The 57,671-nt window shown below is 59.0% G+C and carries 51 protein-coding genes (1 of these 51 only partly in view); 25 read left to right on the top strand and 26 right to left on the bottom strand.

Annotated features, from left to right (window positions below):
* From GOW60_RS11310 to GOW60_RS11405, 20 genes are all read right to left on the bottom strand, one after another.
* A protein-coding gene (locus GOW60_RS11310) for a malonyl-CoA synthase (RefSeq protein WP_171229343.1) crosses the window boundary here: on the bottom strand, nucleotides 1-287 show its start. It extends 1,228 nt beyond the left edge of the window; the window shows 287 of its 1,515 coding nt (coding positions 1-287); the start codon lies at nucleotides 285-287; the stop codon falls past the left edge of the window.
* A 75-nt stretch (nucleotides 288-362) separates the two neighbouring features.
* Complete coding sequence (locus GOW60_RS21430; RefSeq protein ID WP_171229344.1) at nucleotides 363-536, bottom strand: malonyl-CoA decarboxylase domain-containing protein; 174 nt, start codon at nucleotides 534-536, stop codon at nucleotides 363-365.
* Nucleotides 537-620: 84 nt separating this feature from the next.
* Nucleotides 621-2,135: an aldehyde dehydrogenase (NADP(+)) gene (locus tag GOW60_RS11320; RefSeq protein WP_171229345.1), complete on the bottom strand. Its 1,515-nt coding sequence runs from the start codon at nucleotides 2,133-2,135 to the stop codon at nucleotides 621-623.
* A gap of 72 nt (nucleotides 2,136-2,207) precedes the next feature.
* The gene (locus GOW60_RS11325; RefSeq protein ID WP_152460603.1) at nucleotides 2,208-2,888 is read right to left on the bottom strand and encodes a GntR family transcriptional regulator; all 681 of its coding nucleotides are present in this window, start codon (nucleotides 2,886-2,888) and stop codon (nucleotides 2,208-2,210) included.
* Nucleotides 2,889-3,078: 190 nt separating this feature from the next.
* Nucleotides 3,079-4,104 carry a proline racemase family protein gene (locus GOW60_RS11330; protein ID WP_171229346.1) on the bottom strand — a complete coding sequence of 342 codons (1,026 nt, stop codon included), beginning with the start codon at nucleotides 4,102-4,104 and terminating at the stop codon, nucleotides 3,079-3,081.
* Nucleotides 4,105-4,111: 7 nt separating this feature from the next.
* On the bottom strand, nucleotides 4,112-5,215 hold the full coding sequence (locus tag GOW60_RS11335) for a cis-3-hydroxy-L-proline dehydratase (RefSeq protein ID WP_171229347.1): 1,104 nt from the start codon (nucleotides 5,213-5,215) through the stop codon (nucleotides 4,112-4,114).
* 15 nt (nucleotides 5,216-5,230) lie between these two features.
* Nucleotides 5,231-6,481, bottom strand: a complete 1,251-nt coding sequence (locus GOW60_RS11340) for an FAD-binding oxidoreductase (RefSeq protein ID WP_171229348.1) — start codon at nucleotides 6,479-6,481, stop codon at nucleotides 5,231-5,233.
* A gap of 66 nt (nucleotides 6,482-6,547) precedes the next feature.
* Nucleotides 6,548-7,480: a proline racemase family protein gene (locus GOW60_RS11345; protein WP_171229349.1), complete on the bottom strand. Its 933-nt coding sequence runs from the start codon at nucleotides 7,478-7,480 to the stop codon at nucleotides 6,548-6,550.
* Nucleotides 7,471-8,430: a dihydrodipicolinate synthase family protein gene (locus GOW60_RS11350; protein WP_171229350.1), complete on the bottom strand. Its 960-nt coding sequence runs from the start codon at nucleotides 8,428-8,430 to the stop codon at nucleotides 7,471-7,473. Before GOW60_RS11350 ends, GOW60_RS11345 begins: the two co-directional genes overlap by 10 nt.
* 39 nt (nucleotides 8,431-8,469) lie before the next feature.
* Nucleotides 8,470-9,192, bottom strand: coding sequence for an amino acid ABC transporter ATP-binding protein (locus GOW60_RS11355; RefSeq protein ID WP_171229351.1), 723 nt, complete (start codon nucleotides 9,190-9,192; stop codon nucleotides 8,470-8,472).
* Nucleotides 9,189-9,851, bottom strand: a complete 663-nt coding sequence (locus GOW60_RS11360; RefSeq protein ID WP_152460596.1) for an amino acid ABC transporter permease — start codon at nucleotides 9,849-9,851, stop codon at nucleotides 9,189-9,191. The genes GOW60_RS11355 and GOW60_RS11360 overlap by 4 nt, the downstream gene beginning before the upstream one ends.
* An 11-nt stretch (nucleotides 9,852-9,862) precedes the next feature.
* A complete protein-coding gene (locus GOW60_RS11365) occupies nucleotides 9,863-10,525 on the bottom strand; it encodes an amino acid ABC transporter permease (protein ID WP_171229352.1) in 663 nt (220 codons plus the stop codon).
* Nucleotides 10,526-10,595: 70 nt separating this feature from the next.
* Nucleotides 10,596-11,396 (bottom strand): transporter substrate-binding domain-containing protein, encoded by an 801-nt coding sequence (locus tag GOW60_RS11370; RefSeq protein WP_171229353.1) that lies wholly within the window; start codon nucleotides 11,394-11,396, stop codon nucleotides 10,596-10,598.
* Between the two features lie 436 nt (nucleotides 11,397-11,832).
* Nucleotides 11,833-13,068, bottom strand: a complete 1,236-nt coding sequence (locus GOW60_RS11375; protein ID WP_171229354.1) for a Tm-1-like ATP-binding domain-containing protein — start codon at nucleotides 13,066-13,068, stop codon at nucleotides 11,833-11,835.
* Between the two features lie 13 nt (nucleotides 13,069-13,081).
* Complete coding sequence (locus GOW60_RS11380) at nucleotides 13,082-14,023, bottom strand: homoserine kinase (RefSeq protein ID WP_171229355.1); 942 nt, start codon at nucleotides 14,021-14,023, stop codon at nucleotides 13,082-13,084.
* The gene (locus tag GOW60_RS11385; protein WP_171229356.1) at nucleotides 14,020-15,315 is read right to left on the bottom strand and encodes an aspartate aminotransferase family protein; all 1,296 of its coding nucleotides are present in this window, start codon (nucleotides 15,313-15,315) and stop codon (nucleotides 14,020-14,022) included. Before GOW60_RS11385 ends, GOW60_RS11380 begins: the two co-directional genes overlap by 4 nt.
* A gap of 15 nt (nucleotides 15,316-15,330) precedes the next feature.
* On the bottom strand, nucleotides 15,331-16,815 hold the full coding sequence (locus tag GOW60_RS11390; RefSeq protein ID WP_171229357.1) for an aldehyde dehydrogenase: 1,485 nt from the start codon (nucleotides 16,813-16,815) through the stop codon (nucleotides 15,331-15,333).
* A 5-nt stretch (nucleotides 16,816-16,820) separates the two neighbouring features.
* Nucleotides 16,821-18,341, bottom strand: coding sequence for a tripartite tricarboxylate transporter permease (locus GOW60_RS11395; protein WP_171229358.1), 1,521 nt, complete (start codon nucleotides 18,339-18,341; stop codon nucleotides 16,821-16,823).
* Nucleotides 18,342-18,348: 7 nt separating this feature from the next.
* Nucleotides 18,349-18,885, bottom strand: coding sequence for a tripartite tricarboxylate transporter TctB family protein (locus tag GOW60_RS11400; RefSeq protein WP_171229359.1), 537 nt, complete (start codon nucleotides 18,883-18,885; stop codon nucleotides 18,349-18,351).
* Nucleotides 18,886-18,948: 63 nt separating this feature from the next.
* Nucleotides 18,949-19,878 carry a tripartite tricarboxylate transporter substrate binding protein gene (locus tag GOW60_RS11405; protein WP_171229360.1) on the bottom strand — a complete coding sequence of 310 codons (930 nt, stop codon included), beginning with the start codon at nucleotides 19,876-19,878 and terminating at the stop codon, nucleotides 18,949-18,951.
* Between the two features lie 108 nt (nucleotides 19,879-19,986).
* Between GOW60_RS11405 and GOW60_RS11410 the strand changes: the two genes are divergently transcribed.
* Both GOW60_RS11410 and GOW60_RS11415 read left to right on the top strand, forming a co-directional pair.
* On the top strand, nucleotides 19,987-20,766 hold the full coding sequence (locus GOW60_RS11410; protein WP_171229361.1) for an IclR family transcriptional regulator: 780 nt from the start codon (nucleotides 19,987-19,989) through the stop codon (nucleotides 20,764-20,766).
* A gap of 34 nt (nucleotides 20,767-20,800) precedes the next feature.
* The gene (locus tag GOW60_RS11415; protein ID WP_152460585.1) at nucleotides 20,801-22,153 is read left to right on the top strand and encodes an aminotransferase class III-fold pyridoxal phosphate-dependent enzyme; all 1,353 of its coding nucleotides are present in this window, start codon (nucleotides 20,801-20,803) and stop codon (nucleotides 22,151-22,153) included.
* A gap of 44 nt (nucleotides 22,154-22,197) precedes the next feature.
* Here GOW60_RS11415 and hpaR read toward each other — a convergent pair whose 3' ends face one another.
* A complete protein-coding gene (hpaR, locus tag GOW60_RS11420) occupies nucleotides 22,198-22,638 on the bottom strand; it encodes a homoprotocatechuate degradation operon regulator HpaR (RefSeq protein WP_171229362.1) in 441 nt (146 codons plus the stop codon).
* Between the two features lie 105 nt (nucleotides 22,639-22,743).
* Between hpaR and GOW60_RS11425 the strand changes: the two genes are divergently transcribed.
* The 7 genes from GOW60_RS11425 to GOW60_RS11455 are packed head-to-tail and all read left to right on the top strand — an operon-like array spanning nucleotide 22,744 to nucleotide 29,722.
* Complete coding sequence (locus GOW60_RS11425; RefSeq protein WP_171229363.1) at nucleotides 22,744-23,142, top strand: 5-carboxymethyl-2-hydroxymuconate Delta-isomerase; 399 nt, start codon at nucleotides 22,744-22,746, stop codon at nucleotides 23,140-23,142.
* 3 nt (nucleotides 23,143-23,145) lie between these two features.
* Nucleotides 23,146-24,654 (top strand): 5-carboxymethyl-2-hydroxymuconate semialdehyde dehydrogenase, encoded by a 1,509-nt coding sequence (gene hpaE, locus GOW60_RS11430; protein ID WP_171229364.1) that lies wholly within the window; start codon nucleotides 23,146-23,148, stop codon nucleotides 24,652-24,654.
* 54 nt (nucleotides 24,655-24,708) lie between these two features.
* Complete coding sequence (gene hpaD, locus GOW60_RS11435; protein WP_171118157.1) at nucleotides 24,709-25,551, top strand: 3,4-dihydroxyphenylacetate 2,3-dioxygenase; 843 nt, start codon at nucleotides 24,709-24,711, stop codon at nucleotides 25,549-25,551.
* A gap of 58 nt (nucleotides 25,552-25,609) precedes the next feature.
* Nucleotides 25,610-27,007, top strand: coding sequence for a pyridoxal-dependent decarboxylase (locus GOW60_RS11440; protein WP_171229365.1), 1,398 nt, complete (start codon nucleotides 25,610-25,612; stop codon nucleotides 27,005-27,007).
* Nucleotides 27,004-27,858, top strand: coding sequence for a fumarylacetoacetate hydrolase family protein (locus tag GOW60_RS11445; protein ID WP_171229366.1), 855 nt, complete (start codon nucleotides 27,004-27,006; stop codon nucleotides 27,856-27,858). Before GOW60_RS11440 ends, GOW60_RS11445 begins: the two co-directional genes overlap by 4 nt.
* Nucleotides 27,855-28,655 (top strand): 2-oxo-hept-4-ene-1,7-dioate hydratase, encoded by an 801-nt coding sequence (gene hpaH / locus GOW60_RS11450; RefSeq protein WP_171229367.1) that lies wholly within the window; start codon nucleotides 27,855-27,857, stop codon nucleotides 28,653-28,655. The genes GOW60_RS11445 and hpaH overlap by 4 nt, the downstream gene beginning before the upstream one ends.
* 11 nt (nucleotides 28,656-28,666) lie before the next feature.
* Nucleotides 28,667-29,722, top strand: coding sequence for an aldolase/citrate lyase family protein (locus GOW60_RS11455; RefSeq protein ID WP_171229368.1), 1,056 nt, complete (start codon nucleotides 28,667-28,669; stop codon nucleotides 29,720-29,722).
* A 99-nt stretch (nucleotides 29,723-29,821) separates the two neighbouring features.
* Here the strand turns inward: GOW60_RS11455 and GOW60_RS11460 are convergent, their stop codons facing one another.
* The 4 genes from GOW60_RS11460 to paaG are packed head-to-tail and all read right to left on the bottom strand — an operon-like array spanning nucleotide 29,822 to nucleotide 32,970.
* Nucleotides 29,822-30,418 carry a TetR/AcrR family transcriptional regulator gene (locus GOW60_RS11460; RefSeq protein ID WP_171229369.1) on the bottom strand — a complete coding sequence of 199 codons (597 nt, stop codon included), beginning with the start codon at nucleotides 30,416-30,418 and terminating at the stop codon, nucleotides 29,822-29,824.
* Nucleotides 30,419-30,421: 3 nt separating this feature from the next.
* Complete coding sequence (gene paaK / locus GOW60_RS11465; protein ID WP_171229370.1) at nucleotides 30,422-31,732, bottom strand: phenylacetate--CoA ligase PaaK; 1,311 nt, start codon at nucleotides 31,730-31,732, stop codon at nucleotides 30,422-30,424.
* A 24-nt stretch (nucleotides 31,733-31,756) separates the two neighbouring features.
* Entirely contained in the window at nucleotides 31,757-32,182 is a 426-nt protein-coding gene (paaI, locus tag GOW60_RS11470; protein ID WP_171229484.1) for a hydroxyphenylacetyl-CoA thioesterase PaaI, read from the bottom strand.
* Nucleotides 32,183-32,184: 2 nt separating this feature from the next.
* Nucleotides 32,185-32,970: a 2-(1,2-epoxy-1,2-dihydrophenyl)acetyl-CoA isomerase PaaG gene (paaG, locus tag GOW60_RS11475; protein ID WP_171229371.1), complete on the bottom strand. Its 786-nt coding sequence runs from the start codon at nucleotides 32,968-32,970 to the stop codon at nucleotides 32,185-32,187.
* 103 nt (nucleotides 32,971-33,073) lie between these two features.
* On the opposite strand from paaG, the gene GOW60_RS11480 reads away from it, so the two are divergent.
* The 6 genes from GOW60_RS11480 (at nucleotide 33,074) to paaZ (ending at nucleotide 41,447) form a co-directional block, all read left to right on the top strand.
* Nucleotides 33,074-35,107: an FAD-dependent oxidoreductase gene (locus GOW60_RS11480; RefSeq protein ID WP_171229372.1), complete on the top strand. Its 2,034-nt coding sequence runs from the start codon at nucleotides 33,074-33,076 to the stop codon at nucleotides 35,105-35,107.
* Between the two features lie 70 nt (nucleotides 35,108-35,177).
* Complete coding sequence (locus tag GOW60_RS11485) at nucleotides 35,178-36,197, top strand: TRAP transporter substrate-binding protein (RefSeq protein ID WP_171229373.1); 1,020 nt, start codon at nucleotides 35,178-35,180, stop codon at nucleotides 36,195-36,197.
* A gap of 57 nt (nucleotides 36,198-36,254) precedes the next feature.
* Nucleotides 36,255-36,758: a TRAP transporter small permease gene (locus GOW60_RS11490; protein WP_152460571.1), complete on the top strand. Its 504-nt coding sequence runs from the start codon at nucleotides 36,255-36,257 to the stop codon at nucleotides 36,756-36,758.
* Entirely contained in the window at nucleotides 36,758-38,110 is a 1,353-nt protein-coding gene (locus tag GOW60_RS11495; protein WP_171118134.1) for a TRAP transporter large permease, read from the top strand. Before GOW60_RS11490 ends, GOW60_RS11495 begins: the two co-directional genes overlap by 1 nt.
* Nucleotides 38,110-39,297 (top strand): cytochrome P450, encoded by a 1,188-nt coding sequence (locus tag GOW60_RS11500; RefSeq protein WP_171229374.1) that lies wholly within the window; start codon nucleotides 38,110-38,112, stop codon nucleotides 39,295-39,297. The genes GOW60_RS11495 and GOW60_RS11500 overlap by 1 nt, the downstream gene beginning before the upstream one ends.
* A gap of 119 nt (nucleotides 39,298-39,416) precedes the next feature.
* Complete coding sequence (gene paaZ / locus GOW60_RS11505; protein ID WP_171229375.1) at nucleotides 39,417-41,447, top strand: phenylacetic acid degradation bifunctional protein PaaZ; 2,031 nt, start codon at nucleotides 39,417-39,419, stop codon at nucleotides 41,445-41,447.
* 325 nt (nucleotides 41,448-41,772) lie between these two features.
* Here paaZ and GOW60_RS11510 read toward each other — a convergent pair whose 3' ends face one another.
* Nucleotides 41,773-42,225, bottom strand: a complete 453-nt coding sequence (locus GOW60_RS11510) for an Lrp/AsnC family transcriptional regulator (RefSeq protein ID WP_171229376.1) — start codon at nucleotides 42,223-42,225, stop codon at nucleotides 41,773-41,775.
* 115 nt (nucleotides 42,226-42,340) lie between these two features.
* On the opposite strand from GOW60_RS11510, the gene GOW60_RS11515 reads away from it, so the two are divergent.
* The 10 genes from GOW60_RS11515 (at nucleotide 42,341) to GOW60_RS11560 (ending at nucleotide 57,429) form a co-directional block, all read left to right on the top strand.
* Entirely contained in the window at nucleotides 42,341-43,540 is a 1,200-nt protein-coding gene (locus GOW60_RS11515; protein ID WP_171229377.1) for a methionine gamma-lyase, read from the top strand.
* 14 nt (nucleotides 43,541-43,554) lie between these two features.
* Nucleotides 43,555-45,936, top strand: a complete 2,382-nt coding sequence (locus GOW60_RS11520) for a 1-deoxy-D-xylulose-5-phosphate synthase N-terminal domain-containing protein (RefSeq protein ID WP_171229378.1) — start codon at nucleotides 43,555-43,557, stop codon at nucleotides 45,934-45,936.
* Between the two features lie 387 nt (nucleotides 45,937-46,323).
* Entirely contained in the window at nucleotides 46,324-48,300 is a 1,977-nt protein-coding gene (locus GOW60_RS11525; protein WP_171229379.1) for a DEAD/DEAH box helicase, read from the top strand.
* A gap of 185 nt (nucleotides 48,301-48,485) precedes the next feature.
* On the top strand, nucleotides 48,486-50,543 hold the full coding sequence (locus GOW60_RS11530) for an adenylate/guanylate cyclase domain-containing protein (RefSeq protein WP_254443915.1): 2,058 nt from the start codon (nucleotides 48,486-48,488) through the stop codon (nucleotides 50,541-50,543).
* 298 nt (nucleotides 50,544-50,841) lie between these two features.
* Entirely contained in the window at nucleotides 50,842-52,425 is a 1,584-nt protein-coding gene (locus GOW60_RS11535) for an ABC transporter substrate-binding protein (RefSeq protein ID WP_305848962.1), read from the top strand.
* Between the two features lie 68 nt (nucleotides 52,426-52,493).
* Complete coding sequence (locus GOW60_RS11540) at nucleotides 52,494-53,588, top strand: Xaa-Pro peptidase family protein (RefSeq protein ID WP_171229381.1); 1,095 nt, start codon at nucleotides 52,494-52,496, stop codon at nucleotides 53,586-53,588.
* Entirely contained in the window at nucleotides 53,588-54,595 is a 1,008-nt protein-coding gene (locus GOW60_RS11545) for an ABC transporter permease subunit (RefSeq protein ID WP_152460561.1), read from the top strand. The genes GOW60_RS11540 and GOW60_RS11545 overlap by 1 nt, the downstream gene beginning before the upstream one ends.
* Entirely contained in the window at nucleotides 54,595-55,497 is a 903-nt protein-coding gene (locus GOW60_RS11550) for an ABC transporter permease subunit (RefSeq protein WP_152460560.1), read from the top strand. Before GOW60_RS11545 ends, GOW60_RS11550 begins: the two co-directional genes overlap by 1 nt.
* A 4-nt stretch (nucleotides 55,498-55,501) precedes the next feature.
* Nucleotides 55,502-56,479, top strand: a complete 978-nt coding sequence (locus GOW60_RS11555; protein ID WP_171229382.1) for an ABC transporter ATP-binding protein — start codon at nucleotides 55,502-55,504, stop codon at nucleotides 56,477-56,479.
* Nucleotides 56,476-57,429: an ABC transporter ATP-binding protein gene (locus tag GOW60_RS11560; RefSeq protein ID WP_171229383.1), complete on the top strand. Its 954-nt coding sequence runs from the start codon at nucleotides 56,476-56,478 to the stop codon at nucleotides 57,427-57,429. Before GOW60_RS11555 ends, GOW60_RS11560 begins: the two co-directional genes overlap by 4 nt.
* Nucleotides 57,430-57,671: the final 242 nt, after the last annotated feature.

The following is a 57,671-nucleotide window of genomic DNA, read 5'->3' on the forward strand; positions in this document are numbered from 1 at the left end:
ATGAAATAGGTCAATTCATCGACCGTGTAGGCGGTATTCAGCGGCAGGAACACCAGACCGGCCTGGGCGCAGGCAGCATAAAGCGCCAGCGCCTCGGGGGTTTTTTCAACCTGCGCCGCAACGCGGTCACCTGGGTTCAGGCCCAGATGCGTCGCCACATGCGCAATCTGCGCCGCTTTGCCCAGGAAATCCTGGTGAGAGATCGTTGTCCCGTCCAGCAGCTGCAAAAAAGGTGTGCCTTTGCCGGCGTGGATGCCGAACAGGCCGTCATACAGAGGGTTAGCCATCAGGTTTACCTTTCTTGAGATATGAAAAGAGAGGTGGATGCAGCGAGGAAATTGATCTCGAATGAGGCGATCATCTCATGGGTCGTGGCGAATTGGTTTTTGGTACTGGGCAACACGGGTCATTTCATACAGGTAGTTCACCAAAGTGCCAACGGATCGGGCCGGGATTGCGTTGGCCTGAACCGAATGAACAAAAGCACTGTTACCCAAATGAAACTGTGCAATTGGATCCAGGGGCGTGTGCCTCATTCCCCTGACATTGCGCAGTTGCAGCCGCCGACACCCTGCTGCGCGTCGTGCTTTCAGAGTATCGGCGGGTGTCGACTGATTTCCCTATGAGAAGTGTTCCGGCAGCAATGCATCCGGCAGATTCTGATAGCAGACAGGACGCAAGAAACGTCGGATCGACAATGTACCCACGGATGTGGCACCGAAATTGGTCGAAGCCGGGTAGGGGCCGCCATGGACCATGCTGTCACATACCTCGACCCCCGTAGGGAAGCCATTGGCCAACACGCGCCCGGCTTTGCGTTCAAGGATCGGCAGCAGGGACCGCGCCATGCCCATGTCGGCCTCGTCCATATGCAGGGTGCAGGTCAGCTGCCCGTGCAATCCGCGTGCGACGTCGTGCATTTCGTCGGGTGTCTCGGCAGTCACGATGATGCCCAGCGGGCCGAATACCTCTTCCGCGAGGGATGTGTTGGCCAGCCAGGTTGCGGCGCTTGTTCGGTAAAGGAAAGGGGTCGCATTGCGCTGATCGCATGTCGAAGCCAGAACCTCGTGAACGCCAGCGGTTTCAGCAACACGGGCCTGACCGTTGCGATAGGCTTTGGCGATGCCGTCGGTCAGCATGGTCTGCACCGGAACTTCGGTCAATGCGGCCTGCGCGATCTCGGCGAAACGGTCCGTTGCTTCACCTGCTGGCATCACGACGACGCCCGGGTTGGTGCAGAACTGACCAGCGCCCATCGTCAGCGAGCCGGCCCAGCCTTTGGCGATATCTTCACCCCGGTTTGCCAGTGCCGCATCCAAAATGAACATGGGATTGACCGATCCAAGCTCACCAAAAAACGGAATCGGTTCGGGGCGCGCGGCGCACAGGTCGAACAGGGCGCGACCGCCCGCAAGCGATCCGGTGAATCCGACCGCCTTGATCAGAGGGTGCTGCACCAAGGCTGAACCCACAGCCGGTCCGCCGTCCTGGATCAGGCTGAAAACGCCGGGATGAATGTTGCAACGGCGGATGGCCGCAAGGATGGCTTCGGCGATGATCTCGCCGGTGCCCGGATGGGCGTCGTGACCTTTGACGACAACCGGGCAGCCGGCGGCCAGTGCGGCGGCGGTGTCCCCCCCGGCGGTGGAAAATGCCAGCGGGAAATTTGATGCGCCGAACACCGCGACCGGGCCGATCGGGCGCTGGATCATTTTCAGATCGGGCCGGGGCAGGGGGGAACGGTCCGGCAGCGCGCTGTCGTGGCGCCGGTCCAGATAATCGCCGCTGAGGATATGCGTTGCGAACAGCCTCAGCTGCCCCGACGTGCGGCCCCGCTCACCTTGCAGCCGAACCTCGGGCAGGCCGGTTTCCTGAGTGCCAATCTCGGTGATTGCATCGGCGCGCGCTTCGATCTCGTCGGCAATGGCGTTCAGAAAGGCGGCGCGTTCTTCCCGAGTGGAATAGCCATAACTCCAAAACGCCTCTTCCGCGGCCTGCGCAGCGGCGTCGACGTCTGAAATGCGACCTTTCGAAAAGTCATGCGATGGCCCATGTGCGGGTTGTGATGCAAAGAAATCGTCACCAGCAAGCCAGTTGCCGGCGATCAGATGCTTGCCGTGCGGGGTAAAGGTCATTTGGGCCTCGTATTTCGGGATATCCAGATTAATGGATAATGTATCCAAAATGGCAGGACATGCAAGACCGCCCTAGGGTTCGTCTGTCCCGCGCTTCGAGGCGATCATTTCCAGAAGCTGTTCCTTGGTCCGGCGAATATGCTGGGCCAAGACCTCGCAGGCTTTGTCCACATTGCCTTCCCGGGCCAGCCGCAACAAATCACGATGCTCCTTTTTTGCGGGTTCGCGCTGTTTCATCACGCTCAGATGCATCCTGACATAGCGATCCGATTGCAGGTTGACGCGGTCCAGCAATTCGTTGGTCAGCTTCCGCTGTGACGCCGCATAAAGCGCCGAGTGATACTGATAGTTCAATATCCCCCACTTGCCGACGTCATTTTCATCATACGACGCTTCCATCTGCTTGAGGATTTCGTCGCAACGCGCAAATTCCCCTGGGCCCATATTCGGGATGGCCCGGCGGAACAGATCGACTTCGATCAGGATGCGAAGATCGAAAATTTCACCGATTTCGTCGAGGGAATGCTTGGTCACCGAGCCGCCGCGATTGTTGGCCCATTGCACCAGACCTTCGGCATTCAGGCGCTTCAGCGCCTCGCGGATCGGCATGCGAGAGACATCATATTCCTCGGCCAGTGCTTCCTGCCGGATCGTCTCACCCTCGGCGAGTTCGCCGCTGAGGATACGTTCACGCAGATCATTTGCGATGACGTCCGGTAGGCTTTGTTTCGTGATCGCGCGTTTTCCTGCCATTTCCAATATCCTGCCACGGTTTTTGGATACAATTACCTGCAATCACGGACTTTTCCAAGCCGAACTTGGATTTCGACCCATGTTCAACCCCTGCCCGAGATTTGAAAAAAGACCTGAATCTGATGATGAAACCGCAACGAGGCCGCGTATCTTCAGACTTTTCCGTTTTCGAAAACCGTGCCTGCTGACGTCAAACGCCCCAGGTGTCAGACAGGCGATATCCACCGGGCCATGGATCGTCAGGGTCCAACATGTGCTGATGAATTCCGGTGATCCAACCGCGACCGCTGATTTCAGGAACGATCGCCGCGCGGCCACCGACCTGCGCAGTGTCAATGATCCGCCCGGTGAATCGCGATCCGATGATCGAGACAGCCTCGAAGGTCTGGCCGGGTTTCATCACCCCCTTGGCCGCCATCAGCGCCATGCGCGCGGATACAGCGGTGCCCGTCGGCGAACGGTCGACCTTACCCGGCTGGATCGCCACGGCGGACTTGCCGCTCAGGCCGGTTTCCGTTTCATTCAACGGGCCGCAAAAGGCGCAGAACGATATATGATCCCAGTCCGGGTTCTCGGGATGCGAGAATCCAAGCTGCTCATTGGCGGCGTTTGTGATCTTAACCCCCAGCCGGGCAATGTCGCGGGCCTCGTGGTCGACGATTGCGAACCCAAGCGCCTGCGCATCGACGACCACGAAACTGTCGCCGCCATAAGCGGTGTCTACCGTGATCGTGCCCAGTCCGGATACCTCAAGCGGGACGGACAGCTTGTCGGCGAAACTGGGCAGGTTCTGGACAAAGATGCGTTGTGCCTTGCCATCGCGGCATTCCGCACGTACCCGGACCAGCCCGCCCGGTGCCTCGAGCACCATATGGGTTTCCGGCTCGAGCATTGGAATGATCCCGCCATCCAGCAACACGGTTGAGACACAGATCGAGTTGGACCCCGACATGGGCGGCGTGTCTTCGGGTTCCATGATGATCCAGGCGGCGTCCGCCTCGGGGTGTTTTGGCGGAACCAGAAGGTTGACATGCCGGAACACACCGCCGCGTGGTTCGTTCAGAACAAAGTTGCGCAGGGTCTGGTCGCGCGCAATGAAGCTTCGCTGATCCCACAGAGTGTCGCCCGGCGGTGGGGCGACACCCCCGACGATGACATCCCCAACCTCACCTTCGGCATGGGCCGAGATCACATGTACGGTTTTGCTGCTGCGCATGTTTACCTCAGCTATATTGCGCGAAGGGGGCACCCAGCGCGTCGAAGATCGGAGTCACGCCCAGACCGGGACGATCTGCTGCGGTCATCCGGCCATTGACACGCTTTGGCGCACCTTCGGCGATGTCCACGGTACCATAGGAATTGAAGTCGGTGGCCGAGAACGTGAACTCGGACGGTGTCGACCGCGCCAGATGAGCGATGGCGGCGGTGGTGATATCGCCCCCCCAGGTGTCTTCGATGGTCATCGGGATACCATGTGCGACGCACAGATCGCGCATCAACCTTGCTTTGCTCAAACCTCCTACCTTTGAGATTTTCAGGTTGATCACGTCCATGGCGTCGTCGGCAATGCCGCGGACCAATGTGTTGGGCGTGTCGATGACCTCATCCATAACGAAGGGCAGCGCGGTGCGCCGGCGGATCGACACGCATTCCTCATAGGTCAAACAGGGTTGTTCCACATAGACATCCATACCCGCGATGGCGCCTAAGACACGCGCGGCCTCGTGCCGGGTCCAGCCCGTGTTGGCATCCGCCACCAGCAGGTCGGTTTTTTTCAGAACCGCGCGGGTGGCGTGAATGCGGTCGATGTCGTCATTGGCGTCGCCGCCCACTTTCAGTTGAAACTTCGTATAGCCTTCGGCCGCATAACCTTGGATCTTTTGCGCCATGATATCCGGTGCTTCCTGGCTGATCGCGCGATACAGCACCACGTCCTGTTGCGCGGCACCGCCCAACAGGGTGTAGAGGGGTTGCCCGGTCGCCTTGCCCAGTAGATCCCAGCAGGCGATATCAACGGGCGCCTTGGCATAGGGGTGGCCACGCAGGGCTGCATCCATGGTGCGATTGATCTGGCCGATATTCAGCGGATCCTGCCCGATCAGATGTGGCGACAATTCCGCCAGCCCGGCCCTGACGCCCAGTGCAAAGGACGGAAGATAAGCCGATCCCAGCGGGCAGCATTCGGCATACCCCTTGAGACCTTCATCCGTGATGATCTCGAGAACGGTGCTGTCGAAGACTTCGACATAGTTGCCATTGGACCAGTTGTAGCGGCCTTCCTTCAGCGGCAGATCCACCTGATATACGTTCAGTGCAGTGATTTTCATGAGGTGTTCTCCTGATCAGAAGCGTGTGGATGCGTAAGGCTTCATGTCGAGCGCGGGCTTGGTGTCCGTGACCAGATCCGCGACCAGTTCCGCCGTGCCTGCGGATTGCGTCAAACCCAGATGGCCATGTCCGAAGGCGTAAAACACCTGTGGTGCACGGGCCGAGCGGTCGATCACCGGCAAACTGTCGGGAAGCGACGGCCGTAAGCCCATCCATTGCGTGCCGCCTTCCAAATTCAGGCCAGGCATGAAGCGCCCGGCCTTTGCCAGCAACGTGTCGGCGCGTTTGTAATTGGGTGGCAGTTCCAGCCCGCCCAACTCGACCGCGCCACCGATGCGCACACCGCCGTTGATCCGAGTCACCACGAACCCATGTCCCCCGAATGTCAGATGGGTGCGCAGGTCAAAGGCCCCTTCGGGCAGGGTCGTGTTGTACCCGCGCTCGGTTTCCAGAGGGATGCGATCGCCCAGAGTTTTCGCCAGGTGATGAGACCACGCCCCGGCAGCCAGGATCACCTGTCTTGCATCAATTTCACCGATCGAAGTCGTCAGGCGAACGCCCGCATCCATGGGTGTGAGCGCGCTGATTGTCGCGATTTCGACCTGACCGCCACGGGCGGTGAACCGGGTGGCCAAATGTCTTGTCCAGCTGGCCGGATCGACCGTGTTCATCCAGGTGGGTGTAAAACCCGCATGGGTAAATCGTCGGTCAAGCCCGGGCTGGATTTCCGCAATCGCGTCGGGGCTGTCCAGCAGATCAAAGGGGATGCCGTGATCCTTGCGCCTGTCCCATGTGGGCAGACTGGCGCGGAATTCTGCTTCACCCTCGAACACCTGCAACTGGCCGTCGCGTTGCATCAGCGCTTCGCCGTCGACATCCGCGATCTGGCGTTCCAGCGCCGCGCGGCTGTGATCCATCAAAGCAGCCTGTGCAGACAAGGCCGCAGCATAGCGATCCTGCCAACTGGCCCGCCAGAACCGCAGCATCCACGGCGCGATGTTCAAAGCGTAAGAAGGAGGAATTGAAAGTGGACCCAGCGGGTCAAACAGCCATTTCGGAGCCTTGCGCATTATCCCGGGGGTGGCCAATGGCACGATGTCGGTAAAGGCAAAGGCTCCGGCGTTGCCCTTCGAGGCACCGGCTCCTACGCCTTCGCGATCCAGCACCAGCACGCGCCGGCCGCGTTTTTGCAATTCAAGTGCGGTGCTGATGCCGATGATACCGGCACCGATCACAACGATATCCGTCGGGTTGTCTTGCAGCATGGCCAGATTTTCTCAAACTGTGGCTCGGTTCCGGGGGCCGGATTGCGCCAGTCCCCGATAATTTTGTCAAAGAAGGATCCCACCGCGGAACGGATCGTTTTGCGCGAAAATCAATCTGCCTTCGGCCATGATATGCGCCTGCCCGGTCAGGGTTGGAATGACGCCGCCATTGGGACCAGGCTGAAAGCTCAGCCGGTAAGAGCTGCCGATCACGCTTTCCTGCAGGATCTCTTGCCCCGGATCCAGAACCCCATCCGCGGCCAGACAGGCCAGACGCGCCGAACTGCCGGTCCCGCACGGGGATCGGTCATATTGATCGTCCGGGCACAGGACGAAATTCCTGCTGTGAACGTCTTTGTCCGGGGATTTGTCCTGCAAGATCACGTGGTCCACCGGTTCCCCGTTTTCGCCACGCACGTTCTGGTCGATGCAGGCTTTGCGAATTGCAATGGTCAGATCGGTGAGGGCACGGATGTTGCCGGGCGTCACGTCCATCGGGCTGGGATCGACAATGAAGAACCAGTTGCCACCATAGGCCAGATCGCCGGTCACTTTTCCATGGCCTTCGACGTCAACCGACACCGAAGCCTTGACCCGGCGGCTTTCGATATTGGTGACGCGCACCGTATTGGCGTCCAACAGGTCAACCGAGATGACGCCGGCCGGCGTTTCGACCCTGTGCGTCCCCGGACCGATCTGGCCCAGATGGGCCAGGGTAACCCCAAGGCCGATGGTGCCATGACCGCACATGCCCAGAACGGCGTCGGCATCGAAATAGATCACGCCGGTTTCGCAGCCAGACGTTTCCGGGGCCACCAGAAGCGCCCCGACCATGCCGGGTTGACCGCGTGGTTCCAGAAGGACCGATTTGTAGAATTCCTTGTGCTCGGTGGCCAGGCGTTGCGCGCGCTCGACCAGCGGGCCCGACCCCAGATCGGGGCCGCCGTTCAGGATGACCCGCGTGGGCATGCCTCCGGTGTGGCTGTCGATCACATGCATTCAGCGATGACCCCGCCCTGGCTGGACCAGTCGGCAAACCAGGTGCGGAACAGTTTGTATTGCTGTTCGCAATAATTGCGCTGGGCATCCGTCAGCTCGTCGGTTTCGTTGAAGTGCAAGCGGTATTCCTCTTCACCGTTCAGGACCAGCAGGTGCTTGTAGTACAGCACCAGATCGGTGCCTTCGTCAAAGCTGGCCAGCACGCCAAAGGCTTCTTCAAGCTCGCGCGCGCGCAGGCGCGCTTCGGCATGGCCCGCCGCCGCCTTCTGGCACAGGGCGGCCAGCAGCAGTGCCTCTTTGGGCAGGGCAGTGCCGATACCGGTAATCGAACCCGTGGCGCCGCAGTTGACGAAGCCATGATAAACCTCGGTGTCCACGCCCACCATCAGCGTGACCTGATCATCCTTCGAGGTGATGTGTTCCGCGGCGTAGCGCAGGTCGCCTTTGCCTCCGAATTCCTTGAACCCGACAAGGTTCGGATGATCTGCACGCAATTCCAGGAACAAATCGGCGCGGGTGGCGAAGCCGTAAACGGGGCTGTTGTAAATGATGGCCGGGATATCCGGCGCGGCTGACAGTATTGCCTTGAAGTGGTTGCGCTGTGCCGGGATGGACGATCCGCGCGACAGCACACGTGGGATGACCATAAGCCCTGCCGCGCCGACCTTTTGCGCATGTGCAGCTAGCGCCACGGCAGATTTCGAGTTTATCGCACCGGTGCCGACGACGACAGGAAGGCCGGCGTCGATCAGGCGTTCGACACCTTGCATGCGTTCGGCATCCGACAGCAACGGCCAGTCGCCCATCGAGCCGCAATACACCACGGCCGACATGCCGGCCTCGATCATTTCCTTGCCCTTTTTCACCAGGGCATCGAAATCCGGGATCCGGTCGGCTTTGCACGGGGTCATCAGGGCTGGCATGGTGCCGGTAAAGATATTCTTGGACATGAAGGTGATCTTCCTCGTTGTTTCAGGGGGCCAGTGCACTCAGCGCACGTTGGCCAGGAATTTACGGGTGTGTTCGGATTGCGCATCACCGAATATCTGCCCGGGCGGACCGATCTCTTCCATCACGCCCTGATGGAAGAAAGCAACCCGGTCCGACACATCGCGTGCGAAACCCATCTCGTGCGTGACACAGATCATGGTCATCCCTTCTTCGGCCAAAAGGCGCATCGTGTCGAGAACCTCGCCCACCAGTTCAGGATCCAACGCTGACGTCGCCTCATCAAACAGCATGTATTCCGGCTCCATCGCCAGCGCGCGGGCGATGGCCAGACGCTGTTGCTGGCCACCCGAAAGGGCGGATGGGTAGACGCCCAGCTTTTCGCCCAGGCCAACATGGGTCAGTTGGCGGGCGGCGATATCGCGGGCTTCTGATTTTGACAGTCCCTTGACGATCTTGGGGGCCAGCGCGACGTTTTCCAATGCCGTCAGGTGGGGAAAGCTGTTCCATTGCTGAAACACCATTCCCAGCTTTGTGCGCAGCTTGTTGATGTCGGTGCCTTTGGCATGAACATCCGTGCCATCCACTATGACCGAGCCTTGCTGGATCGGTTCCAGCCCGTTGATGCAATACAGCAGGGTCGATTTGCCGGAGCCCGATGCGCCGATCACCGACAGGACCTCTCCTTTCTGCACATTCAGATCGATGCCTTTCAGCACATGCAGCGCGCCGAAATACTTGTGCAGGTCGCGAATTTCGATCATTGGGCCCACCTTTTTTCAAGAGACGCGGAATAGCGCGAAATCGGATAGCTGAGCGCGAAATAGAACGCGCCCGCGATTGTCAGGATCAGGAAAGGTTCCTGCGTCCGGGTGATCAGGATCTGACTGGCCTTGAGCAGTTCGACATAGCCCAGCACCGAAACCAACGCGCTGTCCTTCATCACTCCCAATGCGACACCGACCCAGGCCGGGAACACCGCGCGCCCGCCAATCGGGAAGACGACATAGCGCAGATCCTGCCAATAGGTCATGCCCAGACTGCGCGCGGCACGGCGCATCGGCGCACCGACGGCCTCGATCCCGCCGCGTGCGACATTCGCAACCAAGGCGGCCGTGTAGATCGACAGGATCACCACGCCCGAGGCGAACGGGTCCAGATTGAGCCCGACAATGGGCGCAAAGTTGTAGAACAGCACCAGTTGGATGATCAGCGGAACGGAACGGAAAACATCCAGAAACGGGGCCACTGTAAGGGCTGCGGCCAGCTTGCCCTCGTACAGGATCCACCCGCATACCACGCCAAGAAGCGTTCCGATGGATATCGACAGAACCGAAATCCAGAGTGTCCGCAGGGCCGCTTCGCCCAGAAACCACAGATCATTGATGGTGAAGCCGCTGAAAAAGCTGACAGTGGGTTCCATCCGAGCGTCCTTCAGTAGCGAAAGAGCCGGGTCGCCAGCAGGCGTGAGGCTCCGAGAATGATTTTGACGATCACGTAGTAGATGACCGCAGTGACGGCGAAATATTCAAAGATGCGGAAGGTGCGCGAGGCAAAGAACTGCGTCTCGCCTGACAGCTCGCGGAAACCGACCAGCATGCCCAGCGAGGACATGAGCACGGCCCAGACCATCTGATTGGTGATCGGGTGATAGACGATGCGAAACACCTGCGGGATCACCACGCGTGTGTAAGCCTGCCACGCGGTCATGCCCAGGGAACGAGAGGCCCGCAACTGCGTCTCGGGGACGGCCTGGAAACCGCCGCGAAAGTTTTCGGCCAGATAGCCGGCGCAATTGAAGGTCAAACCCGCCAGCACGATGAAGTATGGCGACAGGTGCAGGCCGAATGCGCCAAGCCCGAAGCCGAAAAAGAACAGCTGAAACAGGGCGGGTGTGTTTCGGGCCAGTTCAACCCAGGCCGAGGCGAACCAGTACAGCGGCCCCTTCAGGTGCAGCCGCGTCAGCGCAAGACACAGGCCGATGAGGATGCCCAGGATCATCGCCAGAACCGCGACTTGCAAGGTCAGCAGCGATGCCTCAAGCAAGTCCGGCAGGTTTTTCATGACCGGCCGCCAGTGGAAGTTGTAATCGAACACAGGTTTTTTCCGAATTGACCGGCTCTTTCGCCGGGCCGAAACCCGACGAAAGAGCATTTGGGGGGTGAAATCAGTACATCACGCCGGGGATGCGCAGCTCGGGTGCTTCGCCTCCGACATATTTGCCCCACAGGTCCTGGTACCGGCCCGAGCGCACCTGATGCGTGACAAACAGGTTCAGGAAATTCAGCCAGGTGACGTCCTGTCGTTTGCCCACCACCGAAGTGTAGTCGGTTGTCCAGGGCATACGGGGGCCGGCCAGCACCGTTTCATACTGCTGGGTGATCGGCAGAACGGCGGTGTTGGTGGTGATGCCGATATCGGCTTTGCCCTGCGCGACCGCCAGAAACACCTCGTTTTCCGACTGATAGCCCTGATAATTGCCTTCCTCACCCCATTCGGCGGCAATCTTCAGCCATTCCTGTTCTGGCACGGTGCCAATCGCGGCGGCGACGCGTTTGCCACGGATGTCTTCGAAGGTTTCGATCCCGCTGTCCGCGTTCACGACGCCCTGCGCATAGTAGATTGCATAGGGAATGCTGAAGCCCACGGTCCGCGCCCGTTCAAGGCTGTCCGAGGTTGCGCCGAACACGACGTCGGCGCGCCCGGTCACGATGACCGGCAGGCGTTCGGCCCAGGTCAAAGGCAGGATTTCCGCCTCGACTTCAAGCGCTGCGGCCAGATCATTGCAGTAATCCACGTCAAAACCCGCCGGTTCGTTGTTGGCGTCGCGATACCCGATCGGCGGAAAGTCCAGAACAACGCCGCAGCGAAGAGTCCCGCGATCCACGACATCGTCGAGCGTGTCCGCCATCGCAGGACCTGTTGTGAAAGTGGTGAAGGCCGCCAAAGCGACGAGTTTCTTGAGCATGTGATCCTCCCTGAATCAAAGATGCGATCACGAATAAAGGATATTGGATCCAACATCCATAAAAAATTTTTACCGGCAACCGACACGGGCCCATACCCGGCTACGGGATGGATCAATTGTTCAAGAAACGCCCTTGGCTGATTGATCGACTTGGGGGTGGGGGCAAGCCGATCATCCAATCGTTCAAAACACTGTGGAGACGCTTTTTGCGTAACATCCTCATGAAGAACCGGTCATTTTGATCCGGTCCGCGTGGCGCAGCCCGCACCGGACTGGGATGGACGAAGACAACCCCAATACGTTCTGGAACCGTCCGCCTGAAGACTGGGTGCCCGAAGTTCACGGAACCGACCTGCACAACCCGGACAGGTGCCCCCATTCGCTGTCAGACAACGCGCAGGGTGTTTTTCCTGGTTCCCGAGGCTGCCAATGGCGTTCAGTCTGTTCTGATGACGCCGGTTTCCACCCACGTGTCAAATCGCGACAGAACAGCTTGACAGAAAGCCGCGTCGTTGATGTGAACATCCAGCTCGGTCATCGGCACCCGGCCGGGCATGACCTTGCGCGCCTCGTCCACCATTTCGGCCAGAGCCTCTGGATCATGCGCCTCTTCGCCTTCCCTGTCCCAGGCCTCGACACCCTGAACGGGCAAAAAGAAATGCACCGGCCCGGTTGCGGCTTCCAGCCGGTTGGCGAGTTCCCGAATCCAGGCGCGCCGTTCGGCGCCGTTGAAGACCGAGCTTTTGATCAGGCGATTGTGTTCGTGGAACGGGCGATCGGCATATTGTTCGGGGATGTCCTGCCAGCCCGCAAAATCCAATAGATCCAGCGCACCGGGTGCCACCATCTGGGGCGTTCCAACGCGCCCGGCATTGGTGACCCGGTCATCGCCGCTGGACACGACAGAGCCCGCCATCAGGTTGCCAAATTCCTGCATGCAGAAGTCCATCACGCAGGCAAACGCGCCTTCGCCCGCCAGTTTTTCATAGGCCATGCCGCCCATGCCGGTAGAGTGGAACACGGCCACTTCAAAGCCGCGGTCTTCCAGTGCCGGTTTCAGAATTTTCATGTAGCGCAGGCAGGACGAACCAAGGCTGGTCATCCCGATCAGAGGTTTGCTGCGATCAGGGGCGGTCGCCGCCCTGGCTGCGCCCACGACGGCCCCGGCAGCTTGGCTGAGCGACGATTTGCAGATCGAATTCATGCCATACAGGCCGCCGGCCCAAAGGATCATCTGAACATCCGGCGCCAACCGGTGCGGAGGGATCAGAGGCGAGAAGCTGACCGTTGACACGATATATTTGGGAATGCCCATCGGCAAAGCCTGCGCACAATCCAGCGCAAGGTCTGTGCCCATGGTCCCGCCCGTGGCCAGCATCCCGTCAAATCGACCTTCTGAATAGGCTTGTGCAACAACTTTTGCGGCCCCTGCGGACATCACGCGAAAGGCTTTGTTCTCGTCTCCTTGCGCGATTACCTGTTCTATTGTCATGCCACCGGCAGCGGCAACGTCGTGTTTCGAGATATCCGTCGGTTCGGACGGATCACCCAGAACCGATACATCCATGGTCAGCACGTCAGCGCCCTGCGCTCTGACCGCCTTTTCGATAAACCGCATTTCGGGCTCTTTGGTATCGTACGTACCAATCAGCAGGATTGTCTTTTCGGCCATTGGTGCCTCCTGTCTAGGTGTGCTGTTGAAGGTATTGAGACATCAACGCCCGCGCGGTTTCAATGAACCGCTCATTGCGTATGCCCGATCCATCTTCGTTCAGGCGGGATGCAACCCATCCCACATAGGTTACGGCGCGCAGTGCCATGAACAGGTCGAGTTGGCGGGTACAGATCGGTCGTTCAGATCGATACCCCGCCAGCAAAGCACCGCGCAGCCGGTTGAAATCAGGTTCGTACAGGTTCTTGAGAATCGTCGTTGCGATATCAAACAGGCGAAAACCGAACCCGGCATCGTCGAAGTCAATCAGACAAAGTTTGTCACCGTCCACCATGACGTTTTCGCGGACAAGATCGGCGTGGATCAGCCCGTAATCCAACTGATTTTCCACGCGCCGAAGGTCACGATCTGCGATATCCCGGAACGCCAGGAACAGGGCCCGGTCCGTTTTTCCAAGCGTTGGGTTTTCCCAGAAACGACCCCAGACAGGGACGTCTCCAAGCAGCCCGCTGCGATCCCATGACCAACGCTCGAAGTCCTGAGGAGGTGCCCATTGGTCGCTGATGTGGTGCAGCCGTGCCATTTCCCGGCCGATCGAGCAAAAGACGCCTGTCCGGTCCTGATGCGTCAAAGCCTGTCCTGTCGCACCCAGAGGGCGGCCCGGCAGCCAGTCGAGCATGTCGACCTGAATACCCTCCACCAGATGCAGATAGCGCCCATCTGAGGCCGCGACGGGCGTTGGAACCCGGACCCCGTTTTTGCCCAGAACGGCCATCCACTGTAGCTCTGACCGGAGTTCGGCATCCGTTCGCAAGCCCTTGCGATGCAGTCTCAGGGCATAGGCGGTCTGGCCTGCCTGAACGCGATAGACGCGGTTTTCCCGAGCCGCCACGAGAGACGCCCGGCCATCAGCCAGCCCCCAAAGGGACAGCGCATGTTCCACGATCTGCTTCATGCGACCCGTGGCGTTTCCGCCAACACCTCGTCCAGCGTGTCGAAAAGAAGATCCGCGTTTTCGACAGAGAATGGCATGGGCGGGCGAATTTTCAGAGTATTCTTGTGACGCCCAAGCTTGGAGTGAATGATCCCGCGCTGGCGCATGGTGTTGATGATACGGTCAGTGAATTCACCGGCGGGTTCCTTGCTGTCGCGATCAAGGACCATTTCAGCCCCGAATATCAGCCCCGAGCCGCGTATGTCTCCGATGAGGTCATATTTTTCTTTCAAAAGGTTCAGCCGTTTTCGCGCGTGATCACCAACGGATCTGGCATGTGCGACCAGGCTCTGGTCTTCGATCTCGTCCAAAACCGCCATCGCGGCAGCACAGGAAACAGGGTTTCCGCCAAATGTGTTGAAGTACCGATATCCTTTGCGGAATGCCGAAATGATCTCGGAACCTGTGACCACGCCGCCCACCGGATGGCCGTTGGCCATGGGTTTGCCCAAGGTCATGACATCCGGCACAACGCCCAACTTCTGATGCGCCCACATGTGGGTGCCGGTTCGGCCAAAGCCTGATTGCACCTCGTCGCAGATCAACAGGCCCCCGGCCTGGCGGACGACCTTGGCCGTGGGTGCCAGCCAACCGTCCGGATTGTCGGGAAACCCCTCGTTCAGAAAATATGGGCAGAGGATCAATGCGGCAAAACCGGTGCCGGCCTTTTCGTGTTCCGCAATCTGTTCCGCCACGGCATCGGCGAATTTTGACCCATCCGGGTCGGGATGGCGATAGCTGTCGGGTGCGCTGACAAAGCGGAAATACCGGCCCAGACCGAAGCCGACCGTTGGGATGTTCGATTTGCTCAACTGGCTGACCAGCGCGGTATTGCCGTGATAGGTGGCGTCGGTGGCAATGATCCCTCGTTTTCCGGTCATCGCTTCGGCCATTCGCAGAGCAATGTCATTTGCCTCGGAGCCGGTACAGGTGAGGATGGCCGTATCCAGGGAGTCGTCCATCGTTCCGGTCAGTTTTTCAACATAGTCCAGAATCCCGTCATGCAGATACCGGGTGTGCGTGTTGAGCGTGCGCGCCTGACGACAGATCGCCTCGACCACGCGCGGGTTGCAATGCCCCACATGAGGCACGTTGTTGTAGCAGTCTAGATACTTGCGCCCGTCCGCATCCCACAGCCAGACGCCTTCGCCTTTCACGAAATGAACGGGTTCGTCATAGAAGGTCGATACATTGGGCCCCAGCAAACGGGCCCTGCGTTCAATGAGTTCCGCGGATTTCGCTGAAAGGGTCATGCGGGCGGCCTTTTCTCAGAGTTTTATCCAGGCGGTTTTCAGATCGAAGTATTTTTCGATCGCGTGCAGCGATTTGTCGTGCCCGTTGCCGGATTGGCGAACACCGCCCAGCGGAACGGTCAGGTCGGCACCGCCATATGTATTGACATGCACAACGCCCGCGCGAATGCCAGCCACCATGCGATGCGCACGGCTGAGGTTCGAGGTCCAGACACCACCGGCCAGCCCATAAACGGTGGCGTTGGCAAGGCGCAGCGCTTCGTCTTCGTCGGCAAAGGGCGTGACGGCCAGAACAGGGCCAAAGACCTCATTCTGGAACAGTGTATCGGTCTCTTTCACGTTGGCCATCACAGTGGGCGCCATGTAATAGCCTCCGGTCTCGGTCAGGATGCGGTTTCCGCCGGTTCGGCGCTCGGCGCCTTCGGCCTCGGCCTTGGTGACGAAATCCAGATTGGCCTGAAGCTCTGAAAGGCTGTGGACCGCACCGATCTGGCTGTTTAGATCCAGCGGGTCGCCGACGCGAAAGCCTTCGGCGTGGCGGCTGATCTCGGCGACGAAGTCCTCGTAGATCTCTTGCTGGACCAACAGGCGCGATCCGGCGACGCAGACCTGACCAGAGTTGCGGAAGATGCCCGCCGCGGAAACCTTGGCCGCTTCGGTCAGATCAGGGGCGTCGGCAAAAACGATGTTCGGGGATTTGCCGCCCAGTTCAAGATAGCAGCGTTTCAGGTTCGACCGCGCCGAATACTCTAGCAGCCGCCGCCCGGTTGTGCCCGACCCGGTAAACACCATGATGTCGACATCCATCGACAGGGCCAGCGCCTCACCCACGACCGAGCCACGTCCGGTCACGACGTTGAACACCCCATCGGGCACTCCGGCTTCTGCGGCAAGCTCGGCAATCTTGAGCAGGCTGAGTGAGGCGCTTTCGGCAGGTTTCAGCACGACGGAATTGCCTGCGGCCAGTGCCGGTGCAATTTTCCAGCTGCCGATCATCAGTGGAAAGTTCCAGGGCACGATGGCCCCGACAACCCCGACCGGAGCGTGATGCACAAGACCCAGAACGTCACCGCTTGTCGGGGCGATTTGTCCGTAGATCTTGTCGATCGCCTCGGCATAATACCGGAAAGTGGCCGCCGCCGAGAGCGCCTCGGCCTTGTAGGCCATGGTGATCTCGGTTCCGTTGTCGCGCACGCCCAGCACGGCCAGTTCAAGCGCGCGGGCTTCGATAAGGTCGGCCAGCTTCAGCAGCACTTTCTTGCGGCCGGCAGGGGCCATGCGCGACCATCGCCCATCCTCGAAAGCACCGCGCGCCGCGCGCACGGCCATGTCGACATCGGCCGGTGTGCCTTCGGCGATCAGCGCCAGAGGTTGGCCGTTGATCGGAGACAGAACCTGATGCCGGGCCCCGGTTTCGCCATCCTGACTGCGGCCGTTTATGAAATGCCCGCGCGGAGCAATGTCCTGCGCACGCAGCGCATCAATCGAGGATTGGTCCATGGGGGTTATCCTTGCTGAGTTGAGTCTTCGTCGAGAACCGGCTGCGGTCTGATACGTTCCTTGTGTTCCTTGATCAGCGAGCGAACGTGCAGCAGAAGGATCCCGAGGATCATGATGAAAAGTATTGCGGCAATCGGCCGGTCGATGAAATCAAGTGGCGACTTCACCCGCGCCATGGCGCTGCGCAGTTTGACTTCCATGATCCCGCCCAGAACCATGCCCAGAATGATCGGAACAATGGGCAGGTTCAGGCGCTTCAGGATCAGCCCGAACACGCCGAACCCGGCGGCAATGGCACAGTCCGTGACTGAGTTGCGCAGGCTGAAAACACCGACAAAGGACAGCGTCAGGATCATGATTCCCAGAAAGCGCGTCGGGATCTGAATGATCTTCAGCAGCAGGTTGGTCGAGAACAAAAGAAAGACCAGAACGATCACGTTGAGCAGGATCAGCGACATGTACAGCGCCATGACAAAATCCATCTGATCGGCAAAAAGCTGCGGCCCGGGGATCACGTTGTGAACGTAGAAGACGGACAGCATCATCGCGGTCAGCGCCTCGCCCGGAATACCCAGCGCCAGCAGTGGAATCATCGCAGCCCCGGGAACGGCATTGTTGGCCGCCTCGGACGCCACCAGACCTTCGGGTGAGCCATCGCCGAATTTGTCCGGCTCCTCAGAGGTTTTCTGTGCGTATGTGTATGACAGGAACTGTGATGTGAATTCGCCTGTACCCGGTATCATGCCCATCAGCACACCCAGCGATGACGAAACCGTCGCGATGCGTTTCAGGCCCAGCAGCTCTTTGAGGCCCGCGAAGATGCTGCCGCGCACATGGGCTTCGCCCGGCGCGTGTTCTTTGTCGACCAGCAACAGCAGCGCCTGACTGATGGCGAACAACCCAAGAACCACCACGATCAGATCGACACCTGACGAAAGCCAGGTTTGGTCAAAGGTGAAACGTTTGGTGTATTTGACGGGTTCCAGACCGACGGTGCTGAGGAAGATGCCGAAGAATGCCAGCATCGCGGCCGAGAAGGTTTGCCCGCGATGGGCCAGGATCACCAGAAGGATGCCCATGAGTGCGGCCAGAAAAATCTCGCGGCTGCCGAAATGCGGGGCAACCCAGGCCAATACGGGTGACAGGATGATCAGACAGAGGATCGAGAAGATGCCGCCGAAAAACGACGCCGAATAGGCCAGCGACAGGGCCCGGTGGCCCTCGCCGCGCTTGGTCATGGGATAGCCGTCATAGGTGGTCAGCGCGTTGACGGCGGTACCGGGCGTGTTGATCAGGATGGCGGGGATTGCGCCGCCATACATGGACGATCCGTAGATGCCCAACAGAAGGGTCAGGCCGACGATGGGCTCGAACGCGAAGGTGGCGGGCAGCAGGATGGCAATTGCGACAGCAGCGCCGACGCCGGGCAACGCGCCGATGATGACCCCGCCCACCGATCCGATGATCAGCGCCACGACGACCTGCCACTGCGCCAGGATTGCAAAGCCGGAAATCAGATTGTCCATCTTGGCCTCACAGGTAGGTCAGCGCAAAGGCGCGCAGCCCGTCGGGCAGGTATTCGTATATCCGACCGGCAGGAATGTTCACCTGAAGCAACGCGCGGAAAACGACTGCCACGACCGCGCCGAAGGCAAGTGCAACGCAAAAAGCGCCGGGCAATCGAAACCCCAATCGTATCGTCAGCAGGGCTGCAAAAAGCATGGTCGATGGCAGGTATCCAAGCCACGGAACCGCCACGACATAGATCAGGAAGTAGGCAACGTATTCGAGGGACATCAACCAGAACGTCACCTCTCGCAACCGTCCGGGAATGCGTGGGGACAGGAAGGAGCCCAGCAAGTGGAGGCCGCTGAACAAAACCATGCCCCAGATCGCGATCTTGGGCCACAGGGCGGGTTGCGCAAACCACTTGGTTCGTTTGACGGCCTGAGTCTCAGCGCCGATCTGGCTGAGAAGGAACAGGGAGAAGCCGAAGAAAAGCAAGGCAAAGACAATATCGCCAGGACGTCGATACCGTCGGAACATGTCTTGCAGCGTCTTTGCTATCATCTTGGCCTCCTGTTTGAATCAAACAGACCCGGCGATGTTCGATCTGGCCGGGCCTGTTTCAGATTATTCGCCCAGAATCTCTTCGATCTTGGCGAAAGAGGCTTTGTCCTGCTCGATCTGAGCATTCGAAGCGTCCGGGTCCTGCCAGTAGATCAGGGCACCCGTTTCCTCAGCCAGCTTTTTGGCCTTGTCCGAGGACAACGCTTTCTGCGCGGCAGCCGAGATCTTTTCACGCGCGTCGGCGGGCGTGTCCTTGTGTACGAACAGCCCGTTCCAAAGGGCCAATGGCAGATCCGGATTGAGTTCCACGATCGTCGGCGTATCCGGAACCAGTGAAATCCGCTCGCCGCCGATGCTGGCAAGGACGTTCATCTGATCAAGGCAGGGAAGGATCAGCTGTAGCGTCGTATTGATGACATCCACGTCGCCTGAGGCCAGCGTGTTGCAATCCAGGGCGTCGAATGCCGCTTCGCTGGCAAAGTCGAACCCGCTGCTGACCGCAGCTGCAAATGTGACCTGAGTGGGGGGCAGAACCGATCCGAAATGGCCAAGCGCCACGTCATTTTCCTTGCCGTAGTCGGCCAGTTCTTCCCAATTTGAAAACGGCGCGTCTTTGCTGGCCGCGATGACGAAGGGATAGGTCAGGAAGATGCCGATTGGATCAAAAGGATTCGGGTTGAGTTCGGGAATTCCGATTTCGGGACCGATGACAGGTACGCCGATGACGAATGAGCCGATGGTGTAGCCATCCGCCGGAGCGGTTGCTACCTCGACCGCGCCGGGGAATGGGCCGCCTCCGCCGCCGGGTTTGTTCACGACAGCGGCAGGCACACCGTACATGGCTTGGAATTCGTCGGCGATCATCCGGGTAAGGACATCTTCCAGATCACCCGGAGGCCAGGGGACGACAAAACTTACTGGCTTTTCAGGGTATTCAGCCAGTGCGGCAGTGGCCGAAGCCGCAAAAGCGGCGGCTGTTAGAAATTTCTTCATTGACACCTCCCGATAGTGGTTCATTATTTGAACCGCGTTAACAATAATAATGTTGCTTTGTTAAGTTAGTTCTGTCAAGTATTACCTGAGCAAGAGGACCACACGCACATGGGTACAGCCCTTAACGCCCTAAAAATGCTGGACTACTTTTCCAATGCCCGCCCGGAGATCGGGCTGAGTCACCTTGCGCGGTTGTCCGGGCTGAACAAAGCAACGGCATTGCGGCACCTGCGCGCGCTCGAGGAGTTCGGGTTGATCGAGCAGAATCCGATGACGAAATCCTATGCGATCGGCCCGGCGGCTTTGCGTTTGGCCGCGCTGCGAGAGATCGCCAGGCCCGGCATTGAGGGCGCGCGCCAAAAGATGCAGGCCGCCATGCAGGTGGTCGGTGAATCCCTGCATCTGTCTTTGCTTGAGAAAACGGGGTTGCAGACGGCGCTTGTGGTGGAAACAACGCTGCACAGTGTCCGTGTCAGTCTGGATCCCAGCGAGATGCTTCCGCTCAATGCGACGGCATCAGGTCTTTGCATGCTCAGTTTCGGGCCGGCTCACCTTTTGGAGCAGCTGGATCAGCACGTGCAGGCACGGTTTACGCAAGCGACGCTTACTGATCCGAAGCTTATCAGGGAACGGGTCGCAAAGATCAGAGTTTCAGGCTGGGCCGACAGCCGTGGCAGTTACGAAGAAGGTGTTTTTGGATATGCCGCGCCGATCTTCGGCATCGATCAGGTCGCATTGGGTACCATCGCGATAGCTGTCCCGGAAACCCGGGCAACCAGCGACCGCCTTCCGGCAATACTGTCCACGCTGCATTCACTTTCGGCTGATCTGACTGCTGGTTTTGGCGGCCAGTTGCCCGACTCCTTTCCAACCGGATTCCACCCGTGACCCAGGGCGGATTCAACACTCGGAGACCCGCGACATGAAAGACTCCAACTTTCTGAAGGAAAACAACGCCCGGTACTTCTGGCACCCGATGGCGCACCCAGCCGACAGCCGGAAGAACCCACCGACCATTCTCAGCGGTGGTGAAGGGGTCAACATCACTGATGTCGATGGCCACACGGCGCTGGACGCCGTGGGGGGGTTGTGGAACGTCAATCTGGGCTATTCCTGTGAACCGGTGAAACAGGCCATAGCGGATCAGCTGAACGCGTTGCCCTATTACTCGACCTTTCGCGGCACCAGCAACGACAAGGCGATCGAGCTGTCCTATGAGCTGGCCCAGTTCTTCGAGGCCGACGGGCTGACCCGTTCATTCTTTACGTCGGGCGGGTCGGATTCGGTCGAAATTGCGCTGAAGCTTGCGCGTCAATATCACAAGGTCCGGGGTGAAGCAGGGCGCACCAAGTTCATCAGCCTGAAGCAGGGTTATCACGGCACCCATTTTGCTGCCGCCTCGGTCAACGGCAACCAGAAATTCCGCGCGGTGTATGAGCCGATGATGCCCGGCTGTTTTCACGTGCCTGCGCCGTGGACCTATCGCAACCCGTTTGACGAAACCGACCCCGAGCGTCTGGCGCAGCTTTGCGTCAAGGCGCTTGAGGCCGAGATCGCTTTTCAGGGTGCAAACACTGTTGCCGCCTTCATTATGGAGCCGGTGCTGGGCGCGGGCGGTGTGATCCCGCCACACAAGAGCTTCATGCCTATGGTGCGCGAGGTCTGTTCGAAACACGGCATCCTGCTGATCTCGGACGAGATCATCACCGCTTTTGGTCGCACCGGCAGCGAAAGCGGTGCGCGGCACTGGGGTGTTCAGCCCGACATCATGACGACGGCCAAGGCGATCACCAACGGGTATTTCCCTTTTGGCGCGGCCATGATTTCCGGTGCGGTCGCAGAGGTGTTTGAAAGTGACACCACGGGCCTGGCATCCGTGGATCAGGGGTACACCTATTCTGGCCATCCGGTCGGGGCGGCCGCGGCCTTGGCCGCCCTGTCCGAGATCAACCGGCTGAGGATCTGGGAAAATGCTGCTGCGCGCGGGGACGAGTTGTTTGCCGGCTTGCAAAAGCTGGCCGACAAGCATGACGCGATCGGGGACGTGCGGGGCGGCGAGGGGCTGATGTGTGCATTGGAACTGGTTTCGGACCGGGCGACCAAGGCACCTGTCGCAAAACACCTGCCGCTTCAGGTTCAGAAAGCCGCATATGAAGATGGCGTGATGGTGCGTGTATCTGGCAACAACATCATTCTGTCGCCGCCGCTGATCGTTACTTCGGAAGATGTGGCCAAAATTCTGTCGGCGCTGGATACCGGTCTTGCCACTTTGTAGGCGGTCAGTAGGCGGTCAACCGACCCCGTCGGAACCTGGCGGGGTCAGACTTTGATGGCTTGCAGCTCCTCGAGCAGATCCAGCAGCTGATCCAGCTTCTCCTTGCCCATCTGCGCTTCGATATTGCTGGAGATCGCAAGTGAAGTGGCCAGGTTTTCCCTGAGGATGGCGCTTCCTGCTTCGGTGATCTTGACCATGGTGCGGCGTTTGTCGTCGCTGTCCTGACGGCGGGTGATCTGGCCGTCGGCCTCCATCGTGCGCAAAATGCGGGTCACGCTGGGCAGCAGCAGGCACGCCTCGTGCGCGATGGTGCTTTGCTCCACTTCGCCCAACTCGTCCAGAACGCGTAGGATGCGCCATTTCTGCTCGGTCAGTTGGATGCCTTGCAGCATATCCCGGATCGGAGCCATGACGGTTTCGCGGGCACGCAGCAACGCGATCGGAAGGGACCGGGCGGTGCTTTTGGAATGGCTTTGAGTGTTCATGCGGCCTTCTAGAACGCCGTTTCGAGAATTGCAAAGATTAACAAAGCAATCTCTTGACAGGGGGTGCATTAAAAACTAAACATGTTAACTAATAAAGGAGAGACCATGCCTCACTTCCACGTCGAATATTCCGGCAATCTTGAAGACAGGATCGACATGGATGGCCTGTGCGAGTGCATTCGGTCAACGGCGGCTGGAATCGAGACCTTTCCCATGCCCGGCATTCGTGTGCGCGCGACACGGGTCGATCATTACGCCATAGCGGACGGCAACCCGGCGCATGGATTCATTGATATCTCGATCCGCCTGCGGGCGGGCCGATCCGCGGATGTCAAAGAGGATGCGACACAGCGCATATTCGAGGCGGTCAAAACATATCTGGCGCCGGTTTTTTCACAGCATTCCATCGCGCTCTCGCTTGAGATGCGTGACATCGACCCCAAGCTGTCGCCCAAGGCCGGTACGATCCGCGACCACCTGTCGGCGACCACGCAGGAGACCTGACGCATGAGCGCACTGGACACAAACATCGAAAAGCTGAACGGCTTTCTGGACCGGTTCCGGGAAACGGGCATCCGCAACCGTATCGCGGGTGAAGACCGGGACGGATCTGCCGGAGTGTTTCAGTCGGTCTCGCCCGTCGATAAATCCGTGATCTGTGATGTTGCCCATGGCACGGCAGATGACATCGACGCGGCAGCCAAGGCCGCCCACGCAGCCTTTGCAGAGTGGCGAGACATGCCCGCCACCCAACGCCGTCGCATCTTGTTGAATGTGGCTGATGCCATTGAAGCGCGCGCCGAGGAAATAGCACTGTGCGAGTGCTGGGACACGGGGCAGACCCTGCGCTTCATGTCAAAGGCAGCTTTGCGCGGGGCTGAGAACTTCCGGTATTTCGCGGATCAGGTGATTCAGGCGCGGGATGGGCAGCACCTGAAGTCTCCGACGCTGATGAATGTGACGACCCGTGTGCCGATTGGCCCGGTTGGCGTGATCACCCCGTGGAACACGCCGTTCATGCTGTCGACATGGAAGATCGCGCCGGCCCTGGCTGCGGGTTGCACGGTGGTTCACAAACCCGCCGAGGATTCCCCTCTGACGGCCCGCCTGCTGGTGGAAATCGCCGAACAGGCAGGGCTGCCCAAAGGTGTGCTGAACACGGTCAACGGGTTCGGACCCGACGCTGGCAAGGCTTTGTGCGAGCATGCGCTGATCAAGGCCATTGCCTTTGTGGGCGAAAGCCGTACCGGCAGTCTGATCGTCAAGCAAGGCGCAGATACCCATAAGCGCAACCATCTGGAACTGGGTGGAAAAAACCCGGTTGTCGTGTTTGATGATGCGGATCTGGACCGTGCTTTGGATGCCGTGATCTTCATGATCTATTCGATCAATGGCGAGCGCTGCACCTCGTCTTCGCGGCTTTTGGTGCAGGACACCATCAAGAAAGACTTCGAAGCCAGATTGATTGAGCGCGTCAACAACATCAAGGTGGGCCACCCCTTGGACCCCGAGACCGAGATCGGGCCGTTGGTGACCGAAGAACACTACAACAAGGTCACGAGCTATTTCGAAATCGCCAAGGAAGATGGCGCAACTGTCGCCGCTGGCGGCGTCACGGTGGGGGATGCGGGCTATTTCGTCCGGCCGACCCTGTTCACCAATGCCACCAACCGGATGCGCATCGCCCGTGAAGAGATATTTGGCCCTGTCCTGACCTCGATCCCGTTCTCGACCGAGGATGAGGCGCTGGAGATCGCCAACGACACGCCGTATGGCCTGACCGGCTATGTCTGGACCAATGATCTGACCCGCGCGCTTCGGTTTACAGACAGGCTGGAGGCTGGAATGATCTGGGTGAATTCCGAGAACGTGCGACACCTGCCCACGCCGTTCGGTGGGGTCAAAGCGTCCGGCATCGGCCGGGATGGCGGCGACTGGAGCTTTGAATTCTATATGGAACAGAAACATATCGGCTTTGCCACCGGTCAGCACAAGATCATGCAGTTGGGTAAATAGATCACGTAGGCCGACCCCGGCTGGGGCAAGCCCATTACACGAGGAGGAATTGCCATGGGAAAGATAGTACAGGCCGCAAAGATCACGCATGTACCCAGCATCTGGATGTCCCACACGATGCCAAAGTACAAGGGCATCCGGCAATCCGCCATTGATGGATATGCACGCCTGCGTCAGGACGCGATCGACCGCGGGGTCGAGACGTTCATCGTTTTCGACACCCATTGGATCACCAATCAAGGGTTTCACCTGAACACGAAGGAACATCACAAGGGCCGGTTCATAAGTCACGAATTGCCGCATATGTTGGCGGATATGGAGTTCGACTATCGCGGCGATCATGAACTTGGGGAAACCATCCTTGACGTTCTGCGCGAACGGGGAGAGCGGGCGCTGGGCCATTCGCACCCCGATATGGGCATGGAATACGGCACCCTCCTGCCGATGCATTTCATCAATGATGGCGTGAATGCCCGGGTTTTGCCGGTGGCGGTCAATCAATTCTCGTCGATTGCGGAAAACCGGGCCTGGGGCGAGGCCATTGCCGAGGGTATCCGACGTTCGGACCGCAATGTATCCATTCTGGCGTCCGGCTCGCTCAGCCACGACTTTACGCCGAATGAACGCTCGGTCGACGGGCTGAATGCCGTGAATGGCGAGTTCAACCGCCAGATGGACATGCGCGTTCTGGAGCTGTGGCAGCAGGGCCGATTTGAAGAGTTTCTGGAAATGCTGCCGGACTATGCAAAAAAATGCACCGGTGAATGCGCCATGAATGACACCGCTTTGCTGTTTGGTGCGTTGGGGTGGGGAAGCTACAAGGGTGAGATCGACATTTACACCCCGTATTTCGGCAGCTCTGGCACCGGTCAGGCCAATGTCAGCTTTTCGGTGTGACGCACGCAACGGAACAAAAGGGTTTGGCGGTGATCCCGTCACAAAGGAAAGTCAGTAGATGAACTGGGACACGTTTTCGTATTGGGGTCAGCACATCTCGAAATGGGCGGCGGATTATCACAGGACACTTGCTGAACGTCCCGTGCGGGCCCAGACCGCGCCGGGGGAAATCGCGGCACAGCTTGTTGCAACGCCACCCGAGACAGGCGAGCCGATGGACGCCATCATGGCCGATTTCGAACGGATCGTGATGCCGGGCATCACCCATTGGCAGCATCCGCGTTTTTTTGCGTATTTCCCGGCCAACGCTGCGCCCCCGTCCATGTTGGCCGAGATGCTGGTGACGACCATCGCGGCCCAATGCATGTTGTGGCAGACCTCGCCTGCCGCGACCGAGGTCGAGGGCGTCATGGTCGACTGGCTACGGCAGGCCCTCGGATTACCCGAGGGTATGACCGGCGTCATACAGGACAGCGCCTCTTCGGCCACCTTGTCGGCGGTACTGACCATGCGGGAACGGGCCACCCGCTTTACCGGCAACCGGGAAGGCCTGAACGCCAAGGGGGCGTTGCGGATCTATTGTTCCGATCAGGTGCATTCGTCGATTGACCGGGCATGCTGGGTTGCCGGGATCGGTCAGGACAATCTGGTCAAGTTGCCCACGCAGGGGCCGAATTTCGGAATTGTCCCCTCGGCGCTTGAGGCCGCCATTCAGAATGACGTCGCCGCCGGACATATCCCGGCCGGGATCGTTGCAATTACCGGTGGCACAGGTGTGGGGGCCTGCGATGATCTGATGGCCGTGGCTGATATTGCCCAAAAATACGACCTCTACACCCATCTCGACGCCGCCTGGGCGGGTTCGGCCATGATCTGCCCCGAATTCCGCAGGGCTTTGTGGCAGGGCGTCGACCGCTATGACAGCATCGTCTTCAACCCGCATAAGTGGATGGGTGCGCAATTCGATTGTGCCATCCAGTTCCTGAGGGACGCCACGCCGCAGCTCGATACGCTGAAAATCGAACCGGAATACCTCAAGACGACCGGAGCCGAGGTGACGAATTACTCGGAGTGGACCATCCCGCTGGGCCGCAGGTTCCGGGCGTTGAAAATCTGGTTCCTGTTGCGGTCATATGGGTTGGAGGGATTGCGCGAACGCATCCGCAACCATGTGGCATGGGCCGGCGAACTGGCGGAAAAGATTGGTGCGATCGAGGGGTTCGAGATCACAACCGGCCCGATCCTCAGCCTGTTTTCCTTCCGCTGCCCGGGGGACGATGCTCAGCAGCAGCGTCTGGTGGACGCGCTGAATGACGATGGCCGGATTTACCTGACGCAGGGCATGTTCGACGGCCGCAAAATCATCCGCTTTCAGGTCGGGCAGTTCGATACCACCCGCGACGACGTGTTGATGGCGGCGGACGTGATCCGGGACGTGTGGGAGGCCATGAAATGAGGTTTGCCACTTTCGTATCGGGCGAAGAACGTTTCTTCGGGGCAATCACCGACGGTGGTGCCATTGCCTTGAACCAGGAATTCCCGGAACACGACAGCCTTTATGAGGTGATCGCGGCCGGGGCGTTTGATCAGCTGGCAGAGGCGGCCGGGGGCAAACCAGTCACCCATCCCGATTTCGCCTATGACATGGTGATGCCGGATGCGCGACGTATCCTTTGCGTCGGGGTGAACTTTCCCGACCGGAACGCGGAGTACAAAGATGGCAGCGCGCAGCCCGAATACATGTCCCTGTTCCCGCGTTTCGCCAGTGGCTTTACCGGCCATGACCGGCCTCTGATCCGCCCGCCGGAAAACCACACGCTGGATTACGAAGGCGAAGTGGCCATCGTGATTGGCAAGGCGGGCCGCCGCATTCCGCAGCAGGACGCGTATGATCACATCGCCGCGCTGACGTTGTGCAATGAAGGTACCATTCGCGACTGGGTTCGGCACGCCAAGTTCAATGTCACACAAGGCAAGAACTGGGACAGCTCCGGGGCCATCGGCCCGTGGCTGGTTCCGTTCACGGATGCGGCTCAGCTGGATGAGGCGCGTCTTCAAACCCGCGTGAATGGCGAGCTGCGGCAGGATGATACGCTGAACCGCATGATGTTCCCGATCCGGCGCGAGATCGAATATATCTCGACTTTCATGACGCTTCTGCCCGGCGATATCATTGTGACCGGTACACCGACCGGGGCGGGTGCGCGGTTCGACCCGCCCAAATACCTGGCGCCCGGTGATGTGGTCGAGGTCTCGGTCGACGGTATCGGTACTCTGCGAAACACGGTCGAGGATGAAAAAGTATGACGCCCGAAGACCATGCGCGCGCGGCCGCTGACCTGTTGCAGGCGGAACGAACGCATGAACAGATTGGCCTGCTCAGCCTGCGCCACCCCGAGATGGGCATGGATGACGCTTACGAGGTGCAGAACGCCATCTGTCGCCAGAAACTGTCGGAAGGGCGCAAGGTGATCGGGTGGAAGATCGGCCTGACTTCGAAAGCCATGCAATACGCTTTGAACATCGACATTCCTGACAGTGGAATTCTGTTTGACGACATGGTGTTTGCACAGGGTGCCACCGTTCCGGCCGGGCGTTTCATCCAGCCCCGGATCGAGGCCGAAATTGCCTTTGTCATGAAATCGGCCATAGGCGGGGAAAACGTGTCCCGCGCAGATATCATCGCGGCGACGGATTACGTCGCGCCGTCCATCGAAATTCTGGATACGCGGATTCAACGGGTGGATCCCGAAACCGGCAAGGCCCGCACGGTGTTTGACACGATCAGTGACAACGCCGCCAATGCCGGTATCGTTTTGGGCAATGATCGCCACAGGGTGGATGCCTTTGATCTGCGATGGGTTGGCGCGCTGACCTTCCGCAATGGCGAGATCGAGGAAACCGGTCTGGGCGCCGGGGTGTTGAACGATCCGGTCGAAAGCGTCGTGTGGCTGGCGCGACGCATGGCGCAATACGGTCAGAGCATCGCGCCGGGCCAGGTTGTTCTGTCCGGCAGCTTCATCCGCCCGGTCGAATGCCCCTCGGGAACGGAAATCCACGCGGATTTCGGGCCGTTCGGCTCAGTCGATATCAATTTCGCCTGAAAGGAGCGCCAATGCCTGCGCCAATCAATACGTTCAAGGCCGCGCTGACGTCGGGAACCCCTTTGATCGGGTGTTGGATCGGCTTGGCCAATGCCTATACCGCCGAGATCGCCGCAACCGCGCAGTTTGACTGGCTGCTGGTCGACGGAGAGCATGCGCCAAACGATCTGCGCTCGATCCTCGAGCAGGTGAGGGTGATTGAAGGATCTGGCAGTACCCCCGTCGCACGCCTGCCGATTGGCGAGACCTGGATGATCAAGCAATATCTTGATGCCGGTGTGCAGAACATTCTGGTGCCGATGGTGGAAAGCGGCGATCAGGCGCGCGAACTGGTGCGGGCCGTGCAGTATCCACCCCGTGGCGTTCGGGGCGTAGGTTCCGCTTTGGCGCGGGCCTCGCGTTTTGCGGCTATCCCGGATTATCTGAAAACGGCGGACGAGCAGATCTGTCTTTTGGTGCAGGTCGAAAACAGGCTTGGGCTGGAGGCGCTGGACGACATCCTGGCGACCGACGTCGATGGGGTGTTCGTCGGCCCGTCGGATCTGGCCGCAGATATGGGCCATATCGGCGATGCCGGGCACCCGGACGTGATCGAGGCCGTTCTTGATGCGATCCGGCGCATCGTTGCGGCAGGCAAACCGGCAGGGATATTGTCGCTGGACCCGGTCATGCAGCGAAAATGCCTGGATCTGGGGGCAACATTCGTGGCCACGGACATCGATGTGACTTTGTTCGCCAAGGCAATCCGGGCCGCTGCTGCTGATGGGCTCAGCCTGCTGCCCGATCAGGTGGCTTCGGGAATCGCACAGACAGGCGCGGCGTCGAAATACCTGCAACAGCTTTGCAAACACTGGTCGCACAAGGCTCGGGTGACATTCGATGAAACGCAAGGCAGCGTGAGCTTTCCGGACGGGAACCGAGTCACCCTTTCGGCAGGCGACACCAGCTTGACCGTAACCGCCGCCACCCGGGCGCGCGGTGATCTGGCCCGATGGCAACAGGTCATCGAGGCTCATCTGGCGCGTTTTGCGTTTCGGGAAGAGTTCCGCATTGATTGGTCAGGATGAGGGAAACACGTTGCGGCCCTGAACCTGCCACTGTGGCAACGGGTCAAGGGCAGGCATACCTGCGTTGGATTTCGAACGGTTTTGCCCGAAAGGCCCCAGCTAGAGCTTGTGGATACCATGGACGGTCAGAGTGCTGACCAGATCGGCATAGTCTTCGCGGGCCTTGGGCCCTGCTCCGCTGTTCCACATGTAATACCAGTTCAGCATCCCAAAAACTGACATCGTGGTGCCGCGCAGCTTGTCCTTGTCATCGTTGAAGGCTGTCGGGGCCAGCTCTTTCAGGATGTCGCGCACAAAATTCACCAATTCCAGCTGATACCCGCGCAGAAGTTTCTGCTGTTCCTCGGTCAACGCGCTCATGCCGCTGATCTGCACTCGGTGTTCGTCATCTGCGCCCTGGTAGGCAAACAGGATTTCGCGCACCGCTTTCCGCAGCTTCTGTTCAGACGTAAGACCGTTCAGATCCACATTGCAGATGCGGTCGCGAAGCTCGCGCAGGTAGGTTTCAAGGATGTCATACAAGATGGCATCCTTGCTGTCGTAATAGTGGTAGATGTTTGCCTTGGAAATCCCGCACTCTTTTGCCAACAGGGTCATCGAGGCGCGATCAAACCCTTGGTCGGCGAACACTTTGGCGGCCGTTTTCAGGATTTGCTTCCGCTTCTGGTCGTGATCTTTGGCGATTGTACGGGCCACGGCTTATTCCTTATCGCGATTGTCGACGACGCGCTTCGCCTTGCCCTGAGAGCGTTCGACGTCGCCGGGGTCACCTACAACAATTTCCGTTGAGACGCCAACGACGTCCTTGATCCGCTTGGTCAGCATCCGTGCCGCGGCCGTCTTGGACAGTTCGTCGGTGGAATCCGGAGACGATTCAACATAAACCCGCATGGCGTCCATGCGGCCGGATTTGTACAGCTCGATCTGATAATAAGGGGCCAGGCCCCCCGTCGCCATGACCTGTTCTTCGATCTGGCTGGGAAAGACGTTGACGCCGCGCAGGATCATCATGTCGTCGCTGCGACCGGTGATCTTGGCCATCCGGCGCATGGATCGTGCTGTCCCCGGCAGCAGGCAGGTCAGATCGCGCGTGCGATAGCGGATCATCGGCAAACCTTCCTTGGTCAGGGTCGTGAACACCAACTCGCCAGTTTCGCCATCGGGCAGGACCTCTCCGGTCGCGGGATCAATGATTTCAGGCAGGAAGTGATCTTCCCAGATCACCGGGCCATCCTTGGTTTCCACGCATTCATTGGCCACCCCGGGCCCCATGATTTCGGACAGGCCATAGATGTCGACCGCATGCATATCAAACGCATCCTCGACTTCGGCGCGCATGGCGTCTGTCCAGGGCTCGGCACCGAACACGCCAACCTTCAGCGAGCTTTCACGCGGGTCGAGCCCCGCCTTGTGGAACTGTTCAAGGATATTGAGCATATAGGAAGGCGTAACCATGATCCCGTCGGGCCGGAAATCGTTGATCAGGTTGACTTGCTTTTCGGTTTGCCCGCCGGACATGGGGACGACGGTCGCGCCAAGCCGCTCGATGCCGTAATGTGCGCCAAGTCCGCCGGTGAACAACCCGTAACCATAGGCATTGTGCACCATGTCCCCCTTGCGCAACCCCGATGCGCGCAGGGACCTTGCGCCCAGATCCGCCCAATTGTCGATGTCGTTTTTCGTGTAGCCCACGACCGTCGGCTTGCCCGTCGTACCGGACGAGGCGTGCAGGCGAATGATCTGGCTACGTGGAACGGCGAACAGGCCGAAGGGATAGTTGTCACGCAGATCATTCTTGTACGTGAACGGAAACTTCGCCAGATCCGAAAGCTGCTGAAGATCGTCGGGATGCACACTGGATTCGTCAAACCGTTGCTTGTACATCGGAACGTTCTCATAGGCGTGGCGAACGGACCATTTGAGGCGTTCAAGCTGCGTCGCGCGGATTTCGTCGATCGAGGCGATCTCGATCGGGTCCAGATCCGCTTTGTTTGGGGAAAGGTCTTCCATCGCGTCACTCCTCCAGTCGCGAAGCTATTCCTGAAAATTCTGCCCGCCGACCGCGCGGGACATTCCGCGAAACTCGGCGATCAGGGTGTTGTCTTGGTTGGTGACGCGGACGTCATAGATGCCACTGCGGCCGGTGACGGCAACCTCTGACGCGGTTGCGGTCAGATGGTCCCCTTTTTTTCCGGGCGCGAGGTAGCTCATCATCGTATGCTGGCCGACGGTTGCCACGTTGCGGCTGTTGCAGGCGAAGGCAAAGGCGCTGTCGGCTAGGGCATGAGTGACGCCCCCGTGGCAAATGCCGTGCCCGTTGCAGTGATGGTCCCCGACTGTCAGGGTCAGAACTGCACGGCCTTCGTCGACTTCGACCAGATCCATCCCGAACCATTTGCTGGCTTGGTCATTCGCCCACATCGCTTCAGCGGATTTCGTGGCACGTTCTTTGGGTGTCATCATCAGCGTCCCTGGAAATTCGGCGCCCGCTTTTCAAGAAAACTGGATACGCCCTCGGCGTAATCCGCGCTTTCCCCGCAGGTCTTCATTGCGTCTGCTTCGATCTCAAGCTGATCCGAGAGGGACGTGGTGGCAGCCGTTTGAATGCACTGTTTTGTCAGCCCGAGCCCGAGGGTGGGGCCGTTTGCCAATTGCGCGGCAAGTGCGCGCGCTTCGGTCATCAATTGATCATCGGCCACCGCCTTCCAGATCAGCCCCCAATCTTCGGCTTGCTTGGCCGGAAGGGGTTGGGCTGTCAGGGCCAGCCCCTTGGCGCGTGCCTCGCCCAACAGGCGCGGCAAGTGCCAACTGCCGCCTGTGTCGGGAATCAGGCCCACCTTGGAAAAGCTCTGAATGAATTTCGCACTTTCCGCGGCCAGAACCATATCACAGGCCAGCGCCAGATTAGCACCCGCCCCGGCGGCTACTCCGTTCACGGCGCAGATCACCGGGATATTCATCGACCGGATCAACCGGACAAGAGGGGCATAGAAACTGCGTACCGTTTTGCTTAAATCCGGCGGGCCATCCATTTTCGACGGGTCGCGATCGCCGAGGTCCTGACCGGCACAAAAGCCTCGTCCGGCACCGGTCAGCAATATCGCGCGGGCCCCGCCGTCGCGCGCGGCTTTCAGCGCCTCCTGAAGCGCCAGGTGCATTTCTTCATTGAACGAGTTCAGCTTGTCCGGGCGGTTCAGGGTGATTTCGGCCCAGTTCCCGTTGTCTTGTACAAGAATCGTATCGCTCATGACTGTCTCATCTGGTCTCGTTTCAACTTAATCATTGCATTAACCGAACGGTTGGTCAATATATAAACCCGAACCGAATCTGAACCGATCAAAGGGATTGCAAATGTCGCAGTCGTCGCTGGTGAGCGTTGAATTTAAGGGCGACGTGGCGTGGGTCACCATTGACAACCCGCCGGTAAACGCGACGTCGACAGGTGTTCGGCAAGGGCTGTCTGACGCGGTTGATGCGGTCAAGGGCGCGCGCGTGGCGGTGCTGTGTTGCGCTGGAAAAACCTTTGTCGCAGGCGGCGACATGTCCGAGTTCGATGCGCCGCCGGTCGAGCCGCACTTGCCCGACGTGGTTCAGAAAATCGAAGACAGCGAGGTTCCGTTCATTGCCTGCATGCATGGCAACGTGCTGGGCGGCGGGTTCGAAATCGCCATGGCCTGTGCGTGGCGGATCGCAGCGCCGGGAACGGGTTTTGGTTTGCCGGAAGTCAATGTGGGCTTGATCCCCGGGGCAGGGGGCACACAACGATTGCCGCGTCTGGTCGGGATGCAGGCTGCAATTGACATGGCCTGTTCGGGCAAAATTCTCAGGGCAGAGACACTGGCCGAGCTTGGCGGCGTCGACCGCGTCGCCGAAGACCCCAGGGCTGCTGTCCTGGAATTGGTTGCCGACCTTCCCGAACGCCCAATACCTGTCAGCCAGCGTGCTGTGGCGGAGTTTGCGCCGGATCTGTTGGAGGCGAGCCGCGAGGCTTTGAAAAAACGCGCCAAGGGTCAGAAATCGCCGTTGGAAAACCTGACGGCGCTTGGTTGGTCGGTTGAGCCATTTGCCACCGCACAACCGAAAGAGCGCGCGCGCCATCTCGAGTTGCGCCAAAGCCCGGAAAGCCGCGCTTTGCGCTACGCTTTTTTTGCTGAACGTGCCGTGTCCAAACCTTCGTTGATCAAAGACGTGGCCGCCCGTGACATAACACGGATCGCCGTTGTCGGAGGTGGGTTGATGGGGGCAGGGATCGCAACTGCGGCCCTGAACGGCGGGCTGTCCGTGACGTTGATCGAGCGAGACGCTGACGCTGCGGCCGCAGCGCACAATCGGGTCGAGGGTCTGCTGCAAGGCGCGGTCAAGAGAGGCAAGATGTCCGAGGCGCAGCTTCGGGATCGCCTTGCTGCGTTTCGTGCGGTGAACAGTTATGCAGACGCTGCGGATGCCGAACTGGCGATCGAGGCCGTCTTTGAAGACCTGTCCGTCAAGCAGCAGGTATTTGACGAGCTGGCAAGGCGTATGAGCAGCGATGCGATTTTGGCCACCAATACGTCCTATCTGGACCCGCGCGAAATTTTCGCGGACGTCGGCAATCAGGCCCGATGCATCGGGCTGCATTTCTTTAGCCCGGCCCATGTCATGAAACTGCTCGAGGTCGTGGTAGCTCCGCAAACCTCTGCTGAAGTGGTCGCAACCGCGGTCGCGCTTGGCAAAAAGCTTCGTAAGGTTTCGGTGCTGTCGGGTATCTGCGATGGGTTCATTGGCAACCGCATGTTGGCCGCTTATCGGCGCGCGGCCGATTATCTGCTGGCAGATGGGGCGCTTCCCTATCAGGTGGACCGTGCAATGCGGGCGTTCGGGATGCCCATGGGGCCTTACGAGCTTCAGGATCTGACCGGTCTTCAAATTGCCTGGGCGAACCGCAAACGCAATGCCGCCAACCGCGACCCGAAGGAACGTTATGTCACCATCGCGGACCAGCTTTGTCAGCGCGAGCGTTTCGGCCAGCGTGTCGGCAAAGGGTGGTACCGCTATGAAGAGGGCAGTCGCGATCCGGTTCGGGACCCCGAAGTTGAGGCATTGATCGAAGCCTATTCCGACCAGCAGGGCATCACCCGCAGGGATTTTTCGAACGAGGAAATCAGTTCGCGGTTGCTGGCGGTCTTGGTCAACGAGGGCGCTTTGATCATTGAAGAGGGGATCGCGGAAAACGCCGAAGCTGTCGATATGGTTCAAATCCATGGATACGGCTTTCCCCGCTGGAGAGGAGGACCGATGAACTATTGCAACGAAATCGGCATCAGCCGGTGCGCCGCAAATATGCTAACCGTAGCGAAAGAAAGTCCCGGTTCGTGGCGCCTCGCGGGCCAGTTGGAAAACAATTAACATGTTGATGGTTACAAAAGTGACCATTAACGCATTCTCGAGTCATGTTTCACAGGGAGGAGACAAAATCATGAAGTTCACCAAGTTGAGCACTCTTTTGGCCTCGGCCGCGCTGGCCGTTTTGGGCACAGTGGCGCTGGCGGCGGATTATACGCTGACGATTTCCAGCTGGGCACCGCCGACCCACGGCATCAACGCGAAGATGTGGCCGAAATTCGTGGAAATGGTCGAAGAAGCCACCGACGGCAAAGTCACTGCTGAACTGAAGCTGGGAATTGCCCCGCCGCCGGCGCAGATGGACCTGATCATGGATGGCGCGGCGGATGCGTCGATCATCTTCCACGGATACCAGCCCGGTCGTTTCGTCACCACCAAGATGATTGAGCTGCCCGGATATGAGGGCTCGGCCGAAGCGGCCTCGGTCGCGTATTGGCGTACATACGACAAGTATCTCAAGGCGGCGGACGAACATCGCGGTGTGAAAGTGATCGCCCTGCACACACACGGCCCGGCACAGCTTCATTCCAGCAGCCCGGTGACCAACCTCAACGAGGTATCGGGCCTCAAGGTGCGTATCCCGGGTGGTGTCGGCGGAGATGTCGGCACCGCGCTGGGCGCAACCGGAATTCAGGTTCCTGCGCCGAAAGTATACGAGACACTCGCGTCGAAAGCTGCTGATGGTGTGGTCATGCCATTTGAATCCCGCAAGGGTTTCAAGCTGACCGAAGTGGCGCAAAACGTATATGAAGTTCCGGGTGGCCTGTATCGCGGGTCATTTGCGTTCATCATGAACGAAGACACTTTTGCGGATCTTCCCGCCGATGTGCAGGCCGCTTTGGAAGAACAGGTCTTCGGCGAACCGCTGAGCCGCGAAATCGGTAAAATCTGGGATGAGATCGACGCGATCGGCCGTGAAGCGACCGAACAGACCGAGGGCAACGCGATCAATGCAGCCTCTGCTGAAGATCTGGAAAAGTTCAATGCGATCGCTGCCGATGTGCGTGCCAAGGTCATCGAAGAAGTCAATGGCACCGGTGTTAATGCGCAAGCCGCTTATGACATGATCGTTAACGAAATGGCTGCCCAGTAACGCAGCCGGGCTGGCGGGGTTGACCCGCCAGCCATCTTCACCCGTTGGGGGCCAATCATGCAATCTATCGTGACCTTCGCGCGTCGCGTCAGTATCATTCCGACGGTGCTGGCCTGTGTGGCGCTGTTCATCCTGATGGTGATGACCTTTTTTGACGTCATCCTGCGCTCAGTCTTCAATGCTCCGATCGAGGCGGCAACCGAACTGACGCGGATTCTGATGGCGATCCTTGTGTTCTCGGTTTTGCCGATGATTTCGGCCGGGAAGGGGCAAATCGCCGTTGACCTGACCGATGGAATTTTTTCCCGCCTGCGGCTGAGCAGGGCGCGCGATGCGATAGTCTATCTGGTGTCCGGCATCATGCTGATCTGGCCGATTCAGCGCGTTTGGGTTCTGGCTGAACGTGCGCGGGATTACGGGGATGTCACCGAATACCTGTCGATCCCCGTCTTCTATGTCGGCTGGTTCATCGCCGCCTTCACCGCAATAACGGCCGTTGCGATGGTCATCACCGGTCTTTTGCACATTTTTGCCCCCCAAACCTTGTCGGAGCACGCCTGATGACTGCCGCACTGATCGGTTTCGCCCTTGTCTTGGTTCTTGTGTTGGTACGTTTGCCCATCGTGTTTGCGATGGGCCTCGTGGGGACGCTTGGGTTCGCATATGAACGCGGTGGCAGCATCCTGTCCGAGCGTGGGCTGAAGGCCGCCATGTCGATGGTGGGTCGCCAGATTACGGACACGGCACAGGACTATGGCCTTTCGGTCGTGCCACTGTTCATCCTCATGGGTCTGTTCGTGAACAAGGGCGGGCTCGCGCGCGAATTATACGCGGTCTCAAACGCCTTCCTGGGCCACTTCCGAGGTGGTATCGCCATGGCGACGGTTGCCGCCTGCGGCGGCTTTTCGGCCATTTGCGGTTCCTCGCTGGCAACGGCAGCGACCATGTCCAAAGTCGCGATGCCCGAGATGCGCCGGTACCGCTACTCGGATGAGTTGTCGACCGCGTCGATTGCAGCGGGGGGCACGCTGGGTATCCTGATCCCACCGTCGGTCATTTTGGTGATCTACGGCCTGCTGACCGAAACATCGATCGGCAAGCTCTTCGTTGCTGGCATCATCCCCGGTGTACTTGGCATCCTCTTCTATCTGTTCGCGGTGCGCTGGACTGTTTGGCGCAGGCCCGAGGCCGGCCCGGCCGGTGAACGCCACGGCTGGGGCGAACGCCTGTCGGCCCTGCGCTCGGTCTGGGCGGTGTTGCTGCTGTTCTTCCTGGTGATAGGCGGCTTGTACGGAGCGTTCGATTTCTACCCCCTGAACCTGACCTTCAGCCCGACCGAAGCCGCCGGTATGGGCGCGATGGGGGCATTCCTGATCGCATTGTCGCGCGGCGGGCTGACCCTTGGATCGACCTTTGAAGTGCTGAAGGAAACCAGTTTCACCGCCGCGGCGCTGTTCTCGGTTCTGATCGGCGCGCAGATCTTTTCGAACTTCATCAACCTGGCCGGTCTGCCCGAAGCGTTGATCGCCCTGGTCACCGCATATGAGGTGGAGCCCTTCGTCGTTATCCTGATGATCCTCGGGATCTACATCATTCTGGGATGCGTCTTTGAATCGCTGTCGATGCTGTTGCTGACGGTTCCGATCTTTTTCCCACTGGTCACGTCATTGGGATATGATCCGATCTGGTTCGGCATCGTTGTCGTCGTCGTGACCGAGATCAGTTTGATCACGCCGCCCGTGGGTCTGAACGTGTTCATTCTGAAAGGCGTGGTCGGGGACGTATCGACCGGAACAATCTTCAAGGGGGTCACACCGTTCTGGGTGGCAGACATCTTCCGTCTGGCTCTGATCGTTCTGGTGCCTTGGCTGGTTCTGGTCCTTCCCGAACAAATGGGAGCGATGGGTCACTGATGTTCTCTTTGACTGCGCTTCCGGACGGGTTTCATACGGATCCCTATCCAACCTACGCCGCGTTGCGCGAAGACACGCCCGTCTGCTGGCAGCCCGATGGTTCGGTGGTCCTGTCGCGGTATGACGACCTGGATCTGGTGTACCGGGATACCGAGCGTTTCATATCGGATAAAAAGGCGGTTTTCGGCCCCAAATACGGTATCGACAGCCCGCTGTACGAACACCATACCACCAGCCTTGTGTTCAATGACCCGCCTCTGCATACCCGCGTCCGCAAGGTCATGGTCGGTGCGATGAACCCACGGGCGCTGGCGCAGATGGAACCGGGCCTGATTGAACTTGTCGATGGGCTGCTGGACGAGATGCAGGCCAAGCGCTCGGTAGAGTTGATCGAGGATTTCGCCGGTGCCATCCCGATCGAGATCATCGGCAACCTGCTTGGCATTCCCAGATCGGAACGTGGCCCTTTGCGGGATTGGTCTTTGGCTATTCTGGGCGCTTTGGAACCTCAATTGACGCCCGAGCAGGAAGAGTGGGGCAACCGGTCGGTATATGATTTCAAGGACTATCTTCGGCATGTCATAGAAGATCGCCGGGCCAATCCCGGAGATCCTGCGACGGATGTCCTGACACGTTTGATGCAGGATGACACCGATGGTGGCTTGACCGAGGTCGAGCTGTACCAGAACTGCATCTTCATTCTGAATGCAGGGCACGAGACCACCACCAACCTGATCGGCAACGCATTGGAACTGTTGGAACGGCACCGCGACAAACGGGCCGAGCTTCTGGCCAATCCGGATCTGATCAACACGGCAGTGGACGAGTTTCTGCGGCTGGAAAGCCCAAATCAGTTTGGCAATCGTCTGACCACCGAAGATGTAATGTTCCACGGTCAGACCATTCCGGCAGGTACGGACATTTACCTGTGTATCGGCGCGGCCAATCGCGATCCGCGGCAGTTTGCACAACCTGATGAGGTTGTATTGGATCGACGTCCCAACAAGCATCACGCCTTTGCCGGAGGGCCCCATACCTGCGTCGGCCTGACCCTGGCGCGTATGGAGGGTCGCGTGGCCGTCGGACGGTTTCTGGCGCGATTCCCGACCTATCGCATCACTGACGGCGCGGAACGGGGCGGCCGCATCCGGTTTCGGGGTTTCGCGCGACTGCCAGCGCAAGTCTGAGATGTTCGGTTTGGGGTGCCAATTCGCCAATTTATTGACCGACCGATCGGTTTATATTATGATTTCGTGGGACGGGCATATGGCCGCGCGAAGATCACACAACAAATGAGGAGACGCTCATGACAATCCAACAGATTTCCAGCTTCGCGGCCGGTGAATGGGTTTCGCCCGGTGCGGGTGCCCGCAATATAACAAGCGCGGTCACCGGCGAGGTGATCGCCACGGCCGGCAACAGCGCGTTGGATGTGCAGGGGATGCTGGACTATGCGCGCAATGTCGGCGGGCCGGCGCTGCGGCAGATGACGTTTCACCAGCGGGCCAAGATGCTCAAGGCGTTGTCCATTCATTTGGGTCAGCACAAGCAGGCAATGTATGACCTGTCTTTCAGCACAGGCGCCACCCAGTCCGACCACTTGATCGACATAGACGGTGGTATCGGCACGATGTTCGTCTTCGCTTCGAAAGGTCGACGCGAGATGCCGGACGGACATGTCTATCTGGACGGTGAGGTCGAGCAGCTGTCGCGCAATGGCACCTTTCTGGGGCAGCACATCTGCACCCCGTTGCACGGGGTGGCGGTTCACATCAACGCGTTCAACTTCCCTGTCTGGGGGATGCTGGAAAAGCTGGCTCCGACCCTTCTGGCAGGCGTTCCGGCCATCGTAAAGCCGGCGACGAACTCGTGCTACGTCACCGAACTATGCGTCCGGCTGATGCTGGATTCCGGCATTTTGCCTGCTGGCGCGGTGCAGCTGGTTTCGGGTGGTCTGGGCGATATGCTGGACCGTCTGACCATGCAGGACGTGGTCAGTTTCACCGGATCCGCGGAAACGGCGTCGAAACTGCGTTCCAACCCGGTGATTCTGGAGAATTCAGTTCGTTTCGTGGCCGAGCAGGATAGTCTGAACTGCTCGATCCTGGGCCCTGATGCCGAGCCCGGAACGCCGGAATTCGATCTTTTTGTCAAAGAAGTCCAGCGCGAGATGACCACGAAGGCTGGGCAGAAATGTACGGCGATCCGCCGGATCATTGCCCCAGAGCCTCAGGTGCAGGCGGTGATCGAAGCCCTGTCCGCGCGGTTGGCAAAAACGGTCATCGGCGACCCAAGGCTGGAAACCACACGCATGGGCGCGCTGGTCTCGAACGGTCAGAAACGCGATGTTCTGGAAAAGGCGGCAATCATCGGGCAGGAAGCCGAGCGTGTTTTCGGCAACCCTGACGATTTTCAGGTTGATGGGGCGGATGCCGAGAAAGGCGCGTTCCTGCCGCCGATGTTGTACCACTGTGCCAATCCGGATGCGGCCCGACGCGTCCATGACACCGAGGCTTTTGGCCCGGTCAGCACGGTGATGGGGTATCGCGATCTTGACCATGCGATCGAACTGGCAAATCGCGGGCAAGGGTCGTTGGTGGCATCGGTCATCACCCGTGACGCGGATGTGGCACGGCACGTTGCCCTGGGGGCCGGGGCCTATCACGGGCGGCTGTATTTCAACAATCGCGACTCGATGAAGGAATCCACCGGCCACGGCTCTCCTCTGCCGCATATGGTTCACGGCGGCCCCGGACGCGCTGGCGGCGGCGAGGAGATGGGCGGTGTGCGTGGCGTGAAGCATTACATGCAGAGGACAGCCATTCAGGGATCGCCCGATCTGCTGACCGCGATCGGGAACAAATGGGTTCCCGGCGCGAACGAGGTCGAAGGGCCAGCCCATCCGTTCACGCGCCGGTTCCACGAGCTGGCGATTGGCGAGACCCTCCACACGGCGCCCCGTACAATCACGATGGAAGACATCGAACACTTTGCCAATTTCACCGGCGATACGTTCTATGCGCATATGGATCAGGCAGCGGCGGAACGGAACCCGTTCTTCCCGGGCCGTGTGGCCCATGGGTATCTGCTTTTGTCATTTGCAGCCGGATTGTTTGTTGAACCGAACGAAGGCCCGGTTCTGGCAAACACGGGTCTTGACGGGTTGCGATTCATGAAGCCCGTCGAGGCGGGTGATACCATCAAGGTGCGGTTGACGGTCAAGGCCAAGACCAAACGGAACGAGGAATACGGCGAAGTCCGCTGGCATGTCACCCTGACCCAGCAGGATGATGAAATGGTTGCGGAATATGAGCTTTTGACGATGGTCGCCTACTAGGCCCGGAACCCATTGAACTTGGCAGGTCAGCGTGTTCACGGTTCGAAAAAAACGAGCGGTGAACATGTCTGATCTCTGGGGTGCGTGCCAGAATTCAGGGATGCAAACAGTGCTGGTTGCCTGCAAGGCACGCCAAGCAGCGCAATCGCGCCTAGATCATGTTCGAAAGGATCAACGGCTGGCGGCGCGTCGCAACCCTGTGCGACCGAGGCTCAAAGGTCCTCTCGCCCGCGTCGCCATCGTCATATGTTGGCTGTGACTCCTCGTCCCCGCGCCCGTTAAACATGCACCTCAACCTGAGTTTGCAGATTGGCCGGGCGTTCCATCAGGGTGGAAAAACGGCGGTCTTCTTTACCGTTCCATAAACAAAACTGGTGTCAATCGAAGCAATCCCACCGATCGGGTGAATTCTGTTTCGAATGAATTCTTCATATGCCTCGAGATCCGATACCAACACCCGCAACTGATAGTCCATCGCCCCGGTTAGCACGTGGCATTCAAGAACTTCGTCGATCATCCGAACGCGTTTTTCGAAATTCTGAACGTCCGTTTCATTGTGCCGCTCCAACCGGATCCGCACAAAAACGGTAATGCCTATGCCGTATGCGGCGGCGTCCACATCTGCGCTGTAACCCTTTATGATCCCGCGCGCTTCGAGGTTCTTGACCCGGCGCAGACACGGCGACGGAGACAGGCTCACCTCGTCGGCAAGGTCCTGGTTCGTCATGCGCCCGTCCTTTTGCAGCGCCCGAATGATCTGTCTGTCTTTATCGTCCATTTCAACCTAAAACTTGGCAGAATCTGCCAATATGGATCGCAGCATTGGTACTATTTGCAAGCAAAAGCCCAAAGTAAAGGTGCAAACTGGCGCCAACTTGAAACAGGAGCTTGCAATGACTCGTTCTACCGGATTTGCCACCCGCGCCATTCACCACGCTTACAATCCTCTGGAAAATGACGGCGCCCTTACCCCACCGCTGCATTTGACGTCCACGTTTGCCTTTGAAACCGCAGAGGCTGGTGGAGAGATGTTTGCCGGGGAACGCGCAGGTCATATCTACAGCCGTATTTCGAACCCCACATGTGACCTTCTGGAACAACGCATTGCCGTGCTTGAAGGGGCCGAGGCCGGACTGGCCCTTTCCAGCGGAATGGGGGCGATCACGGCAGTGCTTTGGACCCTGCTGTCGCCGGGGGGCGAAGTCATCGTAGACAAAACGCTCTATGGCTGCACCTTCGCCTTTATGCGTCATGGTTTGGCGAAATGGGGGGTCACGATCACCCATGTCGACATGACAGACCCAGAGAACCTGAAAGCCGCCGTTTCCGACAAAACCCGCGTTGTCTATTTCGAAACTCCGGCCAATCCGAACATGCGCTTGGTGGACATCGCCGCCAGCGCCGAGATTGCGCATTCGGTCGGAGCAACGGTTGTCGTCGACAACACCTATGCCAGCCCCTATCTGACCCGCCCGATCGAGCACGGGGCGGATATCGTTCTGCATTCTGCCACCAAATATCTCGGCGGTCATGGCGACGTGGTCGCTGGTCTGGTTGTCGGCACCGCCGAACAGATCGCCGAAATCCGCCTGGTCGGAATGAAGGATATGACCGGTGCGGTCATGGCCCCTTTCAACGCGATGCTGATCCTGCGTGGCCTGAAAACACTGAACCTGCGTCTGGATCGTCATTGCGCGTCAGCCAGGGTCGTCGCTGATTTCCTCGAGGCCCATCCCGCCGTCGGCGAGGTTTACTTCCCCGGGCTGAAAAGCTTTGCCCAGCATGATGTCGCGCAGCGGCAAATGTCCCAACCCGGCGCCATGATCGCGTTCGAGATCAAGTCCGGCCTGTCCGGTGGGATCGAATTCATGAATCGTCTGAACATGATCCAGCGCGCGGTGTCCTTGGGCGATGCCGAAACGCTGATCCAGCACCCTGCATCCATGACTCATTCGACCTATACCCCGGAAGAACGGGCCGAGCATGGGATCAGCGATGGTTTGATCCGTTTGTCCGTCGGGCTTGAGGATGTCGAAGATATCCTCGCAGACTTGGAGCAAGCTTTGCCTTATCCTGCCCGCAGCGCCGCCTGAACCCGGAGACCGCCATGCACCTTGATCCCACCCAGTTGAAGATCGTTGAACAACGTCTGTTATGGTTGTCGCATTGGATGATCCACCATGCCAACCACATCCGGCCAAAGGTGGATGGGATCAAGGTTGGTGGCCATCAGGCGTCGTCTGCTTCGATGGTGTCGATCATGACCGCGCTCTATTTTTCGGCCCTGCGCCCTGAAGACCGGGTGGCTGTCAAACCCCATGCCTCGCCGGTTTTCCATGCGATGCAGTATCTCATGGGCAATCAAACGCGCGAGAAGATGGAAAATTTCCGTGGTTTTGGCGGTGTGCAAAGCTATCCCAGCCGGACCAAGGATATCGACGACGTTGATTTTTCCACCGGGTCTGTGGGTTTGGGTGTCGCGATCACCTCGTTTGCCTCGATCATTCAGGATTACATCAAGGCCAAAAGCTGGGGCTCGGATGCTCCGATGGGGCGGATGGTGGCCCTTGTAGGCGACGCAGAATTGGACGAAGGCAATGTGTACGAGGCATTGCAGGAAGGCTGGAAGAACGACCTGCGCAATACGTGGTGGATCATTGACTACAACCGGCAATCCCTGGATGGCATCGTCCGCGAAGGGCTGTTCGAACGGATTGAAAAGATCTTCGATGCGTTCGGTTGGGATGTCGTGCGCGTGAAATATGGGGTTCTGCAACGCGCGGCCTTTGAAGAACCGGGTGGCGATCGCCTGCGCGACTGGATCGATGCGTGCCCCAATCAGGATTATTCGGCTTTGACCTTCATGGGGGGCGCAGTCTGGCGGCAGCGCCTGATGGACGATCTGGGGGATCAGGGGGATGTGACTGCCTTGATTGAACGGCGGACGGACGCAGAGCTGGCGGCGCTGATGGAAAACCTTGGCGGCAATTGCGTCGAGACCATGGCCCGGACATTTGCCGCCATCGATCATGATCGCCCGACCTGTTTCCTGGCCTACACCGTCAAAGGGTGGGGCACCCCCATCGCAGGTCACAAGGACAATCACGGCGGGCTGATGAACAACAGCCAGTTCGCCGCGTGGCAGTCGCATATGGGCGTGCCAGACGGCGAGGAATGGGAGCCGCTTGCGACAGTACAGGACCCCGCCGCATTCAAGGATTTTCTGGCCAGGGCACCGTTCTTTGCCAAGGGTCCGCGCCGCTATTTCGATGACAAGCTGGACGTGCCAAGGATCGAGGTCGACACCAGCCGTGAAATCTCGACCCAGATGGCGTTTGGCAAGATCCTTGACGATCTGTCAAAAGGTGATGGCCCGTTGACCGAACGCATCGTGACAACCTCTCCGGATGTCACCGGCACGACGAACCTGGGGCCTTGGGTGAACAGGCGCAAGCTGTTTGCCCGATCCACGCAAGCCGATGCCTTCATAGAACATCGGATCCCTTCGACGGCGAAATGGGAATTCACGCCGGAAGGGCAGCATATCGAGCTTGGGATCGCCGAAATGAACCTGATGCTGCTTCTGGGAGCGGCGGGTCTGTCGCATTCCCTGTTTGGCAAACGTTTGATCCCGATCGGCACCGTCTATGACCCCTTTGTCAGTCGCGGCCTCGATGCGCTGAACTATGCCTGCTATCAGGATGCACGCTTTATTCTGGTTGGTACGCCGTCGGGCGTGACACTGGCACCTGAAGGCGGAGCGCATCAGTCCGTCGGCACACCGCTGATCGGGATGAGCCAGGACGGGCTGGCTGCATTTGAACCCGCCTTTGCTGATGAACTGGCGGTGATCATGGAATGGGCCTTCGACTATCTGCAACGCGACGGTGAAGGACAACCTGACGAGCGCACATGGTTGCGCGATGAAACCGGCGGTTCCGTCTATCTGCGTCTGACGACCAACCCGATTGAGCAGCCGGGCAAACGCGTGGATGACCAGTTTCGACAGGGTGCCATTGACGGGGCCTATTGGTTGCGAAAACCGGGGCCCAATTGCGAAGTTGTAATCGCCTATCAAGGTGCCGTCGCGCCCGAGGCGATCAAGGCCGCCGGTATGATCGGCGAGGGCCGTCGCGATATCGGCGTTTTGGCCGTGACGTCCGCGGATCGGCTGAATGCCGGTTGGACGGCTGCACAACGCGCGCGGTCGCGCGGCAACCCCGCCGCACTATCCCACATCGAAACCCTGATGTCTGGTCTGCCAGCGCACTGCAATCTGGTCACCGTGATTGACGGGCATCCTGCAACATTGTCGTGGCTGGGCGCTGTGCTCGGTCATCAGACCATTCCGATGGGGGTCGAACATTTTGGCCAGACAGGAACGATCGGTGATCTCTATCGCCACCACTGTATTGATGCCGATGCCATCATCGAAAAAGTGAGTGGTTTGACCCGTGGCAGAGTACTTCTTCGGGCAACAGGGGCTTGAGATTGGGGCAACAAGATCAGGAACGATCCCGCTCGGGCACTTGTTTGACCCATGTCGCATCGACGACGGCCATGTCATCGAAATGATCGGCGCGATTATGCGTGCCCGGTGCATGTTTCCGACGCCCAACAGCAGGCAGCTGCCGGCAAGATGTTGAATTATGTTCCCGCGTTGACCCAGGCTTGACGCGGCCCGGCCCTGGCGGTTGCGTCAGGGTCTGACCTGTCAGGGTGTTCCCTTATGAGGAGCTTTTCGGCGAAAATGCCCGTTTTCCCGTCTATACAACCGGGATGGCAGCCGATAAGGGGCTGTCTTTACCCTTGGATGATCCGCTGATCGCAATTCCGCACAGCGCCTATCACCTGGCCGATACAAAGAACCACCACCGTGAAACAAACCATTGCAGATGCGCTAGCGCGCAAGGGCTATGATACATTGACCCAAGTTCAGCGAGCCGTCACCCAGCCCGAGCTGGAAGGGCGCGACATGCTGGTTTCGGCCCAGACCGGATCAGGGAAGACCATTGGGTTTGGTCTGGCGATAGCGCACAGGGTGCTAGGCGATGAAGAAACGCTCGGCAAACCCGAAGCGCCGTTGGCGCTGGTTGTCGCACCGACCCGCGAGCTGGCACTTCAGGTAAAACGGGAACTTGGCTGGTTGTATTCCGGAGCGGGAGCGTTTCTGGCCTCGTGCGTCGGGGGCATGGACATTCGGGATGAACGTCGCGCGTTGGCCCGAGGCGCACATATCGTTGTGGCCACTCCGGGACGACTTCGCGACCATATCAATCGAGGTTCAATCGATCTGACAGCTATCCGAGCGGTTGTCCTGGACGAAGCGGATGAAATGCTGGATCTGGGGTTCCGCGAGGATCTTGAGTTCATCCTTGATGAAACACCCGCAGATCGTCAGACCTTGTTGTTTTCTGCCACTGTGCCACGCGCAATTGCCAATCTGGCCAAGCGGTATCAGCGCGACGCGGAACGTGTGAGCACGGTCGGCGAACTGACCCAGCATGCGGATATCGAGTATCGGGCCATGACGGTGGCGCCGCGTGATGGTGAAAACGCGATAATCAATGTGCTGCGTTTTTACGAGGCCCCCAATGCCATCGTTTTCTGCAACACCCGAGCAATGGTTTCGCGCCTGACCGCGCGCCTGTCGAACCGGGGGTTTTCGGTCGTGGCCCTGTCAGGTGAGCTGACCCAGAGCGAACGATCCAACGCGTTGCAGGCCATGCGCGATGGACGGGCCCGGGTCTGTGTTGCAACCGATGTCGCGGCCCGCGGCATCGATCTGCCCAACCTTGATCTGGTGGTCCATGCCGAACTGCCCAACAGCCATGAAACACTGCTGCACCGGTCTGGCCGCACGGGTCGCGCTGGGCGCAAGGGCGTCAGTGCCCTGATCGTCGCGCCATCATCGCGCAAAAAGGCAGAGCGCATTCTGAAATTTGCCAAGCTGACAGCAGAATGGGGATCGGCCCCGTCTGCGGATGAGGTGAACGAGCGTGATCAGGCTCGGATGCTGGCATCAGAGGACTGGCAGGTCGAGATCACGGAAAGCGAACGCCCGTCTGTTGAAAAACTGATTGCTCGCTTCACGTCCGAACAAATCGCAGCCGCTTACCTGAGGCAATACAAACTACGCCATTCCGCCCCGGAAGAGCTGTCGGCGGTCGATCAGACCGCCCCAAAGCCACGCGCATCTTTTGGGCCAGGCGTCTGGTTTTCATTGTCCGAAGGGCGCAATCAGAATGCGTCCCCCCGTCATATGCTGCCGATGATCTGCAAGGCGGGCGATCTGACAAAAGACGACATCGGTGCCATCCGGATTGCCGAGGACGTAACTTTTTTCGAAATCAGTGAAGCCAGTGTCGACCGCTTTCTGACCGCCATTGGTCCAGAGATGAAAATCGAAGAAACCAAAGACCTTGTGCGGTTGGACAAAGCACCGGACCTGTCGTCAACCGGTCGGCCCGGTCTCAAAAGAAAGTTCAAAGGCAGACCTACGGGACACAAAAAGGAAAACTCTCCGGCTGAGCGGAAAGCCCACCGCCGCCAATCCAAGCCCGAGGTTCAGCATGCCCAGACCGTGCCCGCGACCGAAACCCGCCGAGCGTCGGATGACGACGCAAAAAGCCAGTTCAGCGCTTCGGGCGCAAAACCGAAAAAGCGCAAGCCCGGCAGCGTCGAGCAAAAGAGGGGTCGCTCCAAACCAGCCGGAGACGCGCCGAAAGGTCCACCGCCGCCAAAGGGCAAGCCAAACAGCAAGAAGAATCGTGCACGCGCGGCGGCCGTCAAATCCGCCAAGGGTGGCAACGCAGTTCCAAAACGTCGCAAACCCGGACCCAAGGGCAGTTGATTTCCGCCACGGGCAGGGTCTGTCCTCTGGGCATTGGCAAGTGACCAGGTGCCGTGGATTTCGGTCGCGGCATACACATGTGCTTAACAGTTGCGTGATTTTTCGGGGTTAGAGCAAACTAAGCTTTGCTCTTCTTGCCATCTCAACCGAATACTGTGGTACAGGACATTCTTTTCGGGGTTTTCATGCGGTTCAGTGTCGGCATTGCTGTATCTATGCTGGTCGCCGTATCCATCGGCGTGTCGACCTTTGTTGTTCATTCGCTGTGGTGGACGACCGCGCGTGACAACAGCCGCATGCTTGCCGCTGAGATCAACAGCCAGATTGCAAACGCGGTCCGCATCGAAGTCGGGGCAACCCTCAGATCCGCCGAAGCCGCATGGTCGGCGGTGCGCACGATCTTTGTACAGAACGTCATCGCAACACGGCAGGCCGATAAACGAGAGTTCGTCTTTCTGTCTCAGTTGCAGGCGCAACCGAATATTTCCTGGATTTTCTTCGGCTGGCCGGATGGCAACTTTTTCGCGTCGCATCGGTTGGGCGACAGCGGACTTGAGATGATAGAGATCGACAAGGATATCCGCGACCGGAACCTGCGGACCGATCGATACATTTTTATTCCCGGGGATATTCAGTTCGAAGAACGGACCTTTGTTCCGACCTCCTATGATCCTCGCGATCATGCCTGGTTCAACAATTTCATGTCCCTGGACACGATGGGATGGATCGAAGCACGCGATCTTCCGGGCAGTGACAAGACCGTATACGCATTTGCGGGGCCGATCGATGTCAACCGGGCGCGGCAGGGTGTCCTTGCGGTCGCAATCGAAACCGACCGTTTGTCACGCTTTCTGGCGACGCTCGAGCCCGGCGAATTCGGAGCCGCCTTTATTCTGGATGCCGATGGCAAAGTAATTGCTGTTCCCGACGCAAAAGCGGACGAAGTTACACCGGCGCGCATGGGCGAGGGTGAGCTGTACGAGGTTGCCAAGATCTCGGGGGAAAAACTGTTGGGCGACCCGGATGGCAAGACTGCGGGCAGTTCGACGAAGCGCGTGGTGATCGATGGCGTCCCTTATGCGGTGGCCCTGACACCTTTGGGTTTTTACGGGTGGCGCGTCGCTACGGTCATTCCTGAGGCGGCCTTTTTGTCTGGCATCGATGCAACCTTGATAAACCTGATCTATATCCTGATCGGGGTCGTGATCGTCTCAACCGCCCTGGCAATCTGGTTGATCCGTCGAATTGTGGCCAATCCTTTGGCGCGCATTGCCGAGGATCTGAGCAAGATCGAACGCTTTGACGTCGAACGCATTCCACGCCGGCCTTCAAACCTGTCCGAGCTTGCCAATCTGTCTGCGGCAACGGCCAGCATGGCCGCAGGGTTGTCCGCGTTCCGAAAATACGTGCCGACCGATCTTGTGAAGATGCTGGTCGCCGAGGGCATCAAAACGCAGCCCGGTGGCGACATGAAGCAGATATCCGTATTGTTTTGCGATGTGACCGGATTCACCGGGTTGTCGGAAAAACTCGGCCCCAAAATCATCCAGTTGATGGAGCCCTTTTTCTCTGCGGCCGCAGCAGCCGTCGCGCGCCATCACGGGACGATCGACAAATTCATGGGTGACGCGGTCATGGCGATCTGGGGGGCACCGCGCAAGGATGCGCTCCATGCCGAAAATGCCTGCCGCGCGGCTCTGGATCTTGTCGCGACCGTGGAAGATGCGGGCATCAAAGACGAGGCCGGAAATTCCCTGCGTGTCAGGATCGGGTTGAACAGCGGTGAAGCTCTGGTTGGCAACATTGGGTCAGAGCAGCGGTTGAACTACACGGCGATCGGTGACGTCGTGAATGTGGCCAGCCGATTGGAAGGGGCCAACAAGGAGTATGGCACGCGTATTCTGATCGGCCCCGAGACCCGGCGCGAAGCAGGCGACGCAATTGTCGTCCGAGAGCTGGACACGCTCGCGGTCTTTGGCCGGACCGAGGAGCTGGTGGTCTATGAGCTGATTGCGATGGCCGACGGTTTTGAAGGATCCCTTGATTGGATCGAGACCTACGAACAAGGTCTTGCGCATTATCGTTCCGGCCGGTTCGAGCAGGCGACAGCTGCGTTTGAGGCCGCGGACAAAATGCGGGGCGGGGACCCTGTGTCCGTCGCCATGAAGCTGCGCGCAACGAAACTTTTGACCAACCCTCCCTCACGGGATTGGCGTGCGGTTACGCATACGGACAAGACGTGAGCGTGCAGGTCATGAGAGCATGCAATCCGCACCCGTGAACAGCCAGGTCTGAGTGCGCGGCAGAGGGTTTCGGGCCGTCGTATCGTTTGCGCAGCGAAGATGAGTATGAATTCTGGAAATCAGGGTGCAATAGCAGAAAAAGCCTTCAAAGATATCCGCAGAAAGACACTGTTGACATTAGATTTTGTATTTTGGATACATTAGACAGAGGGATCGCGACGACCTGTGCTGTCACTGAATGCTCTGGCGACAAAGAGCCATGCGATTGTCTATTAAAGTCTTTTTCTGGGAGAAAATCATGAACCTCAAACTTCTGGCCGCAACGACTGCGATCGCCCTGACGGGTGCCGTGGCGCAGGCAAATACACTTGTATATTGTTCCGAAGGATCACCTGAAGGGTTCGATCCTGCGCTGTACACCGCAGGGACGACCTTTGATGCGTCTTCTCATCCAATCTACAATCGGTTGCTTGAATTTGAAACGGGCACGACCAATGTGGTCCCCGGCCTGGCCGAAAGCGTCGAGGCCAGCGATGATGGTCTGGAATACACTTTCAAGCTGCGTCAGGGCGTCAAGTTCCACTCGAACGACGCGTTCACGCCGACCCGCGACTTCAACGCGGATGACGTGATTTTCACCTTCATGCGTCAGAAAGACGAAAACCACCCTTATCATCAAGTGTCAGGCGGAACCTGGGAATATTTCCAGGGTATGGGGATGCCTGATCTGGTCGAGTCCGTCGAAAAGATCGACGACTACACGGTGAAATTTACCCTGTCCAAGCCCGAAGCACCGTTTGTCGCCAATATGGCGATGGACTTTGCCTCGATCGTGTCGGCGGAATACGCTGCGGCAATGATGGAAGCCGGTACGCCGGAAAAACTGAATACGGCACCCATCGGAACCGGACCTTTCTCGTTCGTGGCTTATCAAAAAGACGCGGTGATCCGTTACGCGGCCAATGATGCGTATTGGAAAGACCCGGCGCAGGTCGAAAACCTGATCTTTGCCATCACACCGGATGCATCTGTGCGCTATCAAAAGCTGAAAGCAGGCGAATGTCATGTGATGCCCTATCCGAACCCTGCCGACATTCAGGCAATGAAGGATGATCCGGACATCAACATGCTGGAACAAGAGGGCCTGAACGTTGGTTATCTGGCCTACAACACCACCATGGCGCCATTCGACAATCCGAAGGTGCGCAAAGCGCTGAACATGGCGATCGACAAGCAGGCGATCATCGACGTGGTCTTCCAGGGTTCGGGCCAGGTGGCCAAGAACCCGATCCCGCCAACCATGTGGGGCTACAACGACGCCATCGTGGACGATCCCTATGATCCCGAAGCGGCCAAGGCGATGCTTGAGGCCGAAGGTGTTTCGGACCTGTCGATGAAAATCTGGGCCATGCCCGTCCAGCGCCCCTACAACCCCAATGCCCGTCGCATGGCCGAATTGATCCAGGCGGATTTCGCCAAGATCGGTGTGGGCGTCGAAATCGTCTCGTACGAATGGGGTGAATACCTGTCTCGGTCGAAAGAACTGAACCGGGACGGTGCCGTTCTGCTGGGCTGGACCGGGGACAATGGCGACCCGGACAACTTCCTGGCGGTATTGCTGGGCTGTGACGGTGTCGAAGCCTCCAACCGGGCGCAATGGTGCCATCAGCCCTTCGAAGACCTGATCCTGAAGGCCAAGCAAAGCACGGATCAGGCCGAGCGGACCAAACTGTATGAAGAAGCGCAGGTTGTGTTCAAAGAGCAGGCTCCGTGGGCAACCATCGCGCATTCGGTCGTTTACATGCCCATGAGCAACAAGGTGCAAGGCTATAAGGTGCACCCTCTGGGCGGTCACATCTTCTATGGTGTGAGCGTCGAATAAACCACCACTCACAAACCGGAGCCACCAGAGTGGTGGCTCCGGCTTTCTTTTTGAGGAGGTCGGGCAGAATGCCGGATTTGTCCGAATACCGCCAATTGGCAATGGATATGTCAGTGGACGCAGTGGCCCTGGTGCCGGGTCCGAATTTCACCCGCGCATTGGGCAAATCCTTCATGAGCCACGAGCGCCCTTTTGTCGTGGTGATTCCGGCCCAGGGTGATCCGGCGGCGATCGTGCCCAATCTGGAACTCGCTTCATGGGATCTGGTCGGATTTGAGGGTGCCGTGTTCGACTGGCGCGATCAGACCGGCTATGACGGCGCCTTTTCCGCGCTGGCAGCGCATAGTCCGATCAGATCGTTGGCCGTCGAAGGTCAGGTGATGCGGTTTTTCGTGTCAGACGCGTTTACCCGCGCAATTCCGGATCTGCGGATTGTGGACGGCGAACGCGAAATCTCAGGCCTTCGCATCATCAAAACCGAAGAAGATATCGCCGCGCTGCAAGCTGCCATCGATATTTCGGAACGCGCGTTGGAGCGTGTGATCGCAGGTGTTCGTGCAGGTCAGACCGAAAAACAGATCGAGCAGGCGCTGATACAGGCGCTTTTTGCGGAAGGTGCCGAGTCGCTGGCCTTTTCCCCCATCGTGGCTGCGGGGGACAACTCGGCACGACCGCACGGCAAGGCGCGCGCCGACTACCGGATCAAGGCAGGCGACGCCTTGCTGTTCGACTTTGGCGCTCGAAAACATGGTTTTGCGGCCGACATCACGCGAACTTTTTTCGTTCAGGACGTCCCGGACGAAGGCCGGGATGTCTACGACACGGTTTTGCGCGCCAACAAAGCCGGGTTCGAAGCCTGCCGCCCCGGCGTGACAGCGCATGACATCGACGACGCCGTCACAGGCGTGCTTGAGACCTCGCCCTTTGCCGATCGTATCCGGACCAAGACAGGTCACGGTCTGGGCCGGGACGTGCATGAGGCGCCGTATATCATGCGCGGCAACCGCCAGAAAATCCTGCCGGGCATGGTCTGGACCAACGAACCCGGTCTGTATGCATTGGACAAGTTCGGCGTTCGCATAGAAGATGATGTTCTTGTCACCGGGGATGGCTGTCGGTCACTGACCCGCTTTCCCAAAGAACTTACAATCATAGGTCGCTGATGCTTGGCTATTTCCTCACCCGTCTTGGCCTGTTTGTTCCGACATTTCTGGGCGTGACGCTAATTTCGTTCATGTTCATCCGGGTGCTGCCCGGCGATCCGATCATCGTGATGGCCGGTGAACGCGGCATGACGGAAGAACGTTATCAGGAAATGGTCGAAAAGCTGGGTTTCGACAAGCCGGTGTTGCAGCAGTATTGGGATTACCTCACCGGAGTGCTTCAAGGTGATCTGGGCGAAAGCTTTGTCACAAGGAAACCCGTATGGGATGAGTTCTTTTCGCTGTTCCCCGCAACGCTGGAGTTGTCCCTGTGCGCCATGATCTTCGCCGTCGCGCTGGGTCTGCCGGCAGGTGTGATCGCGGCGGTGAACCGAGGGAAGTTCTTTGACCGGGCGCTGATGTCCTCGGCGCTGGTCGGGTACTCGATGCCCATCTTCTGGTGGGCGCTGCTGTTGATCATCATATTCTCGGGCAATCTGGGCTGGACGCCGGTCTCGGGTCGGATCGACCTGTTGTATTACTTTCCCAGCGTCACGGGCTTCATGCTGATCGACAGCCTGTTGTCGGGTCAGGAAGGAGCATTCGGATCAGCCGTGCGCCATCTGATCCTGCCGACGATTGTGCTGGGAACGATTCCGCTGGCGGTCATCGCACGCCAGACCCGGTCGGCGATGCTGGAAGTTCTAGGCGAAGATTACATCCGCACCGCGCGCGCCAAGGGTTTGTCACCAACGCGGATCAATGGATTGCACGCGCTGCGAAACGCTTTGATTCCGGTTGTTACGGTGATCGGCCTGTCGGTGGGCACATTGCTGGCGGGGGCCATTCTGACCGAAACCATCTTCAGTTGGCCGGGCATAGGAAAGTGGATGGTCGACAGCATCTTTCGCCGTGACTACCCGGTTGTTCAGGGCGGATTGCTGATGATCGCGGTGATCGTGATGCTGGTGAACCTGCTGGTCGATGTCCTTTATGGCATCATCAACCCCAAAATTCGGAGGCGGTGATGGCCGAACTATCCTCAACCCCGCCCAGAACGGAAGACCGCCCCAGCGCCCTGCGCGAGTTCTGGTACTACTTCAGCGAAAACCGCGGCGCTGTCATCGGGCTTTGGGTTTTTGCAGCCTTTGTGTTTTGTGCAGCCTTTGCGCCCCTTCTGGCCCCCTATGACCCAACCGAACAGTTCCGCGATCATATCCTGCAACCGCCTGCTTGGCAGGAGGGCGGAAGCTGGGCTTTCCCGTTGGGTACCGATCCGCTGGGTCGGGACATGCTGTCGCGCCTGATCATGGGCTCGCGCTATTCCTTCTTTGTCGGAATCGTCGTCGTCTGTGTCGCCGTGTCGGGTGGCGTGATGATTGGCCTGCTGTCGGGCTTTGCTCCCAAATGGGTCGATACGCTGATCATGCGGGTGATGGATATCGTTCTGGCCTTTCCGTCGCTGCTGTTGGCACTGGTGCTGGTGGCCATCCTTGGCCCGTCGCTGACCAACGCGATGATCGCCATCGCCATCGTTTTCCAACCCCACTACGTGCGCCTGACCCGCGCGTCGGTTCTGGCGGAACGCCAGAAGGATTATGTCACGTCGGCGCGCGTGGCCGGTGCTGGCAGGTCACGGTTGATGTTCATCACCGTGCTGCCCAATTGTCTGGCACCCATCATCGTACAGGCGGCGTTGTCCTTTTCGACAGCAATTCTGGATGCGGCTGCCTTGGGCTTTCTGGGCATGGGCGCGCAGCCGCCCACTCCGGAATGGGGCACCATGCTGGCCGAAGCGCGCGAATTCATACTGCGCGCCTGGTGGGTGGTTACTTTCCCCGGTCTGGCGATTCTTGTCACCGTTCTTGCCATCAACCTGATGGGTGATGGCCTGCGTGATGCGCTTGACCCGAAACTGAAACGGAGCTGATGGCATGAGCCTTTTGCAGATCCGCAACCTGACTGTTGAATTCGCCACGGCCTCGGGCAAGTTCCGCGCCGTGGACGGTGTCGATCTGTCGGTCGACAGGGGCGAGCTGATGGCCATCGTCGGCGAAAGCGGCTCGGGCAAGTCGGTGTCGATGCTGGCGCTGATGGGGTTGTTGCCCTGGACCGCGACGATCACCGCTGACGAGATGCGCTTTGAGGGGGTGGATCTGGCCGGGCTTTCGGCCCGTGAGCGCCGCAAGATCATCGGCAAGGACATGGCAATGATCTTTCAGGAGCCGATGTCGTCGCTGAACCCCTGTTTCACGGTGGGATTCCAGATCAAAGAGGCCCTGCGCATCCATCTGGGAATGAACCGCAAGGACCGCCACCAGCGCGCGATTGAACTGTTCGACCAGGTCGGCATCCCGGCTCCGGAAAGCCGCCTGAACACCTTTCCACACCAGATGTCAGGGGGCATGAACCAGCGCGTCATGATCGCGATGGCCATCGCCTGCAAGCCCAAGCTGCTGATTGCGGACGAACCGACCACTGCGCTGGATGTCACCATTCAGGCGCAGATACTCGACCTGCTGGTTCGGTTGCGGGACGAACACGATATGGGCCTTGTGCTGATCACTCATGACATGGGGGTGGTGGCCGAAACCGCCGAACGGGTTCAGGTGCAATATGCCGGACAAAAAGTCGAAGAGCAGCCCGTGCGCGATTTGTTCCGCACGCCGCGTCATCCCTACACATCCGCCCTGCTGAGCGCTTTGCCCGAGCGCGCGACCTCCAAGATCCTCCCGACGATTCCCGGCGTTGTGCCGGGTCAATTCGATCGCCCCGCAGGGTGCTTGTTCAGCCCGCGATGCCGGTTCGCTGATGCAACTTGCGCCGAAATACCGCCGACCCCTCATGCCGATGCCTTCGGCAAGGCACGTTGTCACCACGTTGAAAGAATTGCGGCCGGAGAATTGGCATGACCGACCCCATCGTTCAGGCGAAAGATCTGACCCGGTTTTACACGGTGAAGGGCGGCTTGCTGTCCAAATCAGCGACGGTGAAGGCCCTTTCGGGGGTGGATTTCGAACTGAAACCGGGAAAGACTCTGGCCATCGTCGGAGAGTCCGGCTGTGGCAAGTCAACACTGGCGCGATTGGTCACGATGATTGAAGAGCCGACGTCGGGCAGGCTGACGATTGACGGTGTCGACATTACCCCGTCGCGGTGGAGCAAGATGCGGGAAACGGTGCAAATCGTGTTCCAGGATCCGTATGGATCGCTGAATCCACGTCAACGCATCGGCCAGATCTTGCAGGAACCGCTGATCATCAATCGCCCGGACATGTCCGCCGCAGACCGCGAGGCACAAGCGCGCGACATGATCGAGATGGTGGGATTGCGGCCCGAGCATTATGATCGCTATCCACATATGTTCTCTGGCGGGCAGCGTCAGCGTATCGCCATTGCACGCGCGCTTATGTTGAATCCCAGGGTCCTGGTTCTGGATGAACCGGTTTCGGCACTGGACGTCTCGATCCAGTCACAGATCCTGAACCTGCTTGTGGATTTGCAAGAACGGCTTGACCTCGCCTATCTGTTCATTTCGCATGATCTTTCCGTGGTTCGGCATTTTGCCGACGACGTGATCGTGATGTATCTGGGGCGTGCTGTTGAAAAGGCACCCAAAGAACAGCTGTTCGCCGCGCCGCGCCACCCCTATTCCAAGGCGTTGCTGTCCACGACGCCCCGGGCCGACCCCACGGCCCGAAAAGAACGGATCAAGCTTGAGGGCGAACTGCCGTCGCCGATGAATATTCCAAAAGGTTGCGCCTTTGCGCAAAGATGTTGGCTGGCAACCGATCAGTGCAGGGCAACATTGCCTGATCTGGCCGGAGAAACGCATCAGGTCGCGTGTCTGTACCCCCTGTAATGCAAGCAGGTTTTCGCGTGGTGTGAGACTGTGGCAAACAGGGCGGTCTCGATAGAAGCGACGTTGACTTCTTGTGGCAGAACCACCCAGCCAAGGCGCCAGCGTGGGCGACCAAGCCACATGTTTGTGTCGCTACCGACCAAGATCGCCATATTCGAATCCGCGCGCGAGATAGAACCGTTCGTTTCCCGGGATTGGGCCTGAGCTACCCACATCTCTTGGGCGGCTTGGGCCTGATGATT

The organism is Ruegeria sp. HKCCA4008, assembly GCF_013033125.1.
Lineage (GTDB): Bacteria > Pseudomonadota > Alphaproteobacteria > Rhodobacterales > Rhodobacteraceae > Ruegeria.

Bases quoted from the DNA above. Each gene is read 5' to 3' on its own strand.
- GOW60_RS11335 (WP_171229347.1), bottom strand. From the start codon at position 5,215: ATGAAAATCACTGCACTGAACGTATATCAGGTGGATCTGCCGCTGAAG.
- GOW60_RS11400 (WP_171229359.1), bottom strand. From the start codon at position 18,885: ATGATAGCAAAGACGCTGCAAGACATGTTCCGACGGTATCGACGTCCT.
- GOW60_RS11410 (WP_171229361.1), top strand. From the start codon at position 19,987: ATGGGTACAGCCCTTAACGCCCTAAAAATGCTGGACTACTTTTCCAAT.
- paaZ (WP_171229375.1), top strand. From the start codon at position 39,417: ATGACAATCCAACAGATTTCCAGCTTCGCGGCCGGTGAATGGGTTTCG.
- GOW60_RS11485 (WP_171229373.1), top strand. From the start codon at position 35,178: ATGAAGTTCACCAAGTTGAGCACTCTTTTGGCCTCGGCCGCGCTGGCC.
- GOW60_RS11515 (WP_171229377.1), top strand. From the start codon at position 42,341: ATGACTCGTTCTACCGGATTTGCCACCCGCGCCATTCACCACGCTTAC.
- GOW60_RS11445 (WP_171229366.1), top strand. From the start codon at position 27,004: ATGAGGTTTGCCACTTTCGTATCGGGCGAAGAACGTTTCTTCGGGGCA.
- GOW60_RS21430 (WP_171229344.1), bottom strand. From the start codon at position 536: ATGAGGCACACGCCCCTGGATCCAATTGCACAGTTTCATTTGGGTAAC.
- paaI (WP_171229484.1), bottom strand. From the start codon at position 32,182: ATGACACCCAAAGAACGTGCCACGAAATCCGCTGAAGCGATGTGGGCG.
- GOW60_RS11370 (WP_171229353.1), bottom strand. From the start codon at position 11,396: ATGCTCAAGAAACTCGTCGCTTTGGCGGCCTTCACCACTTTCACAACA.
- GOW60_RS11390 (WP_171229357.1), bottom strand. From the start codon at position 16,815: ATGGACCAATCCTCGATTGATGCGCTGCGTGCGCAGGACATTGCTCCG.
- GOW60_RS11490 (WP_152460571.1), top strand. From the start codon at position 36,255: ATGCAATCTATCGTGACCTTCGCGCGTCGCGTCAGTATCATTCCGACG.
- GOW60_RS11425 (WP_171229363.1), top strand. From the start codon at position 22,744: ATGCCTCACTTCCACGTCGAATATTCCGGCAATCTTGAAGACAGGATC.
- GOW60_RS11520 (WP_171229378.1), top strand. From the start codon at position 43,555: ATGCACCTTGATCCCACCCAGTTGAAGATCGTTGAACAACGTCTGTTA.
- GOW60_RS11440 (WP_171229365.1), top strand. From the start codon at position 25,610: ATGAACTGGGACACGTTTTCGTATTGGGGTCAGCACATCTCGAAATGG.
- GOW60_RS11530 (WP_254443915.1), top strand. From the start codon at position 48,486: ATGCGGTTCAGTGTCGGCATTGCTGTATCTATGCTGGTCGCCGTATCC.
- GOW60_RS11540 (WP_171229381.1), top strand. From the start codon at position 52,494: ATGCCGGATTTGTCCGAATACCGCCAATTGGCAATGGATATGTCAGTG.
- GOW60_RS11360 (WP_152460596.1), bottom strand. From the start codon at position 9,851: ATGGAACCCACTGTCAGCTTTTTCAGCGGCTTCACCATCAATGATCTG.
- paaK (WP_171229370.1), bottom strand. From the start codon at position 31,732: ATGGAAGACCTTTCCCCAAACAAAGCGGATCTGGACCCGATCGAGATC.
- GOW60_RS11320 (WP_171229345.1), bottom strand. From the start codon at position 2,135: ATGACCTTTACCCCGCACGGCAAGCATCTGATCGCCGGCAACTGGCTT.
- GOW60_RS11535 (WP_305848962.1), top strand. From the start codon at position 50,842: ATGAACCTCAAACTTCTGGCCGCAACGACTGCGATCGCCCTGACGGGT.
- GOW60_RS11350 (WP_171229350.1), bottom strand. From the start codon at position 8,430: ATGTCCAAGAATATCTTTACCGGCACCATGCCAGCCCTGATGACCCCG.
- GOW60_RS11375 (WP_171229354.1), bottom strand. From the start codon at position 13,068: ATGGCCGAAAAGACAATCCTGCTGATTGGTACGTACGATACCAAAGAG.
- GOW60_RS11455 (WP_171229368.1), top strand. From the start codon at position 28,667: ATGCCTGCGCCAATCAATACGTTCAAGGCCGCGCTGACGTCGGGAACC.
- paaG (WP_171229371.1), bottom strand. From the start codon at position 32,970: ATGAGCGATACGATTCTTGTACAAGACAACGGGAACTGGGCCGAAATC.
- GOW60_RS11330 (WP_171229346.1), bottom strand. From the start codon at position 4,104: ATGCGCAGCAGCAAAACCGTACATGTGATCTCGGCCCATGCCGAAGGT.
- GOW60_RS11345 (WP_171229349.1), bottom strand. From the start codon at position 7,480: ATGCATGTGATCGACAGCCACACCGGAGGCATGCCCACGCGGGTCATC.
- GOW60_RS11550 (WP_152460560.1), top strand. From the start codon at position 54,595: ATGGCCGAACTATCCTCAACCCCGCCCAGAACGGAAGACCGCCCCAGC.
- GOW60_RS11405 (WP_171229360.1), bottom strand. From the start codon at position 19,878: ATGAAGAAATTTCTAACAGCCGCCGCTTTTGCGGCTTCGGCCACTGCC.
- GOW60_RS11395 (WP_171229358.1), bottom strand. From the start codon at position 18,341: ATGGACAATCTGATTTCCGGCTTTGCAATCCTGGCGCAGTGGCAGGTC.
- hpaH (WP_171229367.1), top strand. From the start codon at position 27,855: ATGACGCCCGAAGACCATGCGCGCGCGGCCGCTGACCTGTTGCAGGCG.
- GOW60_RS11555 (WP_171229382.1), top strand. From the start codon at position 55,502: ATGAGCCTTTTGCAGATCCGCAACCTGACTGTTGAATTCGCCACGGCC.
- GOW60_RS11380 (WP_171229355.1), bottom strand. From the start codon at position 14,023: ATGAAGCAGATCGTGGAACATGCGCTGTCCCTTTGGGGGCTGGCTGAT.
- GOW60_RS11480 (WP_171229372.1), top strand. From the start codon at position 33,074: ATGTCGCAGTCGTCGCTGGTGAGCGTTGAATTTAAGGGCGACGTGGCG.
- GOW60_RS11415 (WP_152460585.1), top strand. From the start codon at position 20,801: ATGAAAGACTCCAACTTTCTGAAGGAAAACAACGCCCGGTACTTCTGG.
- GOW60_RS11325 (WP_152460603.1), bottom strand. From the start codon at position 2,888: ATGGCAGGAAAACGCGCGATCACGAAACAAAGCCTACCGGACGTCATC.
- hpaD (WP_171118157.1), top strand. From the start codon at position 24,709: ATGGGAAAGATAGTACAGGCCGCAAAGATCACGCATGTACCCAGCATC.
- GOW60_RS11510 (WP_171229376.1), bottom strand. From the start codon at position 42,225: ATGGACGATAAAGACAGACAGATCATTCGGGCGCTGCAAAAGGACGGG.
- hpaE (WP_171229364.1), top strand. From the start codon at position 23,146: ATGAGCGCACTGGACACAAACATCGAAAAGCTGAACGGCTTTCTGGAC.
- GOW60_RS11560 (WP_171229383.1), top strand. From the start codon at position 56,476: ATGACCGACCCCATCGTTCAGGCGAAAGATCTGACCCGGTTTTACACG.
- GOW60_RS11500 (WP_171229374.1), top strand. From the start codon at position 38,110: ATGTTCTCTTTGACTGCGCTTCCGGACGGGTTTCATACGGATCCCTAT.
- GOW60_RS11355 (WP_171229351.1), bottom strand. From the start codon at position 9,192: ATGATCGAAATTCGCGACCTGCACAAGTATTTCGGCGCGCTGCATGTG.
- GOW60_RS11340 (WP_171229348.1), bottom strand. From the start codon at position 6,481: ATGCTGCAAGACAACCCGACGGATATCGTTGTGATCGGTGCCGGTATC.
- GOW60_RS11545 (WP_152460561.1), top strand. From the start codon at position 53,588: ATGCTTGGCTATTTCCTCACCCGTCTTGGCCTGTTTGTTCCGACATTT.
- GOW60_RS11385 (WP_171229356.1), bottom strand. From the start codon at position 15,315: ATGACCCTTTCAGCGAAATCCGCGGAACTCATTGAACGCAGGGCCCGT.
- hpaR (WP_171229362.1), bottom strand. From the start codon at position 22,638: ATGAACACTCAAAGCCATTCCAAAAGCACCGCCCGGTCCCTTCCGATC.
- GOW60_RS11495 (WP_171118134.1), top strand. From the start codon at position 36,758: ATGACTGCCGCACTGATCGGTTTCGCCCTTGTCTTGGTTCTTGTGTTG.